General features: G+C 66.3%; 62 protein-coding genes and 1 riboswitch (1 of these 63 cut by a window edge). Of the genes, 21 read left to right on the top strand and 41 right to left on the bottom strand.

What is annotated here, in order from left to right:
* Nucleotides 1-1025: the 3' portion of a HAMP domain-containing sensor histidine kinase gene (locus tag ASD55_RS15875; protein WP_235577846.1), read on the top strand. 322 nt of this gene lie to the left of the window's left edge; the window shows 1025 of its 1347 coding nt (coding positions 323-1347); its start codon lies off the left edge, out of view; it ends in the stop codon at nucleotides 1023-1025.
* A gap of 36 nt (nucleotides 1026-1061) precedes the next feature.
* Here the strand turns inward: ASD55_RS15875 and ASD55_RS15870 are convergent, their stop codons facing one another.
* The 3 genes from ASD55_RS15870 to ASD55_RS15860 all read right to left on the bottom strand — a co-directional run bounded on the left by ASD55_RS15870 (nucleotide 1062) and on the right by ASD55_RS15860 (nucleotide 4433).
* Nucleotides 1062-1499: a hypothetical protein gene (locus ASD55_RS15870; protein ID WP_056767657.1), complete on the bottom strand. Its 438-nt coding sequence runs from the start codon at nucleotides 1497-1499 to the stop codon at nucleotides 1062-1064.
* Nucleotides 1500-1634: 135 nt separating this feature from the next.
* Nucleotides 1635-3872: a DNA topoisomerase IV subunit A gene (gene parC / locus ASD55_RS15865; RefSeq protein WP_056767654.1), complete on the bottom strand. Its 2238-nt coding sequence runs from the start codon at nucleotides 3870-3872 to the stop codon at nucleotides 1635-1637.
* Nucleotides 3873-3953: 81 nt separating this feature from the next.
* The gene (locus ASD55_RS15860) at nucleotides 3954-4433 is read right to left on the bottom strand and encodes an Lrp/AsnC family transcriptional regulator (RefSeq protein ID WP_056767652.1); all 480 of its coding nucleotides are present in this window, start codon (nucleotides 4431-4433) and stop codon (nucleotides 3954-3956) included.
* 94 nt (nucleotides 4434-4527) lie between these two features.
* Between ASD55_RS15860 and ASD55_RS15855 the strand changes: the two genes are divergently transcribed.
* Nucleotides 4528-5400 carry a hypothetical protein gene (locus ASD55_RS15855; protein ID WP_056767650.1) on the top strand — a complete coding sequence of 291 codons (873 nt, stop codon included), beginning with the start codon at nucleotides 4528-4530 and terminating at the stop codon, nucleotides 5398-5400.
* Nucleotides 5401-5440: 40 nt separating this feature from the next.
* Nucleotides 5441-6427 (top strand): aldo/keto reductase, encoded by a 987-nt coding sequence (locus ASD55_RS15850; RefSeq protein WP_056767647.1) that lies wholly within the window; start codon nucleotides 5441-5443, stop codon nucleotides 6425-6427.
* On the opposite strand, the gene ASD55_RS15845 is transcribed toward ASD55_RS15850, so the two are convergent.
* From ASD55_RS15845 to ASD55_RS15815, 8 genes are all read right to left on the bottom strand, one after another.
* Nucleotides 6428-7294 (bottom strand): TraB/GumN family protein, encoded by an 867-nt coding sequence (locus ASD55_RS15845; protein WP_056767644.1) that lies wholly within the window; start codon nucleotides 7292-7294, stop codon nucleotides 6428-6430.
* Between the two features lie 69 nt (nucleotides 7295-7363).
* The gene (locus tag ASD55_RS15840) at nucleotides 7364-7612 is read right to left on the bottom strand and encodes a hypothetical protein (protein WP_056717774.1); all 249 of its coding nucleotides are present in this window, start codon (nucleotides 7610-7612) and stop codon (nucleotides 7364-7366) included.
* Nucleotides 7613-7732: 120 nt separating this feature from the next.
* Nucleotides 7733-8500, bottom strand: a complete 768-nt coding sequence (locus ASD55_RS15835) for a hypothetical protein (RefSeq protein ID WP_056767641.1) — start codon at nucleotides 8498-8500, stop codon at nucleotides 7733-7735.
* A 129-nt stretch (nucleotides 8501-8629) separates the two neighbouring features.
* Complete coding sequence (locus ASD55_RS15830; protein ID WP_056767638.1) at nucleotides 8630-9016, bottom strand: YciI family protein; 387 nt, start codon at nucleotides 9014-9016, stop codon at nucleotides 8630-8632.
* A gap of 66 nt (nucleotides 9017-9082) precedes the next feature.
* On the bottom strand, nucleotides 9083-10105 hold the full coding sequence (locus ASD55_RS15825) for an MBL fold metallo-hydrolase (protein WP_056767636.1): 1023 nt from the start codon (nucleotides 10103-10105) through the stop codon (nucleotides 9083-9085).
* Complete coding sequence (locus ASD55_RS18575; protein WP_157599035.1) at nucleotides 10102-10395, bottom strand: hypothetical protein; 294 nt, start codon at nucleotides 10393-10395, stop codon at nucleotides 10102-10104. The genes ASD55_RS15825 and ASD55_RS18575 overlap by 4 nt, the downstream gene beginning before the upstream one ends.
* Nucleotides 10396-10429: 34 nt before the next feature.
* Nucleotides 10430-11062: a DUF6058 family natural product biosynthesis protein gene (locus tag ASD55_RS15820; protein ID WP_056767633.1), complete on the bottom strand. Its 633-nt coding sequence runs from the start codon at nucleotides 11060-11062 to the stop codon at nucleotides 10430-10432.
* Between the two features lie 74 nt (nucleotides 11063-11136).
* On the bottom strand, nucleotides 11137-11868 hold the full coding sequence (locus tag ASD55_RS15815) for a winged helix-turn-helix domain-containing protein (RefSeq protein ID WP_056767630.1): 732 nt from the start codon (nucleotides 11866-11868) through the stop codon (nucleotides 11137-11139).
* 123 nt (nucleotides 11869-11991) lie between these two features.
* On the opposite strand from ASD55_RS15815, the gene ASD55_RS15810 reads away from it, so the two are divergent.
* On the top strand, nucleotides 11992-12336 hold the full coding sequence (locus ASD55_RS15810) for an NIPSNAP family protein (RefSeq protein WP_056767870.1): 345 nt from the start codon (nucleotides 11992-11994) through the stop codon (nucleotides 12334-12336).
* The gene (locus ASD55_RS15805) at nucleotides 12336-12695 is read left to right on the top strand and encodes an antibiotic biosynthesis monooxygenase (RefSeq protein ID WP_056767627.1); all 360 of its coding nucleotides are present in this window, start codon (nucleotides 12336-12338) and stop codon (nucleotides 12693-12695) included. The genes ASD55_RS15810 and ASD55_RS15805 overlap by 1 nt, the downstream gene beginning before the upstream one ends.
* A gap of 115 nt (nucleotides 12696-12810) precedes the next feature.
* Here the strand turns inward: ASD55_RS15805 and ASD55_RS18955 are convergent, their stop codons facing one another.
* The 14 genes from ASD55_RS18955 to crcB form a co-directional block, all read right to left on the bottom strand.
* Nucleotides 12811-12936 (bottom strand): hypothetical protein, encoded by a 126-nt coding sequence (locus ASD55_RS18955; RefSeq protein WP_255357491.1) that lies wholly within the window; start codon nucleotides 12934-12936, stop codon nucleotides 12811-12813.
* Between the two features lie 366 nt (nucleotides 12937-13302).
* Nucleotides 13303-13722 (bottom strand): hypothetical protein, encoded by a 420-nt coding sequence (locus ASD55_RS15800; protein ID WP_056717766.1) that lies wholly within the window; start codon nucleotides 13720-13722, stop codon nucleotides 13303-13305.
* 51 nt (nucleotides 13723-13773) lie between these two features.
* Nucleotides 13774-14241: a hypothetical protein gene (locus tag ASD55_RS15795; RefSeq protein ID WP_235577845.1), complete on the bottom strand. Its 468-nt coding sequence runs from the start codon at nucleotides 14239-14241 to the stop codon at nucleotides 13774-13776.
* Nucleotides 14242-14385: 144 nt separating this feature from the next.
* Nucleotides 14386-14724, bottom strand: coding sequence for a hypothetical protein (locus tag ASD55_RS15790; protein ID WP_157599034.1), 339 nt, complete (start codon nucleotides 14722-14724; stop codon nucleotides 14386-14388).
* 355 nt (nucleotides 14725-15079) lie between these two features.
* Nucleotides 15080-15460, bottom strand: a complete 381-nt coding sequence (locus ASD55_RS15785; RefSeq protein ID WP_056717763.1) for a hypothetical protein — start codon at nucleotides 15458-15460, stop codon at nucleotides 15080-15082.
* A 962-nt stretch (nucleotides 15461-16422) separates the two neighbouring features.
* Nucleotides 16423-16803, bottom strand: coding sequence for a hypothetical protein (locus ASD55_RS18570; RefSeq protein WP_157599033.1), 381 nt, complete (start codon nucleotides 16801-16803; stop codon nucleotides 16423-16425).
* An 11-nt stretch (nucleotides 16804-16814) separates the two neighbouring features.
* Nucleotides 16815-17162, bottom strand: a complete 348-nt coding sequence (locus tag ASD55_RS18565) for a hypothetical protein (protein WP_162248795.1) — start codon at nucleotides 17160-17162, stop codon at nucleotides 16815-16817.
* Between the two features lie 809 nt (nucleotides 17163-17971).
* Nucleotides 17972-19006, bottom strand: a complete 1035-nt coding sequence (locus tag ASD55_RS15775; protein ID WP_082542823.1) for a proline iminopeptidase-family hydrolase — start codon at nucleotides 19004-19006, stop codon at nucleotides 17972-17974.
* Nucleotides 19007-19229: 223 nt separating this feature from the next.
* Nucleotides 19230-19607, bottom strand: a complete 378-nt coding sequence (locus tag ASD55_RS15770; protein WP_056767619.1) for a hypothetical protein — start codon at nucleotides 19605-19607, stop codon at nucleotides 19230-19232.
* Between the two features lie 29 nt (nucleotides 19608-19636).
* Nucleotides 19637-20539 carry a hypothetical protein gene (locus ASD55_RS15765; protein ID WP_056767616.1) on the bottom strand — a complete coding sequence of 301 codons (903 nt, stop codon included), beginning with the start codon at nucleotides 20537-20539 and terminating at the stop codon, nucleotides 19637-19639.
* A gap of 150 nt (nucleotides 20540-20689) precedes the next feature.
* Nucleotides 20690-22987, bottom strand: coding sequence for a winged helix-turn-helix domain-containing protein (locus ASD55_RS15760; RefSeq protein ID WP_056767613.1), 2298 nt, complete (start codon nucleotides 22985-22987; stop codon nucleotides 20690-20692).
* A gap of 163 nt (nucleotides 22988-23150) precedes the next feature.
* Nucleotides 23151-24269, bottom strand: coding sequence for a cyclopropane fatty acyl phospholipid synthase (gene cfa, locus ASD55_RS15755; protein ID WP_056767611.1), 1119 nt, complete (start codon nucleotides 24267-24269; stop codon nucleotides 23151-23153).
* Between the two features lie 39 nt (nucleotides 24270-24308).
* Nucleotides 24309-24647: a DUF190 domain-containing protein gene (locus tag ASD55_RS15750; protein WP_056767608.1), complete on the bottom strand. Its 339-nt coding sequence runs from the start codon at nucleotides 24645-24647 to the stop codon at nucleotides 24309-24311.
* Nucleotides 24648-24659: 12 nt separating this feature from the next.
* Nucleotides 24660-25046, bottom strand: a complete 387-nt coding sequence (gene crcB / locus ASD55_RS15745) for a fluoride efflux transporter CrcB (RefSeq protein ID WP_056717757.1) — start codon at nucleotides 25044-25046, stop codon at nucleotides 24660-24662.
* Between the two features lie 67 nt (nucleotides 25047-25113).
* Nucleotides 25114-25218, bottom strand: a riboswitch (Fluoride riboswitch).
* 76 nt (nucleotides 25219-25294) lie between these two features.
* Here crcB and ASD55_RS15740 point away from each other — a divergent pair.
* Nucleotides 25295-26560, top strand: coding sequence for a multidrug effflux MFS transporter (locus tag ASD55_RS15740; protein ID WP_056767606.1), 1266 nt, complete (start codon nucleotides 25295-25297; stop codon nucleotides 26558-26560).
* Nucleotides 26561-26570: 10 nt separating this feature from the next.
* Here ASD55_RS15740 and ASD55_RS15735 read toward each other — a convergent pair whose 3' ends face one another.
* The gene (locus tag ASD55_RS15735) at nucleotides 26571-27719 is read right to left on the bottom strand and encodes a DUF2235 domain-containing protein (protein ID WP_056767865.1); all 1149 of its coding nucleotides are present in this window, start codon (nucleotides 27717-27719) and stop codon (nucleotides 26571-26573) included.
* A gap of 206 nt (nucleotides 27720-27925) precedes the next feature.
* On the opposite strand from ASD55_RS15735, the gene chaB reads away from it, so the two are divergent.
* Nucleotides 27926-28153 carry a putative cation transport regulator ChaB gene (gene chaB / locus ASD55_RS15730; protein WP_056717755.1) on the top strand — a complete coding sequence of 76 codons (228 nt, stop codon included), beginning with the start codon at nucleotides 27926-27928 and terminating at the stop codon, nucleotides 28151-28153.
* 18 nt (nucleotides 28154-28171) lie between these two features.
* On the opposite strand, the gene ASD55_RS15725 is transcribed toward chaB, so the two are convergent.
* The 5 genes from ASD55_RS15725 to ASD55_RS15705 form a co-directional block, all read right to left on the bottom strand.
* Nucleotides 28172-28669, bottom strand: a complete 498-nt coding sequence (locus ASD55_RS15725) for a hypothetical protein (RefSeq protein ID WP_056767603.1) — start codon at nucleotides 28667-28669, stop codon at nucleotides 28172-28174.
* 79 nt (nucleotides 28670-28748) lie between these two features.
* The gene (minE, locus tag ASD55_RS15720; protein WP_056717753.1) at nucleotides 28749-29033 is read right to left on the bottom strand and encodes a cell division topological specificity factor MinE; all 285 of its coding nucleotides are present in this window, start codon (nucleotides 29031-29033) and stop codon (nucleotides 28749-28751) included.
* Between the two features lie 5 nt (nucleotides 29034-29038).
* A complete protein-coding gene (gene minD / locus ASD55_RS15715; RefSeq protein WP_056717752.1) occupies nucleotides 29039-29854 on the bottom strand; it encodes a septum site-determining protein MinD in 816 nt (271 codons plus the stop codon).
* A gap of 37 nt (nucleotides 29855-29891) precedes the next feature.
* Nucleotides 29892-30653, bottom strand: coding sequence for a septum site-determining protein MinC (gene minC / locus ASD55_RS15710; protein WP_056767600.1), 762 nt, complete (start codon nucleotides 30651-30653; stop codon nucleotides 29892-29894).
* Nucleotides 30650-31270, bottom strand: coding sequence for a GNAT family N-acetyltransferase (locus ASD55_RS15705; RefSeq protein ID WP_056717750.1), 621 nt, complete (start codon nucleotides 31268-31270; stop codon nucleotides 30650-30652). The genes minC and ASD55_RS15705 overlap by 4 nt, the downstream gene beginning before the upstream one ends.
* Before the next feature lie 206 nt (nucleotides 31271-31476).
* Between ASD55_RS15705 and ASD55_RS15700 the strand changes: the two genes are divergently transcribed.
* The 7 genes from ASD55_RS15700 to ASD55_RS15670 all read left to right on the top strand — a co-directional run bounded on the left by ASD55_RS15700 (nucleotide 31477) and on the right by ASD55_RS15670 (nucleotide 39819).
* Nucleotides 31477-32700: a sensor histidine kinase gene (locus ASD55_RS15700; RefSeq protein ID WP_056767597.1), complete on the top strand. Its 1224-nt coding sequence runs from the start codon at nucleotides 31477-31479 to the stop codon at nucleotides 32698-32700.
* 108 nt (nucleotides 32701-32808) lie between these two features.
* Nucleotides 32809-33450: a response regulator transcription factor gene (locus tag ASD55_RS15695; RefSeq protein WP_007806385.1), complete on the top strand. Its 642-nt coding sequence runs from the start codon at nucleotides 32809-32811 to the stop codon at nucleotides 33448-33450.
* Nucleotides 33451-33695: 245 nt separating this feature from the next.
* Nucleotides 33696-35057 carry a hypothetical protein gene (locus ASD55_RS15690; RefSeq protein WP_056767595.1) on the top strand — a complete coding sequence of 454 codons (1362 nt, stop codon included), beginning with the start codon at nucleotides 33696-33698 and terminating at the stop codon, nucleotides 35055-35057.
* A gap of 171 nt (nucleotides 35058-35228) precedes the next feature.
* A complete protein-coding gene (locus ASD55_RS15685; protein WP_056717747.1) occupies nucleotides 35229-36173 on the top strand; it encodes an ABC transporter ATP-binding protein in 945 nt (314 codons plus the stop codon).
* Nucleotides 36170-36904, top strand: coding sequence for an ABC transporter permease subunit (locus ASD55_RS15680; protein WP_056717746.1), 735 nt, complete (start codon nucleotides 36170-36172; stop codon nucleotides 36902-36904). Before ASD55_RS15685 ends, ASD55_RS15680 begins: the two co-directional genes overlap by 4 nt.
* A 4-nt stretch (nucleotides 36905-36908) precedes the next feature.
* A complete protein-coding gene (locus tag ASD55_RS15675; protein ID WP_056767592.1) occupies nucleotides 36909-38825 on the top strand; it encodes a Gldg family protein in 1917 nt (638 codons plus the stop codon).
* Nucleotides 38826-38937: 112 nt separating this feature from the next.
* Nucleotides 38938-39819: a cytochrome c oxidase assembly protein gene (locus ASD55_RS15670; RefSeq protein ID WP_056767590.1), complete on the top strand. Its 882-nt coding sequence runs from the start codon at nucleotides 38938-38940 to the stop codon at nucleotides 39817-39819.
* Here the strand turns inward: ASD55_RS15670 and ASD55_RS15665 are convergent.
* Entirely contained in the window at nucleotides 39813-40322 is a 510-nt protein-coding gene (locus tag ASD55_RS15665) for a copper chaperone PCu(A)C (protein ID WP_056767587.1), read from the bottom strand. The two genes, ASD55_RS15670 and ASD55_RS15665, sit on opposite strands and share 7 nt — an antisense overlap.
* Entirely contained in the window at nucleotides 40319-40933 is a 615-nt protein-coding gene (locus tag ASD55_RS15660; protein ID WP_056767863.1) for an SCO family protein, read from the bottom strand. Before ASD55_RS15660 ends, ASD55_RS15665 begins: the two co-directional genes overlap by 4 nt.
* Before the next feature lie 81 nt (nucleotides 40934-41014).
* Between ASD55_RS15660 and ASD55_RS15655 the strand changes: the two genes are divergently transcribed.
* A complete protein-coding gene (locus ASD55_RS15655; protein ID WP_056717742.1) occupies nucleotides 41015-41392 on the top strand; it encodes a DUF423 domain-containing protein in 378 nt (125 codons plus the stop codon).
* Nucleotides 41393-41441: 49 nt separating this feature from the next.
* The gene (locus tag ASD55_RS15650; RefSeq protein ID WP_056767861.1) at nucleotides 41442-41861 is read left to right on the top strand and encodes a hypothetical protein; all 420 of its coding nucleotides are present in this window, start codon (nucleotides 41442-41444) and stop codon (nucleotides 41859-41861) included.
* A gap of 5 nt (nucleotides 41862-41866) precedes the next feature.
* Here the strand turns inward: ASD55_RS15650 and ASD55_RS15645 are convergent, their stop codons facing one another.
* The 3 genes from ASD55_RS15645 to ASD55_RS15635 all read right to left on the bottom strand — a co-directional run bounded on the left by ASD55_RS15645 (nucleotide 41867) and on the right by ASD55_RS15635 (nucleotide 43842).
* Complete coding sequence (locus ASD55_RS15645) at nucleotides 41867-42655, bottom strand: CPBP family glutamic-type intramembrane protease (RefSeq protein WP_056767583.1); 789 nt, start codon at nucleotides 42653-42655, stop codon at nucleotides 41867-41869.
* Nucleotides 42656-42680: 25 nt separating this feature from the next.
* A complete protein-coding gene (locus tag ASD55_RS15640) occupies nucleotides 42681-42872 on the bottom strand; it encodes a hypothetical protein (protein ID WP_056767580.1) in 192 nt (63 codons plus the stop codon).
* 94 nt (nucleotides 42873-42966) lie between these two features.
* Nucleotides 42967-43842: an SPFH domain-containing protein gene (locus ASD55_RS15635; RefSeq protein WP_056767578.1), complete on the bottom strand. Its 876-nt coding sequence runs from the start codon at nucleotides 43840-43842 to the stop codon at nucleotides 42967-42969.
* A 139-nt stretch (nucleotides 43843-43981) separates the two neighbouring features.
* Here ASD55_RS15635 and purT point away from each other — a divergent pair, with 139 nt between their 5' ends.
* Together purT and ASD55_RS15625 are read left to right on the top strand one after the other, a co-directional pair.
* Entirely contained in the window at nucleotides 43982-45163 is a 1182-nt protein-coding gene (purT, locus tag ASD55_RS15630; protein ID WP_056767575.1) for a formate-dependent phosphoribosylglycinamide formyltransferase, read from the top strand.
* 108 nt (nucleotides 45164-45271) lie between these two features.
* On the top strand, nucleotides 45272-46780 hold the full coding sequence (locus ASD55_RS15625; RefSeq protein WP_056767572.1) for an FMN-binding glutamate synthase family protein: 1509 nt from the start codon (nucleotides 45272-45274) through the stop codon (nucleotides 46778-46780).
* A 15-nt stretch (nucleotides 46781-46795) separates the two neighbouring features.
* On the opposite strand, the gene ASD55_RS15620 is transcribed toward ASD55_RS15625, so the two are convergent.
* From ASD55_RS15620 to ASD55_RS15605, 4 genes are read right to left on the bottom strand one after another with little or no spacing between them, the layout of a single operon-like run.
* Complete coding sequence (locus tag ASD55_RS15620) at nucleotides 46796-47503, bottom strand: arginyltransferase (RefSeq protein WP_056767570.1); 708 nt, start codon at nucleotides 47501-47503, stop codon at nucleotides 46796-46798.
* A gap of 44 nt (nucleotides 47504-47547) precedes the next feature.
* A complete protein-coding gene (locus tag ASD55_RS15615) occupies nucleotides 47548-47940 on the bottom strand; it encodes a DUF2007 domain-containing protein (protein ID WP_056767567.1) in 393 nt (130 codons plus the stop codon).
* 18 nt (nucleotides 47941-47958) lie between these two features.
* Nucleotides 47959-48825 carry an acyl-CoA thioesterase II gene (locus tag ASD55_RS15610; RefSeq protein WP_056717734.1) on the bottom strand — a complete coding sequence of 289 codons (867 nt, stop codon included), beginning with the start codon at nucleotides 48823-48825 and terminating at the stop codon, nucleotides 47959-47961.
* A gap of 54 nt (nucleotides 48826-48879) precedes the next feature.
* Nucleotides 48880-49440 (bottom strand): N-acetylmuramoyl-L-alanine amidase, encoded by a 561-nt coding sequence (locus ASD55_RS15605; RefSeq protein ID WP_056767858.1) that lies wholly within the window; start codon nucleotides 49438-49440, stop codon nucleotides 48880-48882.
* A gap of 90 nt (nucleotides 49441-49530) precedes the next feature.
* Here ASD55_RS15605 and ASD55_RS15600 point away from each other — a divergent pair, with 90 nt between their 5' ends.
* The 3 genes from ASD55_RS15600 to ASD55_RS15590 all read left to right on the top strand — a co-directional run bounded on the left by ASD55_RS15600 (nucleotide 49531) and on the right by ASD55_RS15590 (nucleotide 52731).
* Nucleotides 49531-50055: an alpha/beta fold hydrolase gene (locus ASD55_RS15600; RefSeq protein ID WP_056767855.1), complete on the top strand. Its 525-nt coding sequence runs from the start codon at nucleotides 49531-49533 to the stop codon at nucleotides 50053-50055.
* Nucleotides 50052-52253: a bifunctional 23S rRNA (guanine(2069)-N(7))-methyltransferase RlmK/23S rRNA (guanine(2445)-N(2))-methyltransferase RlmL gene (gene rlmKL, locus ASD55_RS15595; RefSeq protein ID WP_056767564.1), complete on the top strand. Its 2202-nt coding sequence runs from the start codon at nucleotides 50052-50054 to the stop codon at nucleotides 52251-52253. Before ASD55_RS15600 ends, rlmKL begins: the two co-directional genes overlap by 4 nt.
* 61 nt (nucleotides 52254-52314) lie before the next feature.
* Nucleotides 52315-52731 (top strand): hypothetical protein, encoded by a 417-nt coding sequence (locus ASD55_RS15590; RefSeq protein ID WP_056767561.1) that lies wholly within the window; start codon nucleotides 52315-52317, stop codon nucleotides 52729-52731.
* A gap of 74 nt (nucleotides 52732-52805) precedes the next feature.
* Here the strand turns inward: ASD55_RS15590 and ASD55_RS15585 are convergent, their stop codons facing one another.
* On the bottom strand, nucleotides 52806-53249 hold the full coding sequence (locus tag ASD55_RS15585) for a DUF6491 family protein (RefSeq protein WP_056767559.1): 444 nt from the start codon (nucleotides 53247-53249) through the stop codon (nucleotides 52806-52808).
* Between the last annotated feature and the right edge of the window lie 182 nt (nucleotides 53250-53431).

Raw genomic sequence — 53431 nt, 5'->3', positions numbered from 1 at the left:
CGGCCACCGCGAACTGGCGCATGCAACGCGTCGATGGCCCGTACGGCCAGCCGGTGGCGCTGCTCGAACGACGCATCGAGCTGGCCGATCACGCTGCCCCGGTGCTGATCCAGCTGGCCCAGGACAGCGCGCCGCTGCTGTCCGCTCGCGCCGAGTTCGGGCGCGAGCTGGCGATCTTTCTCGGCCTGTTGTGGCTGGTGCTGTCCGCCGCCGCGTGGCTGCAGGTGCAACTGGGCCTGCGGCCGCTGGGCCGCGTGCGACATGCATTGGCCGCGTTGCGCGACAGTGCCAGCGCGCGCCTGCCCGAGTCCCACCTGCGCGAGGTGCAGCCGCTGCTGGACTCGATCAACGCCCTGGCCGACGCGCGCGAACACGACCTGGTGGTGGCGCGCCAGCGCGCGGCCGACCTGGCGCACGGGCTGAAGACGCCGCTGTCGGCGATGGCGGCGCAGAGCCGGCGCGCGCGCGAGGCGGGCGCGGAGCAGGCCGCCGAAGGACTGGATCGCGCGATCGCCGCGATGCGCCGGGCGGTCGAGGCCGAGCTGGCGCGGGCGCGCATCGCGGTGATCCGTCGCCAGCCCGGTGGCGATGCCGCCGTGCGCGACACGGTCGAGCGCCTGCTTACCGTGCTGGAGCAGACCGATCGCGGCGGCGAGCTGGCCTTCACCCTGGACATCCCCGCCAGCCTGCGTTTGGCGATCCAGCCCGATGACTTGTCCGAGATCCTCGGCGCGGTGCTGGAAAACGCGGTGCGTTACGCCCGCCGCCGGGTGCGCGTCAGCGCGGCGGCCGGACCGGAATGGGCGCGCGTGAGCATCGAGGACGACGGTCCCGGCATCGCCGCCGAACACGCGCGCGATGCGCTGGCGCGCGGCGGGCGGCTGGACGAGGCGAACGAGGGCAGTGGCCTGGGCCTGGCGATCGCCCGCGAACTGGCCGAGGCGACCGGCGGCACGATCGCGATGTCGCGATCGGCGCTGGGCGGGTTGAAGGTGGATTTCTGCTGGGGGCCGGGGTTGGAGTGAGGCGGCTGCGCGATCGCGGCGCCGCCCCTCAACGCATCAATGCCCGCGCCCGTGGAAGTTGCCGGTGCCCCCGCCGACCGAGATGCTGACGCCGCCGCGGGGATGGTCGCAGCTGCCGAAGGCCTTGCTGAGGTTCACCGTGCCGGTCTGGTAATTGCCGCTGACGTGGCTGCCGCCGACCACGCCCATGCCGACGCTGCCGTGCACCTGCGGCCGGTTGTAGCTGTAATCGTCGCAATCGGAATCGGTGTCGCTGGCGCTGGTGACTTCGGTGTTGCCCATGCGTCCGCTGGTGTCGCCGTAGTAGACGCCGGGCGCGCTGGTGGCGGAGGCCGGCCTGGCGACGGTGCTGCTGGCTGCGGGAATGTCGGCGGGCGCCAGCTTGAGGTTCAGCGGCCTGGCCGGCGTCTGCGCCCAGGCGGTGGTGGTCAGCAGGGCGGCGAACAGGGCAGGAAGGATGCGTTGCATGGTCATGCTTACTCCGGTGGTCACGTGTTCAACGCGCGGGGCCGCGTCGGCGTGCACATCCCTGTTGGAACGGTTGTGCGGCGACAAGTTCCTGGACTCGCTCCGCAGGGCGGGCACTGCCTGCCCTGCGCCCTGCCGTGCTCAACCGGTGGTTTCGATCCGTTCGACGCGGCGCAAACCGCGCGGCAGCAGGTTGCCCCGGGTGGCGCGGTTGCCGCCGTATTCGACCAGGTCGGCCCACTTCAGGGTGAGCTTGCGCGCACCGGCGTACATGGTGACTTCGCCCTTGCCTTCGGCGACCACGGCCACGCCGGCCACGCGCTCGCCTTCGGCCAGCTGCTTCTTCGGGATCTCGATCAGCTTGTTGCCCTTGCCCTTGTCCAGTTCCGGCAGCTCGGCCACCGAGAACATCAGCAGGTGGCCTTCGCTGGTGACCACCACGATGCGGTCGCGCGCCGGGTCGGCGCTGACCTGCGGCGCCAGCACTTTCGCGCCGTCGCTGAGCGAGATGATCTGCTTGCCGGCCTTGTTGCGGCCGGTGAGCGCTTCGAAGCGGTTGACGAAGCCGTAGCCGAAGTCGGTGGCGAGGATCAGCCGGGTGTCGTTGTCGCCGGCGATCACCGCGTCGAAGCTGGCGCCGCCGGCGGGGCTGAAGCGGCCGGTGAGCGGCTCGCCGTTGCCGCGCGCCGAGGGCAGCGTGTGCGCGGGCGTGGAATAGGCGCGGCCGGTGGAGTCGATGAAGGCGACCTGCTGGGTGGTGCGCGCCTTCACCGCGGCGAGCAGGCCGTCGCCATCGCGGTAGTTCAGCGCCTCGGCGTCGATGTCGTGGCCCTTCGCCGCGCGGGCCCAGCCCTTCTGCGACAGCACCACGGTGACCGGTTCGCTGGCCACCAGCGCGCTTTCATCCAGCGCCTGGGCGACTTCGCGTTCGACCAGCGGCGAACGACGCGCGTCGCCGAATTTCTCGGCGTCGGCGCGCAGCTCATCCTTGATCAGGCCCTTCAATTTGGCCGGCGATTTCAGCAGCACGTTGATGCGGGCGCGCTCCTCTTCGAGCTGGTCGCGCTCGGCGTTGATCTTCATTTCCTCGAGGCGGGCCAGCTGGCGCAGGCGGGTTTCGAGGATGTAGTCGGTCTGCTCCTCGCTGAGCCGGAAGCGCGCCATCAGCACGGGCTTGGGCTCGTCCTCCGTGCGCACGATGCGGATCACTTCATCGAGGTTGAGGTAGGCGGTGTGCAGGCCTTCGAGCAGGTGCAGGCGACGGTCGACCTTGGCCAGGCGGTGCTCCAGCCGGCGGGTGACCGTGCTGGTGCGGAAGCTCAGCCACTCGCTGAGGATGCGCTTGAGATCCTTCACCTGCGGGCGGCCGTCCAGGCCGATCATGTTGAGATTGACGCGGAAACTCTTCTCCATGTCCGTGGTGGCGAACAGGTGCTGCATGGTCTCGTCGGCGTCGACGCGGTTGGAGCGCGGCACGATCACCAGGCGGATCGGGTTCTCGTGATCGGACTCGTCGCGCAGGTCCTCGATCATCGGCAGCTTCTTCGCGCGCATCTGCGCGGCGATCTGTTCGAGGATTTTCGACGGGCTGACCTGGTGCGGCAGCGCGGTGATCACGATGTTGCCTTCCTCGCGCTGGTACACCGCGCGGGCGCGCACCGAGCCGCCGCCGGTCTGGTAGATCGACAGCAGGTCCGCGCGCGGGGTGATGATCTCCGCCTCGGTCGGGTAGTCCGGGCCCAGCACGTGCTCGCACAGCTGGGCGACGGTGGCGTCCGGCTCGTCCAGCAGGCGGATGCAGGCGGTGACCAGCTCGCGCAGGTTGTGCGGCGGGATGTCGGTGGCCATGCCCACCGCGATGCCCATCGAGCCGTTCAGCAGCACGTGCGGTACGCGCGCCGGCAGCCAGCCCGGCTCTTCCAAGGTGCCGTCGAAGTTCGGCACCCAGTCGACCGTGCCGTGGCCCAGCTCGCCCAGCAAGGCCTCGGCGATCGGGCTGAGTTTGGATTCGGTGTAGCGCATCGCCGCGAAGCTCTTCGGGTCGTCCGGCGAGCCGAAGTTGCCCTGGCCATCGACCAGCGGGTAGCGGTACGAGAACGGTTGCGCCATCAGCACCATCGCTTCGTAGCTGGAGCTGTCGCCGTGCGGATGGAACTTGCCGATCACGTCGCCGATGGTGCGGGCGGATTTCTTCGGCTTGGCGGTGGCGCTCAGGCCCAGCTCGCTCATCGCATAGATGATGCGCCGCTGCACCGGCTTCAGCCCGTCGCCCACGAAGGGCAGGGCGCGGTCCAGCACCACGTACATCGAGTAATCGAGATAGGCCCGCTCGGCGTATTCCTTGAGCGGGATCTGTTCGTAATTGGCTTGCAGGTTCATGGATTACATCTTGGAAAGTGGCGCGCGCGGCGCGGATAACCGGTCGATGGTGCCAGAAAGTGGCAACCCCTTGTAGCGCGTCTACGGATTGCTGCCGCCATTGCCCGGCAGCGGCGGCGCGCGCAGCGGCACCGGGGTGGACTGCACGATCGAGGTGGTGGTCTGGCCGTAGCGCAGGAAGCGGTCGAGGATCAGATCGAGATTTTCCAGCGCGTCCAGGTACACCTTGATGATGAAGCAGTCCTCGCCGGTGACGCGATGGCACTCGACCACCTGCGGCATCTTCTGCGCGAGTTCGGCGATCTTCGACAGCTGCCCGGGTATCGGGCGCACGCGTACATACGCGGTGATCGGCCAGCCCAGCGCCTTGGGCTCCAGCTCGATCCGGTAGCCGCGGATCACGCCGGTTTCCTCCAGCCGCGTGAGTCGCTCCTTCACTGCCGGGGCGGACATGCCGATGCGGCTGGCGAGCTTGCTGACCGGCTGGCGCGGGTCTTCCTGCAATGCCTTCAGCAATTCGACGTTGCGGGGGTCGGAGACGAGGCTGGAAATCTGAGGCATATCGTTCACTTTGACTGCGATAATTGAAAAATTGACGGGCACATCCTTGGATTGTGGATGGATCATGCGCCGATTCCCTGGAAAATGGGAGGCCATGAACGAGCAGCCTTCCACCTCTCCGATACCGCGGTTCGCGCCGCCACCGCAGCTGTATTTCGTGGCCAGTGCGCTCTTCCACTACCTCGGCCCGGCCTTCGCCGTGCTGTTGTTCGCCCGGGTCGAGCCGCTCGGCGTCGCCTGGTTGCGGATCGCCAGCGCGGCGTTGATCTTCGCCGCGTGGCGGCGGCCGTGGCGCCGGTTCCGGCAGATGAATGCAGCGGCGCGATGGAACATCGTGGGGCTGGGCGTGGTGCTCGGCGGCATGAATGCCTGCTTCTATCTGGCGATCGATCGACTGCCGCTGGCGACGGTCGGCGCGATCGAGTTCCTCGGTCCGATCGCACTGGCGCTGGCCGGTTTGCGCACGCAGCGCAATACCGTGGCGCTGACCCTGGTGATTGCCGGCGTGTGGTTCCTGACTCACTTGCGCCTGGCCGGCGCGCCGCTCGGCTTCGCGTTCGCGTTCGCCAACTGCGCGCTGTTCACGCTGTACATCGTGCTCGGCCATCGGGTGGCGAACGACGGCGGTGGCAACGCCATCGACGGCCTGGCAGCCGCGATGCTGGTGGCGCTGGTGGTGGTGAGCCTGATCGGCATTCGCCCGGCCACGCCGGCGCTGCTCAGCCTGCCGCTGCTCGCTGCAGGCATTGGCGTGGGCGTGACATCATCGGTCATCCCTTACGTGTGCGACCAGCTGGCGATGGCGCGGTTGCCGCGGGCCACCTTTGCCATGCTGCTGGCCTTGCTGCCCGCCACGGCGTGCCTGGTTGGCGCCGTCGTGCTGCACCAGCTGCCTGGTCGGGCGGAGACGACCGGCATCGCACTGGTTGCCGCCGGCATCGCCATCCATCGCGAGGCACGGCGATAGGGCCGGGCCGATTTCACGCAACGAGAGAGAGGTGATCCCCATGGACTACGTACGACTCGGCGAGACCGGCCTCAAGGTCTCGCGCATCTGCCTGGGCTGCATGAGCTATTCGGAAGCGCCCACCAGGGCGAGGCCATGGACGCTGGACGAGGAGCACAGCCGGCCGTTCATCCGGCGCGCGCTCGAACTGGGCATCAACTATTTCGACACCGCGAACATGTACTCGGGCGGCGGCAGCGAACTGGTGCTGGGGCGTGCGCTGCGCGATTTCGCTCGGCGCGAGGAGGTCGTGATCGCGACCAAGGTGTTCTACCCGATGCGCGAGGATGCCAACGGCGGCGGCCTGTCGCGCAAGGCCATCATGACCGAGATCGACGCCAGCCTGCGCCGGCTCGGCACCGACTACGTCGACCTCTACCAGATCCACCGCTGGGACCCTGCCACGCCGATCGAGGAAACGCTGGAAGCGCTGCATGACGTGGTGAAAGCCGGCAAGGCGCGTTATATCGGCGCCTCGTCGATGATGACCTGGCAGTTCGCCAAGGCGCTGTACACCGCCGACCTGCACGGCTGGACCCGCTTCGTCTCGATGCAGCCGCACTACAACCTGCTCTATCGCGAGGAGGAGCGCGAGATGCTGGCGTTGTGCGCGGACCAGGGCATCGGCGTGGTGCCGTGGAGCCCGCTGGCGCGCGGCCGCCTGGCGCGGCCGTGGGAAGAGACGCCCAGCACGGTGCGCGGCGGCTCCGATCCCTGGGGCGATGGCGTGTACGCTGCGAGCAAGGCGGCGGACAAGGCGGTGGTGGATCGCGTCGGCGAAGTGGCCGAGCGCCTCGGTGTGCCGCGGCCCCAGGTGGCGCTGGCCTGGCTGTTGCACCAGCCGGTGGTCACCGCGCCGATTGTCGGCGCGACCAAGCAGCATCACCTGGAAGAGGCGGTGGCGGCGCTGACGGTCGAGTTGCCGGAGGCGGAGCTGGCGGCGCTCGAAGCGCCGTACCTGCCGCATGTCGTTGCCGGCATCGACTGATCAGTGCACCTGTTCGGTCGGCAGGTTCATCTGCCGCAGCTGTACCTGCACGCTGTCCGGCCCGGCCAGGTGGGCGGCGCCGACGGCGATGAAGACGGTGCCGGGTTGCTGCAGCAGGGTGGCGATCTTCTTCGCCCACGCTTCGTTGCGCTGGACCAGCATCGACTGGTACAGCTTCGGTTCCTTCGCGCGCATCTCGGCGGTGCCGACGCGATCGATCGTGTCCGGATCGCCGGCCTTCCATGCCGCGATCATCTGCTGCAGCTTCGCCGTGCCCTGGTCGGCGTCGCGCATGCTCGAACGCAGCAGGCCCAGTTCCACCGCGCGCGGCATGTCCGCCAGCAGGCGGATCTGCTGCTCCGCGGTTTCCAGGCCGATCACCGGCTTGTGGGCGGCGAGCATCTGCGCCTTGAGCTGCTTGTCCACGCCCTGTTCCGGGTCCAGCCCCGCGTTCTTCAGCGGCATCAATGACAGCGTCAACGCGGCCAGCCATGGCCGCATGATGTTCAGGGTACGCATGCCGCCGGGCACGCCCGCCCTGTCGGCGAGGATGCGCAGGCGCTTCGCTTCGGACTCGTCGAGCTGGCTGGTCAGCGGGTGCGCGGTATCCATGCCCAGTCGCAGCACCAGGCCGGCGATATTGGCCGGGTTGTCGTCGGTCAGCTCGATGTACAGCGTCTGGCTGTCGGCCAGCGCGCGTTCCAGCGCCGGGTAGCGCCAGTCCGCATCCTTCGGCATCAGGTGCACGGTGCCGAACAGGTAGATCGTGGTGTCGGCATCCTTCACCACCCACAGGGCCGGATCGGCGATCGCGGGCGCGGGCAGCAGGAGCAGGGCGATGGCGCAGCGGACGAGCAAACGTTTCATCGGGCCAGTGTCGCGGCAAGTGCGGACGGGTTCAATCGGGCTGCCGGTGTTCGTCCGCTCGCCACGTTCTTATTTCTTGCCCCAACGCCACCCGGGTCGCTCGCCCTTGAGCCAGAACATGACGAACAGCGCCAGCGTCAGCAGGCCCAGGCCAGCCATGCGCAGGCCGGGCTCCCGGCCCGGCCCGAAGAAATGCAGCACCAGCGTAATCCCGGCCACGTAGACGGCCAGGCAGGCCCAGCCTTGCCAGCGGACCGGAAGGCCCCAGCCCCAGCCGAACCGTTTGGCGGGAAACCAGTATTTGTGTTCGATGGTCATGGCGTGCCCTGGCGGACCTGCGTGCGATATCCGGCATCTTCCTCCGGATTCGTCGCGGGAGCACTCCCGGCCTTGCCGATGTATCCGTTCGGGGGCATGCCGCATCCGGCGCAGCGGGAGTTATCCGGCGAGACTCTCGAATGCCCTGGCAATGGCCATCCACGTCGCCGTCGACGCAAACAGGACCGTGAGCACCTGCTGCGCCAGCAGGATCGCGCCGCCGTAGACATACACCGGATGCGGCCGCCCGCGGGTGCGCCAGTCATACACCATGGCAACCACGATGAAGAGGTCCGCCACCAGGCTGGGCGGTATCGACACGAACGGTGGCGGCGGTCCACCTGCCGCGGCACCGGCCGGCGCCAGAAGAGTCAGGAACACGCGCGCAATCGCCGGCGTCATCATCGCGGCCATCAGCAGCGTCATCACGCGCTTGTGCACCTGCGGACGCCGGGTGTTGGCGATGGCCGTGGCAAACAGGCCGACCATCAGCGGCCACGCACACAGCGTGACCGCGGCAAACCGGCGTGCCGCATCGCCCATGCCGGCGGCCTCGTCGCGCTTGATCACGGCCATCTCGCCGACCAGGATGGCGCAGGCGATCACGCTGAACAGTGCGATGCCGGCCAGTCCCCACGAGCGATGATCGAGCGTGCGTCCGGTGGCGACCAGGGTCGTCTGCACGAAGTAGAAGCAGACCCAGACGAACATCAGGATGCCGTGGATGTGGATGACCGGCGGCGCATGGAAGGTGCCGGCCACCACCGGTGCCCAGAAGGTCGGCACGAAGCCGCCAAAGGCGACCAGGATGAAGGCGCCGGCCATCCACACATAGAAGTGCCGACCTTCGGCCCGTACGCCGTTGCCCGCGATAGCCGCCGTATTCATCGTGGTTCCCCTGCGTGAGACATGTCGAGGATGTCAACGCTGCTGCCCGCGACAACATACTCCGTTCCTGCAGGGAAGAAGTGTCAGGTCGACGCCGGGCAGGGCCACGACGCGGGTATGCGTGGCTCGCTACGTGGGCGTTTCGTTGGTCAGCGCGAAGGCGCTGGCGCGCACCGGGTCGATCGGCCGGATTTCGAACATCAAGCCATAGTCCAGGCACGGATTCTCCGCGGCAATGGCCGCCGCCTCGTCGAGACTGCCGGCCAGGATCAGCCAGTAGCCGCCGACCACCTCCTTGGCCTCGGCAAATGGGCCGTCCAGCGTCCCTTGCCGCGACACCACCTTGCCTTCCCGCGCCAGCCGCTGCCCGGCGCGCATCCGGCCTTCGCCGACCAGCCGGTCGTGCCACGCGTAGAAGCGGTCGATCGCCGCCTGGATGTCTTCATGCGAGGCATCCTTGTCCCACTGGCCGCGGGAGAGGACGAGGTATTCGAAGAGTGCGGCTGGCTCGCTCATGGTTTGCTTCCGTTGAAGTGGCATGGTGCCGGCTTCGTTCTCGCCTCGGGAGGCAGGTTCGTGGTGTCAAAGTCGCGGCGGGTGGCGCACCGTGATCTGGTCACCGATCACGATGGTCAGCAGGTCCTCCGGGCCTTGCAGTGGCCCCGCGTACGTCTTGCGCGTCTGGATCAGCACGCGCTCGTGGTCGGGCGCGTGCGAGTAAACGGCAAGCCGGGGGTGGACGCGGGTGAACACCTCGCCCGCCTGCTCCGGTGTGGTGTGGTGCGCGATGACCGCGGCGATCACCTTGGCGCTGGGGCGATCCGGCCGCGCGCGAAGCGCCTCCGGATCGATGACCTCGTGGATGAGCACATCGACGCCCCGTGCGTGGCGGATCAGGTTCTCCGATACGCGCGTGTCGCCGGACAACACGACCGAGTGGCCGTGGTAGTCGATGCGATAGCCAAACGCCGGCCGCACCGGGCCGTGATCGACGAGGAACGCGGTCACCGTCACACCGTGTTCGTCGAAGACGACGCCCTCCTGCACATCGTGGCTCACCACCCTGATGCCCGCGGCCGGGAAGTGCTCGTCGACGTCCCGACGCATGTGGATGTCGAACGCGAACGCCTGCTGCAGGTGGTCCATCATCGCGCGCGTGCCCGCCGGCCCCCAGACCTCAAGCGGAACCGCGTGCCGTCCGGCCACCCAGCCGGCCAGCAGAAGATCGGGAAGCTGGATGATGTGGTCGGAATGCAGGTGCGTCAGGAATACCCGGCTGATCGATCCCAGCGGAACCCCTACCTGCTTAAGTCGGAACGTGGCCCCCCGGCCACAATCGAAAAGAAGGCGCTGCCCGCCCGCCTCGACCAGCGTGCTCGGCCCATACTGCTGCAAGTTCACCGGCGGTCCCACGCCGGTGCCGAGCAGCACAACCGTGATGGTGTCCGGCGCGGGCGGAACGTGCCGGGCGGGCGCGCCATCCGTGTCACGGACCGCCGGCTTCTGGGGCTGGACGCCCACGGCCGACGCAACGGCGCCTTCGGGCGCGATCACCAGCAGCGCGCAACACGCGAACCACGTCGCGACGAACATGGGCTTGATCATTTCGGAGCTCTCCCGTGCGCGATGCCGGCCTGGTTGCGGCGCGGCGATTTTTCGGTGTCGCCTGACGAGGTTGCGGAAAACCACGGTCGATCTTGCGTCAATACCGCGGCGTGAACAAGGGAGGTCGAAAGGGTGCGCTGCGGACGCTTCGGTGTGAATTCGCAGCCGTTGCCGATGAATCTGCCGGCGGAACCGGCGCCGGCCCGTATGGACGTCCGAAATGCGTGCGCCAGCGACTTGCCCGATTTTCTTGCAACCTCATGCGCGAAGCGCGGAAAGATGCCGCTCAAGAAATATGATCAGGCAGTTGCTCTTGCGGAATCGTCAGGCCTTGGCCACGGTGGGGCGCAAGTCGTCAACAAGCCGCTTTCTGCTGCTGCGTTCATACTCGGCAGGCGAGAAGGGCATGGCGGAATCAGCGTAGTCGTCGATGAGTTGGAGCAGATCCTTCGGGGAGATGTCGGCAGGGCAGGCGTCGCTGCCGTTTGCAGTGAGTGCCGTCAGCTTCTCCTGAAGCATTTCCTTGTTCACGATGCCAACTCCAGAGGATGGGTCGGCGACACACAGGCCGAACGTGCCATTCCAGAAGTGGGGCAGATAGCGTTGAATCTCCGCATCTATGGCTGCCGAGTCTTCGATGTGATTCTGCAGCGCCCTGTGGAGTTCGCCGGTCAGCTCCGCAAGGACAGTGGCGCGTTCCGATCCTGGAGCTGCTTGATCGGCAATTTTGGCCCAGCGCACGCATTCGGGTCGGAAGTACTCGCCGGTCAGGGGCTCGCGGATATCGGTCACGCCAAATGCCGCGGAACGAACCGAGTTTCCATCGCAGATGTACGTGGCGTGCGGTATCGCTTCATCGGCGAGAAGCCGGTCAAGGCGTTCTGGCGAAATGCCCGTCAATGAGGCGAAGGTGGGCTTGTCCACGAAGTGCTTTTGCAGATAGTCATGCAACGGCATGGTCTCTCCAAATCTCGACGCTCTGACATGCGGCGCGGCTGCGTCGCAGCCGTCACGCGGGATGCCATGGTCCGTCATCTTGTTTTGTCACCTGTTTGCGCCACCCGTATCGGGTTTTTCGTGGCCGCAAGATGAAGCAGGGCGCGCAGAGATTTTTCCCCGTCCGATGTGAATACGATGGCGCGCGACTCCTTCTCGCGCTGCGCCCAGCCCATCTCCTGAATCCGGTGGAGCAGGGCGGCGCCAAGCGCGCCCGCCAGATGGTGGCGACGTTCGCTCCAGTCCAGACACTCCCGGCAAAACGTTCGCTTTCGTGCGGCAACCTTCTGCGGGTCAATCCCGATGCCCTCGAACCACCGGCGTCCTTGCTCCATGAGCATCAAGCCGCCATCGGCACGCCGCAGCAGACCGTGCCGCAGCATCTCTTCGTACACCAGCACCCCCAGCTCTCCGGCAAGGTGGTCGTAGCAGACGCGGGCTTTGCGCAGCGCAGGTTCCCGTGGCCCGAACAGCAGGCGTGATGGCGCCGATTTGGCGGCAAGCCCCATCAGCGACTCAAGAAGATGAGCCACCTCACCTCCCGCAAGACGGAAGTACCGGTGACGGCCCTGCTGATCAACCGCAACCAGGTCAGCCTCCATCAGCTTCCCCAGATGAAAGCTGATGGTCTGCCTGGTGACTCCCGCCATGTCTGCGAGTTCGGTCGCGGTGTACGCGCAGCCACTCATGAGGGCTGACAGCACCTCGGCCCGGGCGTTGTCACCCATGAGCGCCGCAATCCGCGTGATGTTCGGTCCTTCAGCCATGCTTCGCTCCCCGTCGAATCAAGTTGATCAGAAACGTCACTAGCCATGCTTCGATCCCGGTCGAATCAAGTTGATCAGAAACTCCGCTACGGTTCGCGACATTCAAATATGGGCGCCCCGGGCATGACCATCACCTGCGTGATTCGCTACGAGATCGACCCGTTCCAGAGAGAAGCCTTCGCCAAGTATGCCGAGAACTGGGGTCGCATCATTCCACGCTGTGGCGGTCACCTCATCGGCTACTTCCTGCCCCACGAAGGGGCAAACCATATTGCGTGGGGATTGATTGCGCTTGAAAGCCTCGCCGCGTACGAGGCCTATCGCGCCCGCCTGAAATCGGACGAGGACGGACGTGCAAACTTCGCCATGGCCCAGCAGCAACGCTTCATCCTGAAGGAAGAGCGCAGCTTCGTGGAAGCGGTGGATGGCACACTGGGCATCGCCCCGTGGCAAGGGAGCGTGCGCTGATGGTCGCGGTGATTTTTGAAGTGCAGCCCCACCTGGATCGTCGGCAAGCCTATCTGGACACGGCCGCGAACCTGGCGCGGCATCTTGAACAGGTGGATGGGTTTCTCTCCATCGAGCGGTTCGAGAGTCTTGCGCATCCTGGCAAGATTCTTTCGCTATCGTTCTGGCGCGATGAAGAGGCGGTGCGCCAGTGGCGGAACCTTGGCGTTCATCGCGCCGCGCAGAGGGAGGGCAGGCAGTCCATCTTCGCCGACTACAGAATCCGCGTCGCACACGTTGTGCGCGACTACGGCTTGGTGGACAGAAGTGGCGCGCCGGACGACGCGCCGTCACCGGCGGAAGCCCCGCACGCCCGTTGAACGGAAGTCGCTGGCGGGACGGCTCAGGCGCCAAGCGCCAGGCTCGACACGTGGTCATGAAGAACGGTGTCAGGGACAATTTGAACGGCGACAGTTTGAACGTATCGGTGATCGTTCAGTCGGCCGCACTGGTAGTCATTGTCTCGGACACCTTTTTATTGATGTCCTCGCGCGAGACGTCGCGATCCCACCGACCGCGGGAGAGGACGAGATATTCGGACAACGAGTTGGAGTTGCTCATGCTTCGTTCTCGCTGGATCGGCATGGCGCCGGGGTTTCATTGTGGCCTCGAACGACCGGTTGGACGCGGGATTTCCGTGCGGGGGCTTTCTCCATGCCGGAGGCCGGGCTTGCGAACGTCCCCGTCGGGGTTTGAAAACTTGGCGTCGGGGTTGCGAACGTCCCTGTCGAGGTTCAGAACCTCGACGTCGGGGTTGCGAACGTCCCCGCCGAGGTCCGGAACCTCGATGCCGGGGTTGCGAACGTCTCCGCCGGGGTTCGGAACTTCGACGTCGAGCCGGCGAACGCCCCTGTCGGGGTTTGGAGCCTTGACGCCGGGCTTGCGAACGTCCCGTCCGGGTTCGGAACCTCGACATCCTGACGAGGGTCACCTGGCCTGGCGCAACGTGAAGTAGCCGAGCGGAGAGCTTCCCCCGAGCCCGAGACTGAAATAGTTGCCCTGCACCGAGGCACCGACGAGCGAACCCTGCAGCCAGAGGTAGGCATCGCATACTTCGTTGCGGCCGATGGTCAGCTGCCCGTTCTCGATCCGATACGACAGCGGGTCCGACACCGGGAAGAAGGTCTTGTCACGGGTTGTCGCCGAAACCACCTTCACGACCTTCCATTCGCCGCCCATACAGGAGGGGGCGACTTCATCGGTGAACTCCACGGCAACCGTCGCCACAGCGTGATGCCCGGGATTCTCGATGGACAGCATCCACTTGCCCGGCAGCTCACTGCAAGGCGCCACCGAAGCGGCACCAAGGCTGGCGGCAACGAATGCGATGCGGAGAAGGATCTTCATGCGGCCCCTCGGGTGAACCAGGCGCCGCGACGCCGCGGCCCGGACGGATGCTCATGCGGCGATCTCCCTGAACACATGGGCCATCAGCCCCTCGACGTTGCTGGTGAACTCCGCCTGCAGATCGATGCCGCACTTGTCCGCAAGCACGATGATCGACCACAGGCAGTCCGACAGCTCATGTCCCAGCTTGGACTTGTAGTCATCGATATTGCGGATGCCCGCGTTCGCCTGGATCAGCTTCGCCAGATCACCCACGTCGCCCATGAACCCCAGCGCCAGCTCCTCCGTGCTCCAGGCGCGCCCATACAACTTGGTTTCGAGTTGCTCGTAGAGCGCGTTGAGCTTGAGGGCGGATTCCTGCAATTCTTCGTATTTCATGGTGGTTTGGGTCAAGAGTGAACTGGTGGGGAAACGCGAAGCGCTCGAGGGCGAGCGGTTTGGCGTGTGGCCGTGCTGGAAGGGCCTGTCATCTACCGCGCGACCAAACATTTTCAACAGGCGAAAATCAATTACTTCCATCCTCCTTGATTCCCCCTTTGATTGCTTGAACAACCGGCTTCCTGAACTGCCAGCTCTGAAAGCTGAGGCTTGCGCGCGAAAAATTGCTGTGGCGAAGGACAGCAAGCTGCCGCGTAACGGAGCGATGTTGGTTTGAACGTGTCGTTAGTTTCCACCCAGCCGGCGCGCTACGCGCAAGTCGAATGCTTTGCCGATCAGTTCGGACTGCTCCTCATCGGAGGCCTTGTAGAGAAAGACGACTTCGCCGTCTGGCGATACGCGACTTGGGCCATCGGACTTCTTGGAGAGAAGGACGATCTCCAAGGTATCGGGATCTCCATCGTCTTTAAAGTCGGTTGATGAACCCTCGACTCCCATGACTCCGATGACCTTTGTTGTCTCCATGAGGTGGACTCTAAGTGCAGCCGGGTCAGCGGGCGATTCCGAAGCGCATAGGACAGAAATGGGGAGCAGCAGCGCAAGCAAGGATGTGATGCGACGCATCAAAGTACTCCGTAGAAGCTGAGGCTTGAGTTGAGTGGCGGCACAGTCATCTGCGTGAACGAGTTGTTGGGCATCACGGCCAGCGTAGCTTGCCTTGGTGTGGTTTGCTCCTTGCCCGTTAGCTCTCAGCAAGGTAACGCTGGAACCAAATTCCTATGTGATACCGAGTAAATGCCATCGTAATCGCTTGATGCGGTCTTCCAAGATACCTTGGTCAGGACCTGAGCAATACTCGAATGGCCAAACTTCGATGCTGTCGGCCTTGTTCGACTCCAAGATTGTCGAGATCTTTTCCATGAGGTCCAACGCTTAAGTTAGCTGCGGCCCGGGAGGGCCGCCCGCCTCGAACGAGCTGCTAGCCATGAAGCCCGGCCGAGGCAAGCGCCATGAAGGCCAGGGCGCGAACGCCGAAAGACATCGCGCACTCCTTGCAGAACTTGCCAAAAGGACGCCCAGCCATGAGGTGGGTAAGCGATGGCAGTAGGTAAACAAGGAAAGAGAGCCCGGCAGCGAAGATGGCGAACGTTGGCTTGAAGAAGGCAAGAAGGCCGCAAGCAATCAGGAGCAAGCTACCCAAGAGCGCGAGATTTTTGCGAAGAGAGCCCGTGAAGGCATCTTGCCCGTTGTAGAAGCAGAACTTTTGGAAGTCCTTGCCCAGCGCGAAAACCAACAGCACCACACCGGCGAGCCCGTGAACAGTGCCAAGAAGCTTAAAGATCACGGATGACGTATGCATGCTTGGCCAACGCTGGAGTCAAGCTGCGGCGAACCGTCCGCCTTGAACGAGTGGTCAACTTGGCGATACCGGTTCGAGCGAAGTGCCGGAGGCTTGCCAGGCTGGGATTGTGACCCGCCCATATGGCGGTCATGGAACGGATTGAGTGCCGCAAGTTCTGAAGGGCTATGCCAGGCAGGGCGCCGACGGCAGGGATTGAACCTGTACCTGGCAGCAAATGCTGACAGGATCGCTGTAGCGATACATCTACCAATCCCGTCACGCCGGCAAATGCCAGCGGGATCCTGATGCTGGAATCGAGCGACGGCGTGGTCGTCCGTCTCGAACGAGATGTCAGGCATGAGCTACGGATGCTCACGTGCCTGTGGGGGAGCCGGTGGCGGTGGAAGTGGAGACGTAAGCAAGGCTACATCCTCAGGTGGAAATGGAACGGGCAGAGGTTTGCCGTCGAGGTAGTCAGATATGGGCTTTAGAAGGCCGTTCGTCACGCTTCGTGACGGGTGTGACTCGTCATATGACATCGTTACGTCGATGATTGAGAGATCCGAGGGCCGGAGCTCAAGCGTAGGGCCCCGAGCACTTGTGACAACGAGAAAGTAGTGGCCTACATCGAGTCGCACGCCTCCACACCAGCTGGTGGAGAAAGTCACTGAACGAAACAATGAGGCATTCCCCTTCAGGGTTTGAGCTACGCGTATGTGGCCCTGCATCCACTCCGAGTAGCCGCCACCAGGGAATTTCTCGTGCTTCAGTTCGCTTGACTCGAGTCTGAAGATGAAAATCGACGACGCACGTTGAATGAGCTCACTGAAAGGCTTCGGTTTCGGATATGAGCAAGCAAGCACACGCGATGGCGCAGCCTGCAAAGCAAGCAATGCCGCTATCCATAGCCAAGATGATGTCTTTATCATGCCCGACGCCGAAGTTGAGCGGCGGCGTAGCCGTCCGCCTTGAACAAGTGGTTAGCGCTCTGCAGCGAACGGCCACCAAAGCGTGCCGCTCTTGGAACGAGAACGAACCGCTCGTGCGGAAATGAACTCAGGGAACAGCTCTCGCTCCGTGAGTTGCAACCAGAACAAATTGCCGCCAACTGCCTCAACGGGAACAAGTATGGGGTTGGAAGCACTTGATGTGTAGATGCGGAAGACGTCGCTACCCAGGCCCCCATCCTGGAAGCAAACCGCAGAAATACCTGACCAAGTTGCCGAATAGTTCACGGAGCGCTCGCGTCGCAGCGCCTCGGTAACGGTGAACCCCTCGTCGTTGACGGCTACCGCAAGTGATTGCCACCAACCGTAGCCCCGGCTTGAAGACGTGCCATGAATTCTGGTGAGAATGTTCATGAGCGCTAACGTTATGCGGCGCGCGGCTTGTCGCGCGTCCGCCCGGGCGACGGGTCAGGCCCGCCCGCCGCCTGCTTTATGCGGATATGCGCCTGACCTTTTTGGCAATAGAGTTCGTAGCTCTGGCCACCAACGAAGTTATACGAGATGGTCGGCGGACCGTCGACGTAGATGAAGCCAGGACAATAAAAGCCAACTTCGCGTTTGCCGGGAGCCAGGTGAACAACCCTGGAATAGCCATGGGGAAAGTAATAGCTACCAACAGAGACAATGCCGGAGCCAGGCTCAAGAGGCAGATCGCCTGCGACGAATGAAAGCGAGGCCGCCAGTTCAGCAGTTTCGGGAGCGGGGCTACGCAAGAAGCCCGTGCAACCAGACAGGAGCAGACAGATCGCAGCTAGACATGCAATTTGACGCATAGGGACTAACGCTCAAGTTAAGCCGAATTGCAGCGCGTAGCCGGCGACATGGCAAGCTTTACCTGCCATGTTGACGGCGTGGCGATGTAATTTCGGCTTGAACGCACTGTTAGGCCTCATGGCTGGCATGCCACGGCGAGGGACTGAATTACACCGGCTTGTGGGGCCACCTGCAGCCAACAGCTAACATTCAGCGGCTGATACTCGATGAAGGTGCCATAGCTTCTCTGGACAGGATCGGAGGGGCCATACAGGCGACTCACCTCTGATACCGCCATGCCTGGGCAGAGACCGCGCGGCGTGCAGGCCTTTGGGCCGGTGCCGCGAAGCGCCACGACACGCCGTTGCACCCCGTTTGCCTTTTGCTCAAGCCAGCCCACTGTCACCACAAGGTCGGGGTACCGGAAGTCGGTACCCTCACCTGTATCGATTCGCTGAGAAGGCTCACCTAGAATGGCGAGGACATTGGCTTCCGTGTCGCCTGACACCACACCGCCAATGCTTAGATCGCAGGATTGAACCTCTCGAGCCGAGGCTGCGCCCGCTAGGGTCAATACCACTAGGGTCAATACCGCAAGAGCGATGGTGTTTCGCATGAGGCCTAACGCAAAGTAGATCTCAAGATGCAGTGTATTCCTGCAGCCTATTTCGTGTCTTCGGTGTCTCATCTTCATCGGTTGCCTTGTGAATCAAGGTCCTGATCTTCTCTCTGGTAGCCTAATCCAGCAGTGTCTGCAGCATTCCTTGCGTCACTCGGCTTCCACCTTCTTCAGAAACCCGATCAGTCCGTCGAAATACACCTGCTGGTCGTCGTACATCGCCATGTGGCTTCCCTTCGGGCATAGCAGAAACTGTCCGTGCGGGAGTTTCTTCGCCATGCTGGCCATGTATTTCGGGTCCATCGTGTCGTACTGCGCGCCGATCACCAGGGTGGGGACGGTGATGCGGTGCAGGTCCTTGCTGCGGTCCCAGTTCAGCAGGCGGCCGCTGGCGCCCAGTTCGCTGGGGCCCTGCATCAGGGTGTAGATCTGCTCGTTGATGTGGCCGAACGAACGGGTGACGGGTTCGGGCCATTGCGCCTGCGGCATGCGCAACACGTGCTGCTCGTAGTGCATCGGGCCGAGGATGGCCATGTAGCGCGGGTCGCTGGTGTGGTGCTCGGCTTCGAGCTTTTTCACTACGGCGAGCTTTTTCTGGTCCATCGCCGGCATCAATACGTTGTTCGCGTATTCGTTGTACTGCGGGATGGAGTCGACCATGTTGGAGATCACCAGGCACTTCAGGTGCCGCTGGTATTTCAGTGCGTACTCCATGGCCAGGATGCCGCCCCAGGACTGGCCGAGCAGGCAGAAGTTGTCCTTGTCCAGGTGCAGCGCCTGGCGTACCTGTTCGACTTCGTCGACGTATCGGCCGATGGTCCACAGCGAAATATCCTTGGGCTGGTCGCTGTAGGCCGAGCCGAGTTGGTCGTAGTAGTAATACTCGATGCCGGCGCCCGGGAAATAGCTGTCGAACGCCTCGAAGTATTCGTGGGTGGCGCCGGGGCCGCCGTGCAGCAGCAGGACCTTCAGTTTCGGGTTGTTGCCCACGCGCTTGGTCCAGACGTGGAACGTGCCCCTGGGCGTGGTGATCGGGATCATCTTCACGCCGCCGGCAAGCACGTCGTCGCGACCGCTGTTGTCGAAGTAGGCGGAGTCCGGTGTGGTGGCGGGAGTGCCCGCGTTGACGGCGGCGGCCATGACGAGCAGCAGCCCGGACATCAGGACGGTGATGCAGCGTTTCATCGTTGTTTCCCCTGGGTGGCTGATCGCACTATGCGACGCCACCGACGCGGGGGCAACCGTGGGGCCGATGCCCGAGGAAGTCTTCCGGCGCGTTCAGCCGTCCAGATACTTCGCCTTGATCACGGTCATGTCCTTTTGGCAGGTGCAGCCGTGCAACGGGCGCGTGGTCCCGCTGGAAGTGTTTTGCTTCACCGGCTCCGAGCCGACCGCTGTCGGAGGCGAGCTACAGCAGGACGAGTTCATCGATCGCGCCGCCATTCTTCGCGTGGCAGCTGATCGTCGCGTTGGTGTCGCCGTGGTTGAACTGCAGCGGCAGCCTGATCCGGGTGACGGTGCCGTCGTCGACGAGGGTGGTGGCATCGCCATGCGAGCGGTACGGGCCCCAGTTGTTGCGGACCAGTGCTTCCCACATCGAGATCAGCATCTTCTGTTGCTGCTCGTCCTGCAGTGACGGGCCCATCTCGGCCTTGGCGGCGGCGTAGTCGTTGCGGCCGAGCGCGTCGAGCATGGTGGCGGCCCGCGCCGCGCAGCTCCCGGGCGCTGCCTGGGCACTGCCGATGCCGATGAGAAGAAAGGCGATGCCGCTGGTCAGTCGGCGCATGGGCGGATTCCCGGTGGTGAATGGTCGGGTCAGCGTCGCTGGCCGTCGGGGTTGAAGGTCCAGCTCACTTCCGCTTTCAGCGGCACGTTGGGCAGGCTGATGTAGCTGACCGGGCCGCTCACGGTCTGCAGCTTCGGGAAGATCTTGTGGCCGCCCTGGGGACCATCGAGCCGGGCCGCCACGAGATCCTTGAGGTGGATCTCTGGAATGGTCACCCGCCGCTGGTAGGGCGGGATGTGCGGGTTGAATTCGTTGATGGTCACTTCGACTTCGACTGAAGGCATCTGCACGTCGTAGGTCTTCCCGCCGTCGTGGGTGATCAGGGTGAAGTTGCCGTCCTCGTCGCTGCAGTCGACCTTGCGCTTGCCGATGCGCGTGGCGTGGCCGCTGACCATGACCGAAGCGCCTTCGCCGTCGTCGGCACGGCCGGTATGCGCCGAACTGTCGTCGACGCTGGCGCTTCCCTGGCAAGGCGTCTGGTAGCGGTGGGTCCAGGCGGTGTCGCTGCCGATGGCTGCAATCGTGTGCTGCGCTTCGCGGTTCAGCGCCTGCCGCTGGCCGGACGACATCGCGCTGACGGCGCGCATCAGGCAGGCCTGGTCTTCGCCGCAGGCTTCGGCGGCCTTCTGCAGCGAGATCATCTGCGCGCCGCCGGCCATTGCATTCGGGTCATTGGTGACGCTGCCATACATGCGCACGGTGGCCTCGAGCTGGCGCTCGATCTTCACCTGGCCATGGGTTGCGCCGGGGCCGTTCGTTTCGGCGTGACCGCTCAGCACGATGCGGTAGGTCAGTGTGCCGTCGGGGACCTTGCGGTCGACGTCGGCGGCGCTGGCGCCGAAGGTGGCGAAGGTGGCGAAGAGGGCCAGCAGGCACAGCGCCGCCGACGATCGACGTGCGCGGGATGGAGGAAACGGGTGGCGGCTGGACATGGTTCGCTCCGGATGAACGTCGGCGGGAATCGCTGTCTGCATTGACGACGATCGGCCGGAGCGAATCTTGAGGACGGGCTGACGAACCGCTTATGAAATCTTACTGCCCGAACAATCAGTGGCTTGGGCGGGGAAAGGTCGCGCGGGTGTTCAGCGGGCGGGGTTGGTCAGGGCGGCGAGTGTGGTGCTGCGCAGTTGTTCGAGACGCGCGGCGGCACGGGCATGGCCGATGGCGTCGCGGCCCGTTGCCCAATCGCGATACAGGCGCAGCAAGTCCGCGTGGTTGTCGCGGACGGGATCGAAGCCGGCCAGGGCGATGTCCGCCGCGGCGGCGGAATGCAGATGCCCGGCGACGACCAGGCCCACGAAGCGCAGGTCGTTGTGCTGCGGGTCATCCGCGGTGGGCGTGACTGCTGCTGTCTTCAATGCGTTCACGGCATCCCCGGGCCGGTTGCCTGCGGCCGCGGCGAGGGCGTGGATGAGTTGCCGGGTGTAGCCGAACGTGGCCGGATTCTTCTGCGTGGCCGCCAGCGCATCGGCCTGTGTCGACAGCGCGGCGACCGATTTGGGGTCCGCCTGCAGCGCGGCGGCGGCCTGGCTTTCCCAGATGGCGAGCAGCAACGCGGGGTCCTGCTTGCCATCGACCAGCGCCGCGGCCTGGCGGCAATAGTCGAGGGCGGCGGCGGCATTGCCGTCGTACCACGTCTGGCCGGCGCTCAGCATCAGCGCCAGCGACTGCCAGACGGCGTTTTTCTGGCTGCTGCCCAGGTTGCGCAGCTGTTGGGCGATGGGCGCTACGCGTTCAACAAGGCCGGCGTCGAGCAGGATGCGGGCTTGCTGGTCGCCGCTGGCGAAGGCCAGCAAGCTGTCGCCTTGCTGTTGCGCACGCTGGTAGAGCGAGGTGAACAGCGGCAGGGCTTCGATTGCGCGATCCTGCTGCATCAGGTCGAGCGCGACGTTGTAGGTATCGCCCAGCGCGTTGCGCTCGTTGCCGATCGCTTCGCTGGCGGCGAGCGCGGCGCGGTCAGCCCGCTCCCTGCCGGCGAGGTCGCCGCGGGCGCCGGCGAGGAACGCTTCGCTGTTGTGCAGGTCAGCCTCCAGCCGATGCAGGCCATGCTGCGCGACCAGCTTGCGCGCGTGCTGCAGCTCGCTCTGCGCCAGCGACGTGCGTTCCAGCCGGCCCGCGGTGTTGACGGTTTTCAGGGCGATCGCGGCTTGCAGGTCGGGCGTGCCGGCTTGTGCGGCGAATGATGCGGCTTCCTGCAGATCAGCCAGGGCCTCGGCGTGATGGTGCTGGTTGAATGCGAGGTTGCCCAGTTGCAGCAGTGCCTGCGCGATCATCGAGGCATCCTTGCCGGCGCGTGCCTGCGCCAGCAGCGCGCGCAAAGTTGCGCCACCCTCGTTCAGTTGATTCGTGTTGATCTGCGCCTGGCCCAGGCGCAGGCGCGCGGACGGAAAGTCGGGGTCGCCTTTCGCCACCAGCAGGAAATAGGGTTTCGCGTTTGTCCAGTCGCCATGCATCGCGAGGTCGATGCCGCGGGCGTAGGTCTGCGCCAGGTAGGCATCGTGTGGCGTGGCGGCGGGTGCCGCTGGCGTGCTGCCGTCGAGCTTCAGCGCACGGCGCATGCGCGGCACCGCGTTGACGCCCAGCGTGCCGGGATCGCTGCCGCGCAAGGTGAGGGTGGTTCCGGTCTGGCCGGCGCCGGTGTCGATGTGCAGGGAGAGTTCGTAGAGATGATCGGCAAGCCGGTGCAGGTCGCCGCTGACCAGGATGCTGGCGCCGGTGACGAAACGCAGGTGCTCGGTTTCCGACCGGCCCTTCGGCGGAACATAGTCGACGATCCGGCCGACCTGCAGCGGGTCGACGACGTCGATCCCCGGCGCAGCGCCGAGCAGGTTGGCCATCAGGCCGGGCAGGCCCCGCGCGGTCCAGTCCAGCGTGGCGTCGCCGGTGTCGTTGTCGATCGGCAGCAGGGCCACGCGTGGTGGCGGTGGCACTGGCGGCGCCATGCCGCGCGGGATGAGCCACAACGACAGCGCACCCAGCACGGCCAGCGCGGCGAACCCTAGCCACTGGCGATATCGCCGCGGCGATGATGGTGCGAGCGCGGGCGCTTCGTCCGCGATGTCGTCCTCCGCGGCGGGCGTCTCTTCCGTGGTCAGCTCGACCGGCGCCACCCATTGCAGGCCGCGGCCGTACACGGTGCGGATCACCGCCTGGCGTTCGCCATCATCGTCGAGCGCGCGGCGCGCCTTGTGCAGCAACTGGCTGAGCGCGGCGTCGGTGATCGGCCGGTGGCCCCACAACGCGGTGATGACTTCCTGCTTGCCCAGCGCGCGCTCGCGGTTTTCGAGCAGCAGCAGGATCAGGTCGAACACCTTGGCTTCGATGTCGACCTTGCAGCCGTTGCGATGCAGCCGTCGCGTGGCCGGCGCGATGGTGTGCATCCCGCATCGATAAACGCCAGCATTATCCTGCATGCCCCCTCCGCTCGCCTCCTGATGGCGTGAAGCCGGTCAGGGATCCCCGCCATGAGCCCCGATGTTTAGCATATTGCGCTGGTGATGGCTCGATTGGGCGGTTTTTTACCCGGAGGCTGCCGGCTATCGATCAGCGCGGCACGCGATAGCCGCCGGGCACGCCGTTCGGGCTCAGGGTGATTTGCCACAGCTGGTCGCGGCGGCTGCGGAACACGGCGGAGGAGACCGCTAGGTAGTAGCGCCACATGCGGCGGAAGCGTTCGTCGTAGCTGGCCGGCAGGCTCGACCACGCCGCTTCGATGTTGGCGCGCCATGCGGTCAGGGTGCGGTCGTAGTCGGCGCCGAAGTTGTGCCAGTCCTCGATCACGAACAGGTCTTCCAGCGCGGTGGTGACCTGGCTGGCGGCAGGGATCATCGAGTTGGGGAAGATGTATTTCTCGATCCACGGGTCGGTCTGCGCCGGCGCGCTGTTGCTGCCGATGCAGTGCAGCAGCGACAGTCCGTCGTCCTTGAGGCAGCGGCGCACGGTCTCGAAGTAGGCGCGGTAGTTCTTGCCGCCGACGTGCTCGAACATGCCGATGGAGAACACCGCGTCGAACTGCTCGTTGATGTCGTGATAGTCCTGCAGGCGGATTTCGATCGGCAGGCCGGCGCACAGTTCGCGGGCGTAGTCGGCCTGCTGCTGCGAGACGGTGATGCCGACGCCTTCGATGCCGTAACGCTCGGCGGCATATTTCAGCGCCTCGCCCCAGCCGCAGCCGATGTCCAGCACGCGCTGGCCGGTCTTCAGCTGCAGCTTGCGGCAGACCAGGTCGAGCTTGGCCGCCTGCGCGTCGTCGAGGTTGTCGGCCCTGGCCCAGTAGCCGCAGGAGTACACCAGCCGCTTGCCCAGCATGGCCTGGAACAGGTCGTTGCCGAGGTCGTAGTGGGCCTTGCCGATCTCGAACGCGCGCTCGCCGCGCTGCAGGTTGATGAAGCGCGCCTTGAGGTGGGCGAGCAGGGTGTCCAGCGTCTTCAGCTCCTGGTCGAGCCCCGCGGTGAGCAGGCGCGTGCACAGGCCGGGCAGGTCGTCCGCGTCCCACCAGCCGTCCATGTAGGCTTCGCCAAGACCCAGCGAGCCATGCGCGAACACCCGCGGATACAGGCGGTCGTCGTGCACGCGCAGGTCGATCGGCGCGTTGCCGTCGATGTGGATGCCGGCCTGTTCGAGCAACTGGCTGGCGCGGTCTTTCAGATCGTCCTGACTCATGGAGTGCCTCGCGGCGGATGGTTCGAATGGTTTCGGTGATCACTGCTTGCCGAGCATTTCGAAGTCTGCGGGCCAGCGCGCATACGTGGCGTCGACGCCCGCGTCGCGCACCAGTTGCAGCAGCGTCGCGGCCTGTTCGTCGCGCAGCAGGAACTCGATCTTCACCGGCAGGTCGTCGGCCAGTTCGAAGAACTGCTCCTCGTGCAGCACGCCATGCCGGCCGAAGCCCGCGATGGCGCGGAACACCGAACCGCCGCCGATGCCGCGCTGCTTCGCCTGCTCCAGCAGCCATTCGGACAGCAGCACGCCGTCGTGTCTGGCGCGGGAGTGGCAGTAGAAGGTCAGGTGCACGCCTCGTTGCAGGTTTTGCGGGTTCATGCGGATGCCCGGTCAGTGGCGCAGCAGGCTGCGGGTGAGCGCGATGCCGAGCACGGTCATCGCCAGCGAGCCGATCACGTGCACCGCGACATGGCCGCTGAACCACAGGTATTGCTGGCGCAACAGCAGGGTGGCGGATTCGGCGGAGAAGGTGGAAAAGGTGGTGAGGCCACCAAGGAACCCGGTGAACACGAACAGCCGCAGTGCGGGCGGCAGCGCCTGGAAGTGATCGAACAGGCCCATCACGCAGCCCATCAGCAATCCGCCGGCGAGGTTCGCCGCCAGGGTGCCCAGCGGCAGGGTGGGGAACATCGGGTTGAGCAGGATGCCCAGTCCCCAGCGCAGCCAGCAGCCGATGGCGCCGCCGATGCCGATTGCCACGAATCCGGTAAAGCCCACGAGCGCGCCTCCTGACGGGAATGTGTCCGGTTCCGCGGTGGCAGGCACGCCTGCACCGCCGGAAACCGGGGGAGCAGGCATCATCAACTTCAACACAAGGAGCGCGAGAAGCGGTTTGTCCCGGGGGGAGCGAGCATTCCGGAACGGGAGGCATGCCATCTCCCATGGCGAACATCCTAGTCGATCCGGCCGCCCCGACGTCAAGGGTGGCCCTATAATGCGCGACCCGCCGCGACCAGCATGCCGTCATGACTCCAGCCCAGCGCACCGTGCGACGCAGCCTGCCATGGCTGCTGGCCGGGCTGTCGATGATCGGGCCGTTCTCGATCGACGCGGTGTTCCCGGCGTTCCCGCTGATCGGTGCGCGTTTCCAGGTCGACGACACGGCGCTGCAGCAGCTGGTCAGTGCGTACCTGCTCACCTACGCGGTGATGAGCCTGTTCCACGGCGCGATCTCCGATGCGATCGGGCGCAAGCCGGTGATCGTCACCGGCATGCTGGTCTACGCGCTGGCGTCGGTGGGCGCGGCTTCGTCCACCTCGTTCGCGATGCTGCTGGCCTGTCGCAGCTTGCAAGGCATGTGCGCGGGCGCCGGCCTGGTGGTGGGCCGGGCGGTGATCCGCGACAGCCTGGAAGGGCCGGCGGCGCAGCGGCTGATGTCGCAGGTGATGATGATCTTCGGCGTGGCGCCGGTGATCGCGCCGATGATCGGCGCCCTGCTGCTGCCGCTGGGCGGCTGGCACGGCATCTTCTGGCTGCTGGCCGGTTTCACCCTGCTGCTGGCGGTGGCCCTGCTGACCCTGCTGGACGAAACGCATCCGCCGGAGCGGCGTTCGCGCTTCGCGCCGCGGCCGTTGCTGGCCGGCTACCTGGCGTTCGCGCGGGAGCGCTCGTTCTGGCCGCTGCTGGTTTCCAGTTCGGTCAATTTCGCAGGGCTGTTCCTCTACATTTCCTCCGCGCCGCGCATCGTGCGCGAGCTGCTGCATCTTTCGGCGCAGGGTTTTCCATGGCTGTTCGTGCCGGTGGTGATCGGCCTGATCAGCGGCGCGTGGCTGTCCGGGCGGATGGCCGAACGCTGCAGCGCCAAACGCACGGTGAGCCTGGGCTACGCGTCGATGCTGCTGGCCTGCGTGGCGCACCTGCTGCTGGCGCTGCTGTTTCCGCAGCCGCGCCTGCCGTGGTCGATGCTGCCGCTGATCCTGCACGGCATCGGCGTGCAGCTGGCGTTCCCCACGTTGACCCTGCTGTTGCTGGATCGCTTTCCGCACCATCGCGGCGGCATCTCCTCGGTGCAGGCGTTTGCCAGCCTGCTGTTGTGCGGCTTCGTGGCCGGCGTGGTGTCGCCGCTGCTGTCGGCCAGCATGCTGCAGCTGGCGCTGGGTGCGTCGCTGCTGACCGTGCTGGGCGTGCTGGCCTGGGGCTGGTACCACGGCGTGACCCGCGAGGCCGTGTTGCCGGTCAGCGGTGCCGATGCGGCGGCGGTGATGGCCGCGGAGATCGCCGAGCCGCGCTGAACGAAGAGGCTCAGGCAGCGGGCAGGCTTGCGGCAGGCGCATGCGCGATCGGCACCACCGCCTCGACCGACATCAGCACCGTGGCGCTGGCCAGCGCGCGAACCAGCGACGGCGAGCGATAGCTGCTGTCGGCAAGCCATCGCTGCCACACCGACTCGTCGACCTTCTCGTTGACGCCGGTGCCGAGCAGGCGATCGATCGGCGGCTTGAACTCCTTGTACAGGCCGCTCATGAATTCCCTGTACGAATTGCGCGGCACGCCGGTGTACGCGTCGGCGGCGGGCAGCAGCAGCCTGCCGCACGCCAGGCCGGCGTCGATGGCCTTGCGCTGCAGCCAGGCCAGCGGCAGGTCGGGCAGGGGGTCGGGCTTGCGGCCGGCGCCGTCGCAGTCGTTGCCGCCGCCGACGTCCGAATGCGAGCCGATGAACCAGCGCTGCTCGATCTCGATCTGCTCGTTCTTCTTGGAGGTAAGCGATTCGCCCGGCTTCACGGTGTACGGATTGCGCGTCCACACCGCGGGCGCGAAGTCGGCCCGATGCTCGTCCAGCGCCAGGGCCTGGTAGGCGTATTTCACGATACGGCTCAGCTCGGTGTCGTGGAACCGGTAGCGCGCCCGGGCATACGGAAACCATGAGGCGGTGTCGGGAATGCCCAGCGAGCCGACCGTGTCCCACACGCCGATGAAATGGATGTCCACCTCGATCGAATGCTCGGCGCGATAGGCGGCCGCGACGTCGCCGTCGGGTTTGCTGGAGGCGTCGCGATAGAGGTCGTAGGCGGCGGACACGTCGGACTTCGCCACCTTGTCGTCGTTGCCGCAGCGGAGCAGGCCGCATTTGCGGATCAGCCCGGCGAGGCTGCGCGCGGTGTAGGCGCCGCGACTGAAGCCGAACAGGAAGATGCGGTCGCCCGGCTGCCATTGCTCGCACAGCCAGCGGTAGCCATCCAGCACGTTGCCGGAAAGGCCGTAGCCGAACGCGCCGCCGAGCAGGTGGCTGATGCCGCGCGTCACGCCCACGCCTGGAATGTAGTTGACCAGTTGCGGGTGGCCGTGGGCGTCGAGCGGTGCGATCAGCTGGCGCAGGCGTTCCACGTTGGTGTTGGATTCGGGCTTGTTCCAGGTGCCGTCGAACAGCAGCACCAGCTGGCGCGTGGCCATGATGTCCTCCGGCGCGCTGCGCAAGGGAATGCCTGGGCCGATTCTAGGGCAATGGCTGCGGGTGGCCAGTGCCGCGGGCAGGTTGCCGGGGATGATGCCGCGCGTGCGTGGCGGCTGCTGGCGCTTAGCGCGATATGGACATCCATTTGACGCGCGCTGGACCTGGCCGGGTCCAGGCTGGCCGCGGTTCCCAGCCGGAGCATGTCATGCCCTACAAGACCGTCAGCGAGTTGCCCGAGTCCGTGCGCGACCACGTGCCGAAGCACGCCCAGGAGATCTACAAGGAAGCGTTCAACAGCGCCTGGGACGAATACGCCGACAGCGACGAGCGTCGCGGCGACGAATCGCGCGAGGAGGTGGCGCACAAGGTGGCGTGGTCGGCGGTGAAGAAGAAGTACGACAAGGGCAGCGACGGCGACTGGCATGCGAAGTAGCCTGCCGGCTGTGGCGCATCAGGCGTGGGGCAGGCCACGCGTCCTGAGAAACTCGCGCGCCTCCGTGGCATCGCCTTCGAACCAGGCGCGGGTCGAGCCCAGCCGGAACGAGTAGCCCCAGGCGTCCATGTCGGTCATCAGGCGTTCGCGGCCGACACCGGGGAGCCGGTCGGCCAGCACGATCTGCAGGTAGCAGGTGGCGTCCTCTTCCTCGACCGAGTCGGTCGCGTCGGTATGCACCGTTGCGCGTTTTTCCTCGGGCAGCACGATCAGGTGGCCTGCCTCGTGCAACAGCGAATGCACCGGCGTGTCATCGCGCGCGTAGACCGTAGTGCCGATGATGCCGGCCTCGCGCTCGCCCCAGAAACTGCCGGGGATCGGTGTGTCGTGAGCCACCCGTTCGAGCGTCAATCCGAACTGCGCGAGCAGCGCGGCGGGATCGGCGAAACCGATCTGGCCGACGCAGAGCACGCTGTCGGCCGGATCGCTGGCGGTGGAATGGGTGTCGGGGTGCATGGGGCGCGACGCGCGGACGATCCGGAATGAAGAGCGCCGGGCCGCGCGTGGCGGCCCGGCATGGACTTGGCGTGGGTGCTCAGCCGCTCTGGGCTTCGCTGCCGGCCGGCAGCTTGCCGTCGGGCAGGGTCACCGAGAGTTCGAGGATCTCGTGGCCGCTGTCGCGCTCGAAGTTGATGTTGATCGCATCGAGATCGACGTGGACGTACTTCTTGATCACTTCGAGCAACTCGTTGCGCATCATCGGCAGGTAGTCCGGCGCACCACGGGTGGAGCGCTCCTGCGCCACGATGATGCGCAGGCGCTCGCGCGCCACGCTGGCGGTGGCCTCGGGCTTGCGCTTGAGGAAATCGAGAATGCCCATCGTGATCAACCTCCGAACACGCGCTGGAGAAAGCCCTTCTTGGGCACGTCGATGAAGCGCAGCGGGCGCTCTTCGCCGAGGATGCGGGCCACGGTGTCGCTGTATGCCTGGCCGGCCAGCGAGTTGGCGTCGACGATGACCGGGATGCCGTTGTTGGAGGCGGTCAGCACGTTCTCCGACTCGGGGATCACGCCCACCACCTGGATGCCGAGGATTTCCTCGACGTCCTTCACGCTGAGCATTTCGCCGATGGCGACGCGGGCCGGGTTGTAGCGGGTCAGCAACAGGTGCTGGATGATCGGTGGCTCACCCTTCTCGGCGCGCCGGGTCTTGCTGGCCAGCAGGCCCAGGATGCGATCCGAGTCGCGCACCGAGGAGACTTCCGGGTTGACCACCACCACCGCATGGTCGGCGAAGTACATCGCCAGGTGGGCGCCTTTCTCGATGCCGGCGGGCGAGTCGCAGACCACGTAGTCGAAGCCGTCCTCGGACAGGCCGTCGAGCACCTTCTCGACGCCTTCCATGGTCAGCGCGTCCTTGTCGCGGGTCTGGCTGGCGGCCAGCACGTACAGGTTGTCGTAGCGCTTGTCCTTGATCAGCGACTGTTTCAGCGTGGCTTCGCCGTGCACGACGTTGACGAAGTCGTACACCACGCGCCGCTCGCAGCCCATGATCAGGTCGAGGTTGCGCAGGCCGACGTCGAAGTCGATCACGGCGACTTTCTTGCCGGCCATGGCCAGGCCGGTGGCGAGGGAGGCGCTGGTCGTCGTCTTGCCGACGCCGCCTTTGCCGGAGGTGACAACGATAATCTCAGCAGTCAAGGGCCCATCTCCGCAGGTTTGTTTTTGTTGTGGGTGATCACAGCCTGGCGATCATCAGTTTTTCGCCGTCGAGCCAGCATTGCACGGACTGGCCCTCGAGGTCGCCGGGAATCTGTTCGAACACGCGGTACTGGCCGGCGATCGCCACCAGTTCGGCGCGGAAGTCGGAAACGTAGATGCGTGCCTTCTCGTCGCCCTGCGCACCGGCCATGGCGCGGCCGCGCAGGCCGCCGTAGATGTGGATGTTGCCGTCGGCGATCACCTCGGCGCCGTTGGCCACCGCGCCGGTGACGATCAGGTCGCGGTCGCGGGCGTAGATCTGCTGGCCGGAACGGATCGAGCCGGCGTGATGCTGGGCGCCCACGTTGCCGGAGGTCGGTGCCGAAAGAATCGGTTCGCGCGCCGCCGCCGGGGCGGGCTCGCTGGGGGGCGCGGTGGCGGCCGGCGTGGCCGCGGACGGTTCGTAGGCCGCACGGAACTTGGCGATCAGCGGCAGCCCCATCCGTTTGGCCAGCGCCTCGGTCTCGCTGGTGCCGTAGGCCAACCCCACCGGCAACATGCCGGCGCTGCGCACCGCTTCGAGCAGTGCGTCGACGGTGCCGTCGTCGGGCAGGTCGAGCAGGTGGCTGAGGTCCAGCACCACGGCGGCGCGGGCGAACATCTGCGGCGCGGCGCGCACGCGGCGTTCCAGTTCGTCGCACAGGGCGGCGGCGTCGACCCGACGTACCCGCACGCAGGCAAGGCCGACCTGGCCGAAGCGCAGGTCACAGGCGTCGGTGGCATCCATGCTTGCGTTCATGCGTGCCGCTCCCCGGCCAGGCGGAGCGGATGCGGCCGGGCGGTGTCCGGGCGTTCGCGTTCGGCCAGCCACGGCACGTCGGGCAGGCCACCTTTCTCGAGCCAGGTGTCGCGTACATAAGCGTAGCTGGGCAGGTCGCGGGCCAGCAGGCTGACCTGCGGGCCGTGCTCGCCCATGCGCTGCTGGCCGACTTCCTGGAAACCGTAGGTGCCGTGGAACAGCACGACCACGTCGTCGCGCGGCTCCAGGAACACTTCGCAGGTGAGCAGCGGCACGCGCACCTCGGCGTAGCTGTGCACGTCGCAATAGAAGATGCGGCCCAGCCCGTGGCGGCGGTAGGCGTTGGCGATCACGATGCGGTCGATGTACAGGAACTGCGGATAGTGCTCGGCGAACCAGCGATAGTTCGGGCTGTCGTAATCGCCGCCTTCGCGCAGCGCGATCAGGAAGCCGGCCAGCTGGCCGTCGATTTCGGCCACGCGGAAATATTCGGCGTGCTCGTGGAAATAGCGCAGCTGGGCAGGATCCAGTGCGAGGATGGAGCGACCGGCAGCGTTGTTGAGCGCCAGTACGGCATCCAGGTCGTGCTCGCGCACGTCGCGGATGGCAAGGGCCATTCGTTGCTCCGCAAGGGTGGATTCGGGGACGAGAGGCGACCGCTGCCTCGCGCAATGCCGCATTATGACATGCGCGGCAGGCCCTTACATCTCGCAAGGGCACATGTAAAAGCTTTGTAAAGCCGTTGTGCGGCGACAGCCGTGACCTGGCCGGGCATGACTTCTCGCGCATTGCGCGAATTCCCCGCGCAGCCAATGATGCGGGGATGCGCTGGCCCTTCTTCAACCATATCCGCCTGCTTCGCTATGCGGGCTTCTTCACCTATCTGTCGGTGGGGACGCCGCTGGTCACGAACTGGGCCACCGAACGGCTGACCCAACTGCAGCGGCCGAATTTTTCGCTGCTGCTGTGGACGCTGTGTTACCTGATCTTCGGCTTGATGTACTGGCTGCTGACCAGCAACCTCGGTTCGCGCCGCTACCCGGTGCTGAAACTGCTCGGGCTGACGCTGATGACAGCCGCCGCCGTGGCGGTGGGCTGGTACAGCCACAGCGGCCTGTCGGCGATGCTGATGGTGGTCGCCTCGCTGGTGCTGCCGTGGCTGCTGCCGTTCTCGCTGGCGGTGTTCTGGCTGGTGCTGCAGCACCTGAGCCTGGTGGCGATCTTCGCCACCTTCCCCGAATACGATCACAGCGTCGCCTTGGGGTTTCTCCAGGCCAGCATCTACCTGGGCATCTCGGTGCTGGTGTTCGTGACCTCGACGGTCGCCAGCCAGCAGGCCGAGCAGCGCGACGTGCAACGGCGGCTGAATTCCGAGCTGCGCGCCACCCGCGCCCTGCTGGCCGAATCCAGCCGCATCGCCGAACGCATGCGCATCGCGCGTGACCTGCATGACCTGATCGGCCACCACCTGACCGCGTTGAGCCTGAACCTCGAGGTGGCCAGCCACCTCACCAACGAAGCGGCCGGCGCCCACGTACGCAAGGCGCAGAGCACCGCCAAGGTGCTGCTGGCCGACGTGCGCGAGGTGGTCAGCGAACTGCGCCAGGACGACGCGATCGACCTGACCCAGGCCTTGCGGGGACTGGCCGAGGGCGTGCCCGGCCTCGACGTGCACGTGGTGATGCCGCCACGTTTCAGCGTGGAGGACCCGCGCCGTGCCCAGGTGCTGCTGCGCTGCGCCCAGGAGATCATCACCAATGCCGCGCGCCACGCCGGCGCCCGCAACCTGTGGCTGAATTTCGCCTATGCCGGGGAAAACCTGATCGGCCTGCATGCGCGCGACGACGGCCGCGGCGCCGAGAACGTCGCGCCGGGCAACGGCCTGTCCGGCATGCGCGAGCGGCTGGCCGAGTTCGGCGGCAGCCTGACCCTGGACAGCGCGCCGAGCCAGGGATTTGCGCTGACCGTGCGGCTGCCGCTGGGGGAACATGCCGCGCTGGCGCATGCGCCGACCCGGCTTGAGCCACCAGCGCTCAATGTGTCGTAATCTCTGCCGTCTGCGCCGGGGTGCGAAAGTGCGTCGGTGTTGGCAGCGGGGCCCTGCGCCAGCTGCCAGCATCCCATCGTCAAGCCACAGTTTTCCCGAGGATCCGCGATGATTTCCGTTTGTCTCGTCGACGACCAGAATCTGGTTCGCCAGGGCGTCCGTTCGCTGCTGGACCTGGCCGAGGACATCCGTGTGGTGGCCGAGTGCGCCGACGGCGCCCAGGCCGTGCAGGATATTCCGCGGATCAAGCCCGACGTGGTGCTGCTGGACCTGCGCATGCCGAACATGAGCGGGCTGGAAGTGCTGCAGGCGCTGTCCGCCCGCAACGAACTGCCGCCCACGATCATCCTGACCACCTTCGATGACGACCAGCTGGTGCTGCAGGGCCTCAAGGCCGGCGCCCGCGGTTACCTGTTGAAGGACGTCTCGCTGGAGCAACTGGTCGAGGCCGTGCGCACGGTGGCCGCCGGCGGCTCGCTGGTGGCGCCGATGGTGACCCAGCGGCTGATGGCCGGGGTGTCGCGTATGCAGAACAACTTCACCAGCCTCGAGCAGCCCGACCCGCTGACCGAGCGCGAGACCGAGATCCTGCGGTTGCTGTCCGGCGGCTACAGCAACAAGGAGATCGCCAACTCGCTGAAGGTGGCCGAGGGCACGGTGAAGAACCACGTTTCCAACATCCTTTCCAAGCTGGGCGTGCGCGACCGCACGCGGGCCGTGCTGAAGGCGCTGGAAATGGGCATCGTCTGATGCCCGCCCGGGTGCAGGGCGCCCGGATGCGCCGTTTCAACGGGCTTTGGCCGGGCGTTTTTCGACCCTGCGCGGAGGCCGTCCGGGCGGATAGCGTTCCAGCCCGTGAGCAAGTAACATCCGTAGCTTCGGCGTTTGCCGACCCCCTGCCATGGCCCTCGGACCCCACCGAAGGGCGGGTTCGCGCGGAAGGCCGGGGCAACACTATCTAGGTATGGCGTAAAGACGCTTCGGAGAACTCTGGAATGATGCGTGTCTTTGAATTTCTTGTTGCCCTGGTCATCGTTGCGGTGCTCGGTGTCCTGGCGGCTGTGGTCATGCCCGGCAGCGGTCATGTGGAACGCCAGCTGGTCATCGGCAAGGACATGCGTCAGGTCTATGACGTGCTCGACAACTACCGCCGGCTGCCGGACTACTCGGTGCTGCGCTCGCTCGACCCCAAGGTGCAGTTCGCGTTCTCCGGCAAGGCCTACGGCCCGGGCGCCGAGATCAGCTGGACCACGACGGATGCCAAGCTGGGCAATGGTGGCCTGACCATCGCCAGCGCCACGCCCGAGTTCGACCAGATCGACGGCAACACCAAGAGCGCCAGCATCATCTGGAACCTGGACAACGACTGGCGCGGCCTGGACAAGCACTTCACGCTGGATCTGGAGCGCCAGGGCAACCGCGGCCAGCTGACCCAGGTGACCTGGTCGTATGACGTGTCCTACGGCTGGAACCTGATCAACCGCTTTGCCAATCTCTACATCCACGGCGATCCGGACTCCTTCATCCAGTTCAGCCTGAACAACCTGCAGAACGTGCTGGCCGGCGTGCCGAACATCGACTACAGCCAGCTGATCCCCTACATCGAACAGACCCAGCCCACTCCGGTGCTGCTGGTGTCGAGCTCGATCCAGCGCAAGGACGGCCTGGAAGGTCTGGACGACGCGGTGGCCAAGGCGACCACGGAAATCCAGGCGGCCGCCAAGAAGCTCGGCGTGAACATCACCGGCTCGCGCATCCTGATCACCACCAACTACGGTGACCAGACCTACAGCTTCGACGTGGCGTTCCCGATCGACAGCAGCACGCTGACCGTGAATGGCCAGAGCGAGCAGCTCACCGCCGCCACCCCGCCGTCGATCGACAATGCGGCTCCCGCGGAGGCGAGCAGCGCCGCTGGCGCAGCCGACGGCAGCGTGGCCGTCGGCAGTCGCGACCGCTTCGGTCGCCTGGTGTTGGATGGCAACGTTCGCGCCTCGCTGGCGTTCGGTGGCGCGGCGCTCAAGGGCGTGTGGAACGGCACGTTTGCCGGTGTGCCGCAGACCCGCGACATGCTCAAGGCTTACGCGCAGACCCATGGCTACAAGTACGACGAAGTGGTCAACCGCCCCTACGACGTGATTGCCACGCCGGAAGTGAAGGACGCCGGTGGCAACATCACGTCCTATGCCAAGTACAACGTGTACCTGCCGATCACCGACGCCCCGGAAAAGACTCCGGAGCAGGAAGCCGGTCTGCAGCCGCCCAGCCTGGAAGAGGCACCGGCAGCGGCCAGTTCCGCTCCCGCCCCGGCCGGCACGGCCGCGGCTCCGGCAGAGGCCGCCAGCGCGGGCGAGTAAACCCTCCGCGAACGGTCTTGCCGAAGTACAAAAAGGCCCTTCCACCGGAAGGGCCTTTTTCTTTCGGATCCCCCCGCGCTTCTTGCGGTACATTGCGGGACGCGCCGCGACAGCGCCCGGCCAGCTCTTCCGCCAGCTGGTCGCGCCGAACTCCACAGCCCGTCACCGGACATGATCGAAACCGACCAGCTCACCCGATGCTATGGCCACCTCACCGCCGTGGACGCGCTGAGCATCCGTGTCGAACCGGGCCAGGTGCTGGGCCTGCTTGGCCCGAACGGTGCCGGCAAGTCCACCGCGATGCGCATGATCGCCGGGTTTCTGGTGCCCACCTCGGGCACGGCACGGGTATGCGGCCACGACGTCAGCCGCGAGCCGTTGAAGGCGAAGCGGGCACTGGGCTACCTGCCGGAAGGCGCGCCCAGTTACGGCGAAATGACCGTGCGCGAGTTCCTCCATTTCATCGTGCGCATGCGCGGGCTCAAGGCGGAGACGGGCTATCGGCGTTTCGACGCGGTGGTGCAGCAACTGCAGCTGGAGGAAGTGCTGGAGGTATGCATCGACACGCTGTCGAAGGGCTTGCGCCGACGCGTCGGACTGGCCCAAGCGATCCTGCACGATCCGCCGGTACTGATGCTGGATGAACCCACCGATGGCCTCGATCCGAACCAGAAGCACGCGGTGCGCCAGCTGATCGACGTGATGGCGCGCGACCGCACCATCCTGATCTCCACCCACCTGCTGGAAGAAGTCCACGCGCTGTGCAACCGGGTGGTGATCATCGCCCGTGGCAAGCTGCTGGCGGATGCCACGCCGGCCGAACTGGAAGCGCGCTCGCGCTATCATGGCGCGGTGTCGTTCAGCGCGCCGGGCAGCGGCATGTCGCAGGAGATGCTGGGGCGCCTGCCGCAGGTGGCGTCGATCGAGGTGGACCCGCTGGACGGGCGCATCACGGTGTTCCCGAAGCCCGGCGAACGCATTCTGGAAGCGGTGGAAACGCTGCTGCGCGAGCAGGGCCTGGAGGTTTCGGAAATCCAGCTCGAGCGTGGCCGGCTCGACGAGGTGTTCCGCCAGATCACCACCAGTGACGATCGCGCCGCCGAGGTTCGCGCATGAGCCCGGTCAACGCGGTGCTGCGGCGCGAGTTGCGCAGCTATTTCGTGACTCCGGTGGCCTACGTCTTCCTGGTGATCTTCCTGGTCCTGACCGGCATCCTCACGTTCTATGCGGGCGATTATTACGAGCGTGGCCAGGCCGACCTGCAGCCGTTCTTCGCGATGCATCCCTGGCTGTACCTGATCCTGGTGCCGGCGATCACCATGCGCATGTGGGCGGAGGAGGCCAAGGGCGGCACGCTGGAGCTGCTGCTGACCCTGCCGCTGACGCTGTGGCAGGCGATGCTGGGCAAATTCCTGGCGGCCTGGCTGTTCATCGGTCTGGCGCTGGCGCTGACCTTCCCGATCTGGATCACCGTCAACTACCTGGGTTCGCCGGACAACGGCATCATCCTGGCGGGATACCTGGGCAGCTGGCTGATGGCCGGCAGCTTCGTGGCGATCGGTGCCTGCCTGTCCGCGCTGACCCGCAGCCAGGTGGTGGCCTTCATCCTCACCGCGCTGGTCTGCGTGTTGCTGATCCTGATCGGCCAGCCGCAGGTGCTCGATTTCTTCTCCGGTACCCTGCCGCGCAAGCTGATCAACGCGGTGGCGCACCTGTCGATGCTGCGCCACTTCGAGGCGATCGCGCGGGGCGTGCTGGACGTCCGCGACCTGTTGTATTTCCTGCTGAGCACGCTGGGCTGGCTGATCGCCGGCGTGCTGCTGCTAGACCTGAAGCGGACGCGCTGAAGCCATGTCCATGTCGCGCATCCGTCGCCTGTTCTCCACCCCGTTGCGACTGACCCGACGGGGTCTGCTCTACCTGGCGCTGGTGCTGCTGGTGCTGGTGTTCGTGCCACTGATCGTGGCCAGCAGTCGCTGGCTGCACGCGTCGCGGGTCGACCTCACCACCGACCAGCTCTACACGCTGACGCCGGGCACGCTGCATATCGTCGATACATTGCAGCGGCCGCTGCGGTTGACCTTGTACTTCTCCGAGCACGCGACCCGCGACCTGCCGCAACTGCGCAGTTACGAGCAGCGCGTGCGCGAGATGTTGCAGGAGATGGTGGCGCGTTCGCACGGTCGCATTCGCCTGCAGACCATCGATCCGGTGCCGTATTCCGATGACGAGGCCAGCGCCGAAGGCAGCGGCCTCACCGCGGCCAATGGCGGCAGCAACGGCGAGCGGGTGTTCTTCGGCCTCGCCGGCAGTGCCATGTCCGGCAGCGTCGACGGCGACAGCAACGATGACCGCGTCCCGGAGAAGACGCTGTCGATCGCGTTCTTCGATCCCTCGCGCGAGGCGTTCCTCGAGTACGACATCGCCAAGCTGGTGTACGAACTGAACCAGACCAGCAAGCCGCAGGTCGGCGTGATCAGCTCGCTGCCGGTCGAGGGCAACCCGGTGCTCAGCGAGCAGCCGTGGACGGTCCTGCAGCAACTGGGCCAGCTGTTCGACCTCAAGACGATCGACCCGGCCACGCTGCAAAAAGTGGACGACAAGATCCGCGTGCTGTTGCTGATCCAGCCCAGGCGCCTGACTCCCGATGCGCAATATGCGATCGACCAGTACGTGCTGGGCGGTGGGCACCTGGTGGTATTCGTCGATCCGGACGCCGAGCTGGACACCTCGCCCTACGGGCCGGAGAGCATCACCTTTCCCGATCGTGCGTCGGACCTGCCGCGGCTGTTCAAGGCGTGGGGCGTGGTCTACGACCCGCACAAGGTGGTGCTCGATCGTACCCGCGCGTTGCAGATCGAGCTGGCCGGCAGCAGTCTCAACCATCCGGCGATGCTGGACTTGGGCGCGCAGGAACTGAACCGCAACGATGCGGTGACCGCCAGCCTGCAGCGCATCAACGTCTCCACCGCAGGCTTCTTCGACCTGGCCGCGAATGCGCACACCCGGCTGATCCCGTTGTTGCAGAGCAGTGCCGAGGCCGAGGTGGTGTCCACCCAGCGCGTGCTGGACGCGAGCAACGATCCCACTACGCTGCTGCAGAACTACCATCCCGACGGCGCCCACTACCTGCTCGCGGCGCGCCTGCACGGCACCTTCGACAGCGCGTTCCCGGAGCGCGCCGGCGTCGCGGGCCATCGTGCGCGCTCGGCCGCGAATGCCGAGGTGATCCTGGTTGCCGACACCGACCTGCTCAGCGATCGCCTGTGGGTCGAGCCGCAGACCATTCTTGGCCAAACCATGATGCGGATCTTCGCCAACAACGGCGACCTGGTGACCAACCTGGTGGACAACCTCAGCGGCTCGTCGGCGCTGCTGTCGATCCGCGGCCGCTCCACTTCGCAGCGCCCCTTCACCCGGGTGCAGGCATTGCGCAATGTGGCCGACCAGAAATTCCTGCAGAAGGAGCAGGAGCTGGAGCAGGAGCTGGCCGACACCCGGCGGCGGCTGGACGAACTGCAGCCGGCCAAGGGCGGCCACGGCAGCACCGCCACGGCCGAGCAGCGGCGCGAGATCGAGCAGTTCCGCCAGCGCCAGCTGGCGATCAACAAGGAGCTGCGCGACGTGCAGCACCAGCTCAACGCGGAGATCGATGCGCTGGGGCTGCGGGTGAAGGTCACCAATATCGTGGCGATCCCCGCCCTGGTGGTGCTGTTCGGCCTGTTGTACGGCTGGCGCAGGGGGCGCTACGGCCGCCGCCGCCGGTGACGGCGGCAATCTGCCGCAAGCACGCGGACCCTTGAAAGCTGACGCGATGGCGGTGCGGCGTTAAGCTGGGCGGTCGCCGGCCGCCGCCGGTGCAGACAGAAGTACCGGTGCAGTGACTGCAAGCCTGTTGAAATGGATCGTGCCGTGGGAGTTTTCGTGGGTCTTGCTCACGTGCTTCGTGGTGGCCAGCGTGCTGTACCTGCGCGGTTGCCGCCGACGGCCGGTGCGATTCGCCAGCAAGCTGGCGTTCTGGTCGGGCATGGCGATCATCTATTTGTCGCTGCACACGTATCTGGACTACTACGCCGAGCATGAGTTCTTCATGCACCGCATCCAGCAGTTGCTGCTGCACCATATCGCACCGCTGCTGATCGTCGCGGCGTATCCGTCCGCGGTGTTGCGCGCCGGCCTGCCGCTGGCCTGGCGGGTACGCGTGCTGCGTCCGTTGCAGCGCTCGTGGCCGTGGCGGCTGGTATTCGGCGTGCTGTGGAATCCGACCGTCGCCACGCTGCTGTTCGTCGCCTTCATCCTGATCTGGCTGGTGCCCGATTTGCAGACGCTGGCGATGCTGGACTGGCGCATCTACCGCTTCATGAACTGGAGCATGCTGGTCAGCGGTTTCGCCTACTGGTCGCTGGTGCTCGATCACCGCCCGCATCCGCCGGGACGGATGACCGCCGGGCTGCGCGTGCTGTCGCCGGCGATCACCATGACGCCGCAGATCGTCGCCGGAGCGATCGTCACGTTCTCGAAGACCGACCTCTATCCGATCTTCGAGATCTGCGGACGCGCGTTCACCTTCAACGTGCTCACCGGCCAGCTGATCGGCGGCGTGATCATCTGGGTGCCGTCGGCCCTGGTGGAGTCGATCGGCGGGCTGATGGCGCTGCGCCTGTGGCTGCGCCTGTCACGCAACGGTCGGTTGCCGCGCAAGCCGCCGCGCAGGACGGCCCGGGCATTGGCCGGCAAGGCAACGGTTACGGACGCTCAGTGATCGTGTGATATCGCGCCGTGGTCCATGCCGGGCATGGCGGGGTCGGCATGAGCGTCGCCGGCGTCCAGCGCATTGGCCGGTCGTGCGATGAAGTCGGTGGCCAGGGTGCTGCCGTCGGCGAACTTCAGGGTCAGCGTCACGGCGTCGCCCGGTTTCACCGGCTGGCTCGGTTGCATCAGCATGAGGTGGTAGCCCGCCGGCGCCAGCGCGGCCTTGCCGTGCGCGGGCACGTCGAGCGAGTCGACCATGCTCATGCGACTGACGCCGCCGGCGGTCGAACTCTGGTGCAGCATCGCCTCGGCGTAGATCGTGCTGCTGGCGCCGCGCAACGCGATCGGCGCGCCGCTGTCGTTTTCCAGCGTGACATAGGCGCCGGCGGGCAGGGCGCCGGGCAGCACGCGAATCCACGCATGGCTGGCATGGATGTGGTCGGCATCGGCCGCGTGGGCGACGCCGGCCAGCAGCAGGCCGGCGCACAGCAGCGACAGTCGGGAAAGTTTCATCGGTCGGCTCCGTTGTCGAGCAGCAGGTGCAGGTCGTGGACGAGGTCGTCGTGCGAGGCGGAGGGGGTGGCCAGCACGCGGGCATGGCCCTCGCGGTCGAACACGTAGATCGCCGAACTGTGGCTCACCTCGTAATTGCCGTCGGCATCGCCCGGTTCGCGGGTGAAGGCCGAGCGGTAGCGCTTGCTCAGCGTTTCGACGGCGCGAGCGCTGCCGACCAGGCCCACCGCGCGCGGGTCGAACGCGTTGACGTAGGCGTGCATGATCGCCGGCGTGTCGCGTGCCGGATCGACGCTGACGAACAGGATGCGCGCGTCGTCGGCCAATGGTCCCAGCCGCTGCATCACCACGTGCAACTGGGCCAGGGTCAGTGGGCAGACGTCGGGGCAATGGGTGTAGCCGAAATACAGCAGCACCACCTTGCCGCGATAGTCGGCGCCGGTGACCGCCTTGCCGTTGTCGTCGGTGAGCTTGAAGTCGAGATCGGGCATGTGGCCGCTGATGTTGGTCAGCCGGAACGGCGGCTGGTCGTGCTGACAGCCGCCCAGCAACAGGCCGACAGCGAGCAGCAACAGCAGCAGCGCGGGGCGCAGCCAGTGGCGGGGCTTCATGCGAGAATCCTTGGTCTTCATCCGTTCAAGCATACGACACCGGCCGCGTTGCCGGGTTCGCCGGCCAGGGATACGAGCACCATGCGACAACCTGTCAGTACCCGTGTTGCCGTGCTGGTCGGCATTGCCGGAGCCAGCGCGGTGCTGCTGGGCGCGTTCGGCGCACATGCGCTGCGCGGCGTGCTCGACGGGCGTGGCACGGAGTTGTGGCATACGGCGGTGAACTACCACGTGTGGCATGCGCTGGCGCTGGTCATGACGGCTGCGCTGGGGCGTGGCCGCAGCGGCCGGGTGGCGCTGCTCGCGTTCGGCGCCGGCATCGTGTTGTTCAGCGGCAGCCTGTATGCGCTGGCGCTGGGTGCGCCGCGCTGGGTGGGCATCATCACGCCGTTCGGCGGGCTGGCCCTGGTGGTCGGCTGGCTTGCGCTTGGCTGGACGCTGCGTACACGCAACGAATAGTTCTTGCGGGTGTCATGCCGCGGTCATGCCCGGCTGCGATCGTGTGGGCATGAACACGCAGACCGTCCCCTGGCAGCGCTCACGTGCGACATGGTCGCCCGGCCTTGTTCTGCGCAAGCTGCGCGGGCCCGGCCTGATCCTGCTTGCGGCGTTGTCGCTGGGGCTGTCGTGGTCGTGGTTGCCGGCTTCTGCCGGGGCAGATGAGACCGACCCCGTCGGCCAGCTGGTGCACTGGCGGGATGCGGCCCACGACTGGCTGCTGGTGGTGGACCCGGAGACCCGCGAACTGGTGGTCTACGACGCCAACAATGGGCGTCCGCTGGAGCGCCTGGGTGCAGACGACGGACTGCCTGAGGTTGATTCGATCGCGCAGTCGGGTTCGTTGCTGCTCGTGACGGATCGGCAGCATGCAGAGGTGCGCCTGTTGAAGCTGCCCCAGCTGCAGCAGGTGGCCTTCGATCCGCGCTGAGCGAATCAGGCGCCGCCGGCCAGTGGAGCGATCACATGCAGCACCAGGTCGGCGCAGAAGTGCGCCAGCATCGCGTGCTCCAGGCCGTACTTCCAGAACAGCACGCCGGTCACCGTTCCGACGACGGCATTGAGCAGGACGATCTTGCCGATCAGCAACGATGCCGGTGTCGCCGTGATCGCGAAGACTGCCGGCAGATGGCCGGCGCCGAACAGCAGCGCGGCCAGCACGATGGCCACCACGAACATCCACGGCAGCGCCACGTTGCGGTGACTTCGCGCCAGCAGCCAGACGAACAGGCTGACCAGCAGCAGCCGGCAGCCGATTTCCTCCACGATGCCCCCATAGAACAATGCCAGCGCGCCACGCCAGGCCCAGCCTGCGGCGCTGGTGGCATGCTCGGCCGGAAGCGTGGGTCCAAGCAACGACAGGCCGAACACCAGCACGGCAGTCCCTGCGCCGAGCGACATGGCCAGGCCCCAGCGCGCAGGCCGCCCCGGTTCGAGCGGACGCCGATAGACCCGACTGCGCAGCCACGGTGCATCCAGTCCGTGCGGCGCGCCCAGGTACAAGCCGAGCCAGGCGAGCAGCCAGCACATCACGCCAGCCTGGATCGTCTGCGCCGCCACCACGACCGGCAGGGGCAAGGGCAGCGCAGCCAGTTTCTGCGGCATCAGCACCAGCAGATACGGCCACAGCGCCAGGGTGGACAGCAGGCCGGCAAGGCCGAGCAGCATGGCGAGCTTCAGATGGGGACCCTTGACGGGCAGGGCGGGAGGCGCGGTGGCTGGCATGGAGTGAGGCTCTTGCAGTGGAGGGTCAGTCCGGGTCGTGGTCGACCGCGGTCTTGCCGGGATTGGCTTTCAGGCGGCCAGCCTTGCGCAGCGCCTCGCGCAGCACGTATTCGATCTGTGCGTTGAGGCTGCGCAGTTCGTCATCGGACCAGCGCTGCATCGCGTCCAGCACGACGGCGTTGATGCGCAGCGGATAGGCTTTTTTTTCGGCGGCCATGCCGGCTCAGTGCCGCCCGTGTCCACGCCTTGCGGCGTGGCACGCAATGAACACGATCAGCAGGATGGTGATGAGGCTGCCCATGACCATCCCCTCAGTACAGCGTGCCGGTGTTCAGCACCGGCTGGGTGCCGCGCTCGCCGCACAACACCACCAGCAGGTTGCTGACCATCGCCGCCTTGCGTTCTTCGTCAAGCTCGACCACGCCACGCCTGCTGAGCTGGTCCAGCGCCATCTCGACCATGCTCACCGCGCCTTCGACGATTTTCGTGCGGGCGGCGATGATCGCACCGGCCTGTTGCCGCTGCAGCATCGCCTGGGCGATTTCCTGCGCGTAGGCAAGGTGGCTGATGCGGGCTTCCACCACCTGCACGCCGGCCTTGCCCAGGCGGGTCTGGATCTCGTCGCGCAGGTGCGTGTTGATCTCGTCACCGTGGCTGCGCAGCGAGGGCTTGCCGTCCTCGTGGGCGTCGTAGGGGTAGCTCTGCGCCATCTGCCGCAGCGCGGATTCGCTCTGGATGTGCACGTAGTTTTCGTAGTCGTCGACGCAGAACACCGCCTCGGCCGTGTCCAGCACCTGCCATACCACCACGGCGCCGATCTCGATCGGGTTGCCGTCGTTGTCGTTGACCTTCAGCTTGCCGCTCTCGAAGTTGCGCACGCGCAGCGAGATGCGCTGGCGGCTGTAGAACGGATTGGTCCAGCGCAGGCCCTCGTGGCGCACGGTGCCGGCGTACTTGCCGAACAACTGCAGGACCTGGCCTTCATTCGGGGCGACCTGGAAGAAACCCTTGAGCATGAAGCTGTCGATCGCCAGCAGGATCACGCCGGTGAACACCTGGAACAGCGGAGGGGCATCCGGATGACCGTGGATGGCGGATACCACCAGTGCCACGCCGATGCCGGCCAGTACCAGGCACAACCCCACGAAAGGGATGCCGGCGACGGAAAAGCCATTGTGTTCGTTCATGAGGAGTCTCCCTGAGGTGAGATGATTAGATATCAAAATGATATCAAATGCAAGTGACCCCTCGTGATCCCGGCAGTGACGGCGGTCGACGACCCGGGCGGCCGCATACAATGCCGGTTTGTCCGCACCGGAGAACCCGATGAAGCCTTTCGGCACGCCCCATTCCGACCACGCGCTGCGCGTTCTGCTGCTGGGCTCCGGCGAGCTGGGCAAGGAAGTGGCGATCGAACTGCAGCGCTACGCGGTCGAGGTGATCGCGGTGGATCGCTACGCCAATGCGCCGGCCATGCAGGTGGCTCATCGCAGCCACGTGATCGACATGCTGGACGGCAAGGCGCTGCGTGCGGTGATCGAGCTGGAAAAGCCCGACCTGGTGGTGCCGGAGATCGAGGCGATCCACACGCCGACCCTGATCGAACTGGAGAAGGAAGGGCAGCGGGTGATCCCGACCGCCCGCGCCGCGTGGCTGACGATGGACCGCGAAGGCATCCGCAAGCTCGCCGCCGAGGAGCTGCAGCTGCCGACTTCGCCGTACCGCTTCTGCGATGACGAGGCGCAGTACCGCGCCGCAGCCGCCGCGATCGGCTATCCGTTCGTGGTCAAGCCGGTGATGAGTTCCTCCGGCAAGGGCCAGAGCGTGGTGCGCGGCGACGACGAACTGCAGCAGGCGTGGGATTACGCCCAGTCCGGCGGGCGCGCGGGCAAGGGCCGGGTGATCGTCGAGGGTTTCGTCGATTTCGATTACGAGATCACCATGCTCACCGTGCGGCACACCGATGGCGTCAGCTTCTGCGCGCCGATCGGTCATCGCCAGGAAGACGGCGATTACCGCGAGTCGTGGCAGCCGCAGCCGATGAGCGACGCCGCGCTGGCCGAGGCGCAGCGCCAGGCCGCCGCGGTCACCGGCGCGCTGGGCGGCTGGGGCGTGTTCGGCGTGGAATTCTTCGTGAAGGGTGATGCGGTGATCTTCTCCGAGGTCAGCCCGCGCCCCCACGACACCGGCCTGGTCACCCTGATCTCGCAGGAGTTTTCCGAGTTCGCGCTGCATGCGCGGGCGATCCTGGGACTGCCGATCCCGGTGATCCACCAGTACGGTCCGTCGGCCTCGTGTGCGGTGCTGGTCAAAGGCGAGGGCGCGGGACCGCGCTACCACGGCGTGGCCGAGGCGCTGGCCGAGCCGGACACGCAACTGCGCATCTTCGGCAAGCCCGAGGTGAAGGGACGCCGGCGCATGGCGGTGGCGCTGGCGCGGGCCGGCACGCTGAACGAAGCAGTGGGCAAGGCCGTGCGCGCCGCCGGAAAACTGCGCATCGAGTTGTGATCGGAAGAATGCCGCGATCCGATGCGATAGGCTCTGCGCTATCGATGACGGTTGTCCAGTCGTAACCGCTCGCCCTGACGGCGAGCCCTTGATCGGGGAGAGGCAGGGATGGAATCAGGCGGATTCGCGCACTGGCTGGTGGTGGTGGTCGAGCTGGCGGCGGCGTTCGCGCTGCTGTTGCTGGCGCTGGCGGTGGTGGTGCTGCTGGCGACCTGGGTGGTCGACCGCAACCAGACCGGCAACGCGGTGCTGCGCAACTTCCCGGTGATCGGCCACTTCCGCTACTGGTTCCTGCATCTGGGCGAGTTCTTCCGCCAATACCTGTATTCCAGCGACCGCGAGGAAATGCCGTTCAATCGCGCCCAGCGTACCTGGGTGTATCGCGCGGCGAAGAATGTGGACAACACCAACGCCTTCGGTTCCAGCCGTGACTTGCGGGCCGAAGGCGTGCCGTTCTTCGTCAACGCGCCGTTCCCTGACCTGGGCACCGATCATGTCGAGCCGGTGCCGGTGACGATCGGCCCGTACGCGCGCGAGCCGTACAGCCACGCCGCGTTCTTCAATATTTCCGCGATGAGCTTCGGCGCACTGTCGGCGCCGGCGGTGCGGGCGCTGTCGCGGGGCGCGGCCAAGGCCGGCATCTGGATGGACACCGGCGAAGGCGGCCTGGCGCCGTATCACCTGGAAGGCGGTTGCGACATCATCTTCGAGATCGGCACGGCCAAGTACGGCGTGCGCACGCCGGACGGCAAGCTCGACGACGAGAAGCTGCTGGCGATCTGCGCGCACCCGCAGGTGAAGATGGTCAGCATCAAGCTGGGCCAGGGCGCCAAGCCCGGCATGGGCGGCCTGCTGCCCGGCGCCAAGGTCACCGCCGAGATCGCGGCGATCCGCGGCATTCCCGTCGGCGAGGATTCGCAAAGCCCGAACCGCCATTTGGACATCGGCAACGTCGCGCAGCTGATGGACAGCATCGCCCACATCCGCGAGCTCACCGGCAAGCCGGTGGGCTTCAAGGCGGTGCTGGGCGGCGCCGAATGGATCGGCGAACTGTGCGATGAAGTGCATCGGCGCGGCATCGGGAGCGCGCCCGACTTCATCATCGTCGACGGCTCCGAGGGCGGCACCGGCGCCGCGCCGCAGACCCTGATGGAAGGCGTGGGCCTGCCGCTGCACGAGGCGCTGCCGGCGCTGATCGACATGCTGATCGTCAAGGGCCTGCGCGAACGCATCAAGGTGGTCTGCTCGGGCAAGTGCATCACCGCCTACGACGTGGCGTGGGCGTTGTCGATCGGTGCGGAATTCGTCAATTCGGCGCGCGGCTTCATGCTGGCGCTGGGCTGCATCCAGTCACTGCAGTGCAACCGCAACACCTGTCCCACTGGCATCACCACGCAGAATCCGAAACTACAGCGCGGCCTGGTGGTCACCGACAAGGCCGAGCGGGTATTCCATTACGCGAAGAACGTGATGCACGAAGTGGGCATCATTGCCCACAGCTGCGGCGTCAGCGAACCGCGCCAGCTCAATCGCGGGCATTGCCGCGTGGTCGGCGACGACGGTTTGTCGATTCCGCTGGAGAAGCTGTTTCCGTACCCGCAGCGAGAGCCTTCGTAGGACGGACTGCCCGTCCTATGGCATGTCGGTCCAGCCTTGGGCCGTGCGGATCTGCAGCGGCTTGAAGCGCCGCTTGTAATCCATCTTCGGGTGGCCGTCGATCCAGAAGCCCAGGTACAGCCACGGGATGCCGCGGCGCCGGGCGAGTTCCACCTGTTGCAGGATCGCGAAGGTGCCGAGGCTGCGCCCGGCTTCCTCCGGCTCGTAGAAGGTGTAGACGGCGGAAATGCCATTGAGGCAGATGTCGGTCACCGCCACGGCCAGCAGGCGTGGCCCCGCGCGCAACTCTATGAACACGGTGGGGCTCCACGGCGCGGTGAGGAAGCGGCGGAAGTCGCTGGCCTCGGCGTCGTCCATGCCGCCGCCGGCATGCCGGCTGTGCAGGTAGCGCTCGTAGAGCGCATGGCGTTCGCGGTTGTAACCGGGGATGCATTCGGTGACGACCACGTTGGTATTGCGCTGCAGGCAGCGGCGCTGGCTGCGGTCCGGCCGGAAGTTCGCCACGTCGATGCGGCACGGGGTGCAGGCGCGGCAGCTGGCGCAATGGGGGAAATACAGGTGGCCGCCGGCGCGGCGAAAGCCGCGTTCCAGCGCGGGGCTGTAAAGCTGGTCCAGGTTGGGCGCGGCCGGATCAAGCACCAGGTTCTGCGCCGTGCGGTCGGCGTAATAGCCGCACGCATGGGGCAGCGTCTGGAACAGCCGGACTTGGTCGGATCGGCGCATGGACCGATTCTATGCCGCGGCAGGCGGCGCCGCACGTGGTCGATTCAGAACACGTGCAGATTGCGCAGCATCGCCACCGCCGCCACGCCGAGCACCACCAGCAGCACGATGCGGCGCACCCGGGCGACGGTAAGCCTGCGCCGGTCCATCGGGGTGGGGCTGCGTGCAGCAGCCAGCTCCTCGCCGTAACGGACCACCGGCTCGATGCCGATCTCGCGCAGCAGGGCGCGGGCGCGGGTGTAGTCGTCGGCGCTGGTGATCCACACCTGGGGCCAGCGGCTGCGATCTTCCTGGCGCTGCGAGTAACTGAAACGCTGCCAGCTGGAGCGGTTGTAGTTGGAGCGGTTGGACACCGTGGCCTCGATGCCGTGCTCGGCCATCAGGGCGACCACGGTATCGATGTTCTGCTCGCGGGGAGAGGTATAGATCTGGCGCATGGGCGGGAGTCTACGCGATCAGTCGTTGCGCACGCGGATCAGGCCTTCCTGCGCGGTGGAGGCGACCAGGTGCCCGTCGCGGCTGAAGATCTGTCCGCGCGCGAGCCCGCGGCCGCCTTGGGCGGTGGGGCTGTCGAAGGTGTACAGCAGCCATTCGTCGACGCGGAACGGACGGTGGAACCACAGCGCGTGGTCGAGGCTGGCCATCTGCACGTTGTGGGTCATGTACGAGATGCCGTGCGGCAGCGTGGCGGTGCCGATCAGGTGGAAATCCGAGGCATACGCCAGCAGCGCGCGGTGCAGGATCGCCGAGTCGTCGATCGGCGAGGTCAGCCGGAACCAGATGTGCTGGATCGGCGGACGCTTCACCGGATGCAGCTCGTCGCGGGGCCACACCTGGCGGAACTCGAACGGGCCGTCGATGCCGAGCCAGCGCTGCAGTTTCACCGGCAGGCGGGCCAGTTCGTCCGGCGGCAGCGGATGCATCGGTTCGATGTCTTCGGGCGCCGGCACCTCGGGCATCGAGGTCTGGTGTTCGACGCCGGTTTCCGGCACCTGGAACGAGATCGAACCGTTCAGGATCGGCTGGCCATGCTGGATCGCCACCACCCGCCGCGAGGAGAACGTGCCGCCATCGCGGGTGCGTTCGACGCTGTAGACGATCGGCGCGCGGATATCGCCGGCGCGCAGGAAATACGCGTGCAGCGAATGCGCCTCGCGGGCCGGATCGACCGTCTGCTGGGCAGCCGACAAGGCCTGTCCCAGCACCTGGCCACCGAACACGAAGCGGGTGCCGATGTCGCGGCTCTGGCCCCGGAACAGGTTGTCTTCCAGTCGCTCGAGCTGCAGCAGCTCGACCAGTTCGGTGACGTGGTTGGGTGACATGGAATCGGACTCGCGGGGACGTAAGCCCGCGATTATAGCGGGCGCAGGCCGCGCTTACGGCACCGCCGGCCGGCTCAGACCGCAAGCTTCGAGCACCTCGGCCCACGGAAACAACGGGCCGGGATCGAGCTTGCGGTGGATCTGGATGGCGGGATCGTCGCTGGCCGGCATCAGGTCCGTGTCCAGCTGTTCATGGCCGGCGATCTGGCGCAGGTTCGGGAAATCCCGGCGCAGCTCGGCCAGCAGGGCGCGCAACGCGGTGATCTGGGCATCGCCGTAAGGCTCGGTCATCTGCTGCTGGCGCGAATCCCACCAGTGCGGATAGCGGCCCAGGTTCACCAGCTCGATGCCGATCGAGTTCGGGTTGTGCCCGCGCACGTGGTTGGCCACGCGGGTGCCGGGCACGTAGCGGTACACCGCGCCATCGCGGTCGATGTAATAGTGGCCGCTGTTGCCGGCGCCGCTGGGGTGCAGCACGCGCTCGCCGTATTCGCGGGCGATGGCCAGGTCCGGCAGCTCGGTGCAGTGGATCACCACCAGCTCCACCGCCGCGGCGGGGCGCTCGGGCAGCAGGTCGACGTAGGGCAGGGGCTGGTCGTGGATGGTCAGGCTCATGCGCGGCAGTTTCGCACGTGCCGCGGCCGCGGCGGAAACGCCGCCTGTTACCATGCGTGCCTTGCTTCGAGCACTTTCATGGAGACCGCCATGCGCGGCCAGATCATTCTTTCGCACGGTTCGGATTCGAGCCCCGAGGCGACCAAGGTCAGCGCGCTGGCCGCACTGGCCGAGTCGCTGGGCTGGCGCACGCAGCGGCCGGACTACCGCGCCGACGACAGCCGCGGCCATGCCGGCTCGGTGGCGCCGCGGATCGCCCGCCTGCGCGCCACCATCGAGGCGCTCGACACGCCGCCGCTGCTGGTCGGTTCCAGCATGGGCGCCTTCGTTTCCGGAATGGTCTCGCTGGACGTGCCGGTGGCCGGGTTGTTGCTGCTGGCCACCCCCAGTGAGATTCCCGGTTATGCGCGCCGCTTCGACCTGCGCGCCGACGTGCCCGCCATGCTGATCCATGGCTGGCGCGACGAGGTCTGCCCGCTGGCCGGCGTGCACGCGTTCGCCGCGCGGCGGCGCCTCCCTCTGCTGGTGCTGGACGACGATCACCGACTGGCTGCCAGCATGGACACGATCAGCGCCCAGTTCCGGCTGTTGCTCGACCAGCAGGCCGCCGCATGAACACCTCGGCAACGCGCGCGTTCTTCGCCACCTGCCCCAAGGGCATGGAATACCTGCTGCGCGACGAACTGGTCGCCATTGGCGCCGGCGACGTGCGCGAGGCGCTGGCCGGCGCGCATTTTTCCGGCACGCTCGAAACCGCCTACAAGGCCTGCCTGTGGTCGCGCCTGGCCAGCCGCATCCTGCTGCCGCTGGCCGAGTTCGACGCGGCCGACGACGACGCGCTGTACCGCGGCGTGCAGGGCATCGACTGGAGTGAACACCTGGCCGCGCATGCCACCTTCGCGGTGGATGCCGGCACCGCGATGAGCAAGCTCAACCACAGCCAGTTCATCGGCCTGCGTACCAAGGACGCCGTGGTCGACCAGTTCCGCCAGCGCGACGGTTCGCGTCCGGACATCGACACCGACGAGCCGGACATCCGCATCAACCTGCGTCTGCGCCGCGACCGCGCCACCGTGTCGCTCGATCTCGCCGGCTCGCCGCTGCACCGCCGCGGCTGGCGCGAGGAGCAGGGCGAGGCGCCGCTGAAGGAAAACCTTGCCGCCGCGATGCTGCTGCGCGGGCGCTGGCCCGAGGTCTACGCGGCCGGCGGCGCGCTGCTTGATCCGATGTGCGGTTCGGGCACCTTGCTGATCGAAGGCGCGCTGATGGCCGCCGACGCGGCGCCGGGCCTGCGCCGCGAATACTTCGGCTTCCTCGGCTGGCAGCAGCACGACATCGCGCTGTGGCGCGGCCTGCTGGACGAGGCGAAGCAGCGCGCCGAGAACGGCCTGCGCACGCTGCGCAGCGTGTTCTTCGGCAGCGACGCCGACCCGCGCATGGTGCAGACGGCCAAACGCAATGCGCAGGAAGCGGGCGTGGCGGGTTTCTTCACCCTGGACAAGCAGGACATGACGCGCGCCGCGCCACCGCCCGGCGTCGAACACGGCCTGGTGATCACCAATCCGCCGTACGGCGAGCGCCTCGGCGATCGCGCCGAGATGCCGAAGCTGTACCGCGCGCTGGGCGACACCTTGCGCCAGCGTTTCAGCGGCTGGCGTGCGGCCGTGCTGGCCGGCGACGTCGAATTGGGCCGCGCGATGCAACTGCATGCCGACAAGCGCTACGCGCTGTACAACGGCGCGCTGGAAACCGTGCTGCTGACGTTCGACCTGAAGCCGCGCGACGAGCAGCCGCGTGAAGCGAAGCCGTTGTCTCCCGGCGCGCAGATGCTGAAGAACCGTCTGGAAAAGAACGTCAGACACCTGCGCAAGCGGCTGGCCCGCGAGGGCATCCACTGCTGGCGCGCCTACGACCAGGACCTGCCCGAGTACGCCGCCGCCATCGACGTCTACGGCGACACACATGGCGACGACCACCTGCACATCCAGGAGTACCGCGCGCCGGCCGATGTGCCCGCCGACGTGGCCCGCATGCGCATGCGCGAGATCGCCCGGGTCGCCGGCGAGGTGCTCGGCGTGCCGCGCGAACGCATCGCGCTGAAGACCCGCGAGCGCGGCAAGGGTGGTTCGAAATACGGCCAGATGGACCAGCGCAACGAATTCATCGAAGTGGATGAGGACGGCCTGAAGCTGCTGGTCAACCTCACCGACTATCTCGATACGGGGTTGTTCCTCGACCACCGCCTGGTGCGCGGCAAGGTGCGCGAGCTGGCCCACGGGAAATGCTTCCTCAACCTGTTCGCCTATACCGCCACCGCCAGCGTCCATGCGGCGGCGGGCGGCGCGCTGGAAACCACCAGCGTCGACCTGTCGGCAACTTACCTGGAGTGGGCTTCGCGCAACCTGGCGCTGAATGGTTTCACCGGTGTCGACCACCGGCTGATGCAGTTCGACGCGCTGGAATTCCTGCAGCGCGACCGCGGCCATTACGGGCTGATCTTCGTCGACCCGCCCACGTTCTCGAACTCCAAGCGCGCCGAGGATTTCGACGTGCAGCGCGATCACGTGAAGCTGCTGGAAGCCTGCAACGAGCGGCTGACCCGCGACGGCGTGATCGTGTTCTCCAACAACTTCCGCCGCTTCAAGCTGGACCGGGAGGCGCTGGAAACGCACTTCGAGATCGAGGACTGGAGCGCGCCCAGCATCCCGTTCGACTTCGCCCGTCGCGCCGACATCCACGGCTGCTGGCTGTTGCGGCGGCGCAAGGCCGATCCGGGCGTCAATCCCTGGGACAGCGCCCGCATCAAAAAGTGAACCCTTCAGTGCACATTAAGCCTGATCCGACGAGCATCTGCCCGTACAACGGAGAACACTCATGACTCGACGTTTCAGTGGTGCAGGCAAGCTGGCGGCCATCGGCCTGGCAGTTGCAGCGGCGGTGGCGATGCCGCTGAGCGCGTCGGCGCGCGGACATGGCTACCATGGCGGCGGTTATCACGGTGGCTACCATGGCGGCTATCACGGTGGTTATTACCGTCACGGCGGTGGTCACTGGGGCGGCGGTCGCTGGATCGCCGGCGCGATCGTCACGGGCGCCGTGATCGGCCTGGTTGACAACGCCTTGCGCCCGGCGCCGGTGTATTACGACGCGCCGGTCTATCGCGAGCCGCGTACCGTGATCTACCGTGAGGAGCCGGTGGTCACCCGTCGCGTGGTGGAGACGCGCACCGTGGTCTACGACGACCCGTACCAGACGCGCTACATCCGCGACGATGGCTACGGTGACGATTGATCGCACTCATCGCTGAAAGCGCTTGAACAGGGGCCCGGTCATCTGGGCCCCTGTCTTTTTGCGGGATGCTTCAGTCAGTGGGCGGGCAGGGTCGTGGGCTGTTCCGCGCCACTGCCGTGACGCTTCGCCTTGGCGCTGAGCTCGTCGAAGCGCTGCTTGTCGATCCGGCTGACCGAATCGATCGCGCACGGCGGCTGCTGGCGCGAGCGCACGGTCTCGCCCGTCTCGCCGCAGATGCGCCCCCGATTGTTGATGGCATTGGAGCGGTTGGGGCGGAACATCAGTCCCGCTGGCACCATGCCCAGTCGTGGGCAGTCATGGCGCAATTCGACCAGGTAGCGCTTCGGGCCCGTGCGCACGATTGCGGTGCGTGCATCCACGATGTGCCATTCGTTGATCTGGGTCGTGTCGATGCACTCGCCGGCGGGCAGGGGCGGGTGGGCCGCCTTGTCGGCCGCCTGCGCGGTACCCGCGCCGGTGGCGAGGGCAAGCATCATCAGGGGAAGGATCAGTTTCATCGGACGTGCCTCGCTTTCTCGGGATGGTGCGAACCGTGATCCAGCCACGGCAGCTGCATGCCGCGATGTGCCGGCATGGGGAGAGCAGACGGAGTATCCGCGATACTCTTGTCACAAGAAGTGAACGGTTGATCCGCCATGCTGGGGAATATGCATGTGACCCGAGACTACATCACCGACTC

This window comes from Rhodanobacter sp. Root561 (assembly GCF_001427365.1).
In the GTDB taxonomy this organism is placed as follows: Bacteria; Pseudomonadota; Gammaproteobacteria; order Xanthomonadales; family Rhodanobacteraceae; genus Rhodanobacter.
Note: the sequence above shows the minus strand (reverse complement) of the source record. Positions and strands in the feature narration are given on the sequence as shown.

Coding starts and splice junctions, on each gene's coding strand:
- ASD55_RS15650 (WP_056767861.1), top strand. CDS start 41,442: ATGAACACGCAGACCGTCCCCTGGCAGCGCTCACGTGCGACATGGTCG.
- ASD55_RS15770 (WP_056767619.1), bottom strand. CDS start 19,607: ATGCGCCGACTGACCAGCGGCATCGCCTTTCTTCTCATCGGCATCGGC.
- ASD55_RS15765 (WP_056767616.1), bottom strand. CDS start 20,539: ATGTCCAGCCGCCACCCGTTTCCTCCATCCCGCGCACGTCGATCGTCG.
- ASD55_RS15805 (WP_056767627.1), top strand. CDS start 12,336: ATGGTCGCGGTGATTTTTGAAGTGCAGCCCCACCTGGATCGTCGGCAA.
- ASD55_RS15850 (WP_056767647.1), top strand. CDS start 5,441: ATGGACTACGTACGACTCGGCGAGACCGGCCTCAAGGTCTCGCGCATC.
- ASD55_RS15680 (WP_056717746.1), top strand. CDS start 36,170: ATGAGCCCGGTCAACGCGGTGCTGCGGCGCGAGTTGCGCAGCTATTTC.
- ASD55_RS15675 (WP_056767592.1), top strand. CDS start 36,909: ATGTCCATGTCGCGCATCCGTCGCCTGTTCTCCACCCCGTTGCGACTG.
- chaB (WP_056717755.1), top strand. CDS start 27,926: ATGCCCTACAAGACCGTCAGCGAGTTGCCCGAGTCCGTGCGCGACCAC.
- ASD55_RS15795 (WP_235577845.1), bottom strand. CDS start 14,241: ATGGAAGTAATTGATTTTCGCCTGTTGAAAATGTTTGGTCGCGCGGTA.
- ASD55_RS15830 (WP_056767638.1), bottom strand. CDS start 9,016: ATGAGCGAGCCAGCCGCACTCTTCGAATACCTCGTCCTCTCCCGCGGC.
- ASD55_RS15685 (WP_056717747.1), top strand. CDS start 35,229: ATGATCGAAACCGACCAGCTCACCCGATGCTATGGCCACCTCACCGCC.
- ASD55_RS15790 (WP_157599034.1), bottom strand. CDS start 14,724: ATGCGTCGCATCACATCCTTGCTTGCGCTGCTGCTCCCCATTTCTGTC.
- ASD55_RS15705 (WP_056717750.1), bottom strand. CDS start 31,270: ATGGCCCTTGCCATCCGCGACGTGCGCGAGCACGACCTGGATGCCGTA.
- ASD55_RS18955 (WP_255357491.1), bottom strand. CDS start 12,936: ATGAGCAACTCCAACTCGTTGTCCGAATATCTCGTCCTCTCCCGCGGT.
- ASD55_RS15655 (WP_056717742.1), top strand. CDS start 41,015: ATGCGACAACCTGTCAGTACCCGTGTTGCCGTGCTGGTCGGCATTGCC.
- minE (WP_056717753.1), bottom strand. CDS start 29,033: ATGGGCATTCTCGATTTCCTCAAGCGCAAGCCCGAGGCCACCGCCAGC.
- ASD55_RS15835 (WP_056767641.1), bottom strand. CDS start 8,500: ATGAATACGGCGGCTATCGCGGGCAACGGCGTACGGGCCGAAGGTCGG.
- ASD55_RS15815 (WP_056767630.1), bottom strand. CDS start 11,868: ATGGCTGAAGGACCGAACATCACGCGGATTGCGGCGCTCATGGGTGAC.
- ASD55_RS15645 (WP_056767583.1), bottom strand. CDS start 42,655: ATGCCAGCCACCGCGCCTCCCGCCCTGCCCGTCAAGGGTCCCCATCTG.
- ASD55_RS15605 (WP_056767858.1), bottom strand. CDS start 49,440: ATGAGCCTGACCATCCACGACCAGCCCCTGCCCTACGTCGACCTGCTG.
- ASD55_RS15640 (WP_056767580.1), bottom strand. CDS start 42,872: ATGGCCGCCGAAAAAAAAGCCTATCCGCTGCGCATCAACGCCGTCGTG.
- ASD55_RS15855 (WP_056767650.1), top strand. CDS start 4,528: ATGAACGAGCAGCCTTCCACCTCTCCGATACCGCGGTTCGCGCCGCCA.
- ASD55_RS15800 (WP_056717766.1), bottom strand. CDS start 13,722: ATGAAGATCCTTCTCCGCATCGCATTCGTTGCCGCCAGCCTTGGTGCC.
- ASD55_RS15665 (WP_056767587.1), bottom strand. CDS start 40,322: ATGAAACTTTCCCGACTGTCGCTGCTGTGCGCCGGCCTGCTGCTGGCC.
- ASD55_RS15660 (WP_056767863.1), bottom strand. CDS start 40,933: ATGAAGCCCCGCCACTGGCTGCGCCCCGCGCTGCTGCTGTTGCTGCTC.
- ASD55_RS15750 (WP_056767608.1), bottom strand. CDS start 24,647: ATGAACCCGCAAAACCTGCAACGAGGCGTGCACCTGACCTTCTACTGC.
- minC (WP_056767600.1), bottom strand. CDS start 30,653: ATGAACGCAAGCATGGATGCCACCGACGCCTGTGACCTGCGCTTCGGC.
- ASD55_RS15590 (WP_056767561.1), top strand. CDS start 52,315: ATGACTCGACGTTTCAGTGGTGCAGGCAAGCTGGCGGCCATCGGCCTG.
- ASD55_RS18570 (WP_157599033.1), bottom strand. CDS start 16,803: ATGAACATTCTCACCAGAATTCATGGCACGTCTTCAAGCCGGGGCTAC.
- ASD55_RS15585 (WP_056767559.1), bottom strand. CDS start 53,249: ATGAAACTGATCCTTCCCCTGATGATGCTTGCCCTCGCCACCGGCGCG.
- ASD55_RS15700 (WP_056767597.1), top strand. CDS start 31,477: ATGCGCTGGCCCTTCTTCAACCATATCCGCCTGCTTCGCTATGCGGGC.
- ASD55_RS15610 (WP_056717734.1), bottom strand. CDS start 48,825: ATGTCACCCAACCACGTCACCGAACTGGTCGAGCTGCTGCAGCTCGAG.
- ASD55_RS15860 (WP_056767652.1), bottom strand. CDS start 4,433: ATGCCTCAGATTTCCAGCCTCGTCTCCGACCCCCGCAACGTCGAATTG.
- ASD55_RS15810 (WP_056767870.1), top strand. CDS start 11,992: ATGACCATCACCTGCGTGATTCGCTACGAGATCGACCCGTTCCAGAGA.
- purT (WP_056767575.1), top strand. CDS start 43,982: ATGAAGCCTTTCGGCACGCCCCATTCCGACCACGCGCTGCGCGTTCTG.
- ASD55_RS15825 (WP_056767636.1), bottom strand. CDS start 10,105: ATGATCAAGCCCATGTTCGTCGCGACGTGGTTCGCGTGTTGCGCGCTG.
- ASD55_RS15735 (WP_056767865.1), bottom strand. CDS start 27,719: ATGGCCACGCGCCAGCTGGTGCTGCTGTTCGACGGCACCTGGAACAAG.
- ASD55_RS15620 (WP_056767570.1), bottom strand. CDS start 47,503: ATGCGCCGATCCGACCAAGTCCGGCTGTTCCAGACGCTGCCCCATGCG.
- ASD55_RS15775 (WP_082542823.1), bottom strand. CDS start 19,006: ATGAAACGCTGCATCACCGTCCTGATGTCCGGGCTGCTGCTCGTCATG.
- ASD55_RS15695 (WP_007806385.1), top strand. CDS start 32,809: ATGATTTCCGTTTGTCTCGTCGACGACCAGAATCTGGTTCGCCAGGGC.
- ASD55_RS15840 (WP_056717774.1), bottom strand. CDS start 7,612: ATGACCATCGAACACAAATACTGGTTTCCCGCCAAACGGTTCGGCTGG.
- ASD55_RS15615 (WP_056767567.1), bottom strand. CDS start 47,940: ATGCGCCAGATCTATACCTCTCCCCGCGAGCAGAACATCGATACCGTG.
- cfa (WP_056767611.1), bottom strand. CDS start 24,269: ATGAGTCAGGACGATCTGAAAGACCGCGCCAGCCAGTTGCTCGAACAG.
- ASD55_RS15845 (WP_056767644.1), bottom strand. CDS start 7,294: ATGAAACGTTTGCTCGTCCGCTGCGCCATCGCCCTGCTCCTGCTGCCC.
- ASD55_RS15785 (WP_056717763.1), bottom strand. CDS start 15,460: ATGCATACGTCATCCGTGATCTTTAAGCTTCTTGGCACTGTTCACGGG.
- rlmKL (WP_056767564.1), top strand. CDS start 50,052: ATGAACACCTCGGCAACGCGCGCGTTCTTCGCCACCTGCCCCAAGGGC.
- ASD55_RS15820 (WP_056767633.1), bottom strand. CDS start 11,062: ATGCCGTTGCATGACTATCTGCAAAAGCACTTCGTGGACAAGCCCACC.
- ASD55_RS15600 (WP_056767855.1), top strand. CDS start 49,531: ATGCGCGGCCAGATCATTCTTTCGCACGGTTCGGATTCGAGCCCCGAG.
- ASD55_RS15635 (WP_056767578.1), bottom strand. CDS start 43,842: ATGAACGAACACAATGGCTTTTCCGTCGCCGGCATCCCTTTCGTGGGG.
- ASD55_RS15760 (WP_056767613.1), bottom strand. CDS start 22,987: ATGCACACCATCGCGCCGGCCACGCGACGGCTGCATCGCAACGGCTGC.
- ASD55_RS15690 (WP_056767595.1), top strand. CDS start 33,696: ATGATGCGTGTCTTTGAATTTCTTGTTGCCCTGGTCATCGTTGCGGTG.
- ASD55_RS15870 (WP_056767657.1), bottom strand. CDS start 1,499: ATGACCATGCAACGCATCCTTCCTGCCCTGTTCGCCGCCCTGCTGACC.
- ASD55_RS15725 (WP_056767603.1), bottom strand. CDS start 28,669: ATGCACCCCGACACCCATTCCACCGCCAGCGATCCGGCCGACAGCGTG.
- ASD55_RS15740 (WP_056767606.1), top strand. CDS start 25,295: ATGACTCCAGCCCAGCGCACCGTGCGACGCAGCCTGCCATGGCTGCTG.
- parC (WP_056767654.1), bottom strand. CDS start 3,872: ATGAACCTGCAAGCCAATTACGAACAGATCCCGCTCAAGGAATACGCC.
- ASD55_RS15625 (WP_056767572.1), top strand. CDS start 45,272: ATGGAATCAGGCGGATTCGCGCACTGGCTGGTGGTGGTGGTCGAGCTG.